The organism is Couchioplanes azureus, from assembly GCF_014648355.1.
In the GTDB taxonomy this organism is placed as follows: domain Bacteria; phylum Actinomycetota; class Actinomycetes; order Mycobacteriales; family Micromonosporaceae; genus Actinoplanes; species Actinoplanes azureus.
The window spans coordinates 176,942-233,476 of the sequence record NZ_BMQY01000003.1; the positions used below are offsets into that span (position 1 = coordinate 176,942).

50 protein-coding genes and 1 pseudogene (2 of these 51 only partly in view) are annotated in these 56,535 nt (G+C 73.6%); 30 read left to right on the forward strand and 21 right to left on the reverse strand.

Annotation, left to right across the window (positions count from 1 at the left end; genetic code table 11):
- A protein-coding gene (locus IEY99_RS12125) for a Na+/H+ antiporter (RefSeq protein ID WP_189202525.1) crosses the window boundary here: on the reverse strand, positions 1-1,056 show its 5' portion. The gene continues 516 nt to the left of window position 1, outside the view; 1,056 of the gene's 1,572 nt are visible here — the first part of the coding sequence; its start codon is at positions 1,054-1,056; its stop codon lies off the left edge, out of view.
- Between the two features lie 78 nt (positions 1,057-1,134).
- Here IEY99_RS12125 and IEY99_RS12130 point away from each other — a divergent pair, with 78 nt between their 5' ends.
- From IEY99_RS12130 to IEY99_RS12155, 6 genes are read left to right on the forward strand one after another with little or no spacing between them, the layout of a single operon-like run.
- A complete protein-coding gene (locus tag IEY99_RS12130) occupies positions 1,135-2,145 on the forward strand; it encodes a 3-oxoacyl-ACP synthase III family protein (protein WP_189202527.1) in 1,011 nt (336 codons plus the stop codon).
- Entirely contained in the window at positions 2,142-2,876 is a 735-nt protein-coding gene (locus tag IEY99_RS12135; RefSeq protein ID WP_189202529.1) for a glycosyltransferase family 2 protein, read from the forward strand. Before IEY99_RS12130 ends, IEY99_RS12135 begins: the two co-directional genes overlap by 4 nt.
- Positions 2,876-4,327, forward strand: a complete 1,452-nt coding sequence (locus IEY99_RS12140) for an AMP-binding protein (protein WP_189202530.1) — start codon at positions 2,876-2,878, stop codon at positions 4,325-4,327. Before IEY99_RS12135 ends, IEY99_RS12140 begins: the two co-directional genes overlap by 1 nt.
- Complete coding sequence (locus IEY99_RS12145; RefSeq protein ID WP_189202532.1) at positions 4,324-5,055, forward strand: glycosyltransferase; 732 nt, start codon at positions 4,324-4,326, stop codon at positions 5,053-5,055. Before IEY99_RS12140 ends, IEY99_RS12145 begins: the two co-directional genes overlap by 4 nt.
- Positions 5,052-6,125, forward strand: coding sequence for a cytochrome P450 family protein (locus IEY99_RS12150; RefSeq protein WP_189202534.1), 1,074 nt, complete (start codon positions 5,052-5,054; stop codon positions 6,123-6,125). The genes IEY99_RS12145 and IEY99_RS12150 overlap by 4 nt, the downstream gene beginning before the upstream one ends.
- A complete protein-coding gene (locus tag IEY99_RS12155; RefSeq protein WP_229798537.1) occupies positions 6,122-6,967 on the forward strand; it encodes an NAD-dependent epimerase/dehydratase family protein in 846 nt (281 codons plus the stop codon). Before IEY99_RS12150 ends, IEY99_RS12155 begins: the two co-directional genes overlap by 4 nt.
- Here IEY99_RS12155 and IEY99_RS12160 read toward each other — a convergent pair.
- The gene (locus IEY99_RS12160) at positions 6,955-7,560 is read right to left on the reverse strand and encodes a hypothetical protein (RefSeq protein ID WP_189202536.1); all 606 of its coding nucleotides are present in this window, start codon (positions 7,558-7,560) and stop codon (positions 6,955-6,957) included. The genes IEY99_RS12155 and IEY99_RS12160 overlap by 13 nt on opposite strands.
- A 69-nt stretch (positions 7,561-7,629) precedes the next feature.
- Complete coding sequence (locus IEY99_RS12165; protein WP_308427045.1) at positions 7,630-8,238, reverse strand: EcsC family protein; 609 nt, start codon at positions 8,236-8,238, stop codon at positions 7,630-7,632.
- 245 nt (positions 8,239-8,483) lie between these two features.
- Between IEY99_RS12165 and IEY99_RS12170 the strand changes: the two genes are divergently transcribed.
- From IEY99_RS12170 to IEY99_RS12185, 4 genes are all read left to right on the forward strand, one after another.
- Complete coding sequence (locus IEY99_RS12170; RefSeq protein WP_189202540.1) at positions 8,484-10,838, forward strand: putative bifunctional diguanylate cyclase/phosphodiesterase; 2,355 nt, start codon at positions 8,484-8,486, stop codon at positions 10,836-10,838.
- Positions 10,839-10,937: 99 nt separating this feature from the next.
- Positions 10,938-12,566 carry a methyl-accepting chemotaxis protein gene (locus IEY99_RS12175; RefSeq protein ID WP_189202542.1) on the forward strand — a complete coding sequence of 543 codons (1,629 nt, stop codon included), beginning with the start codon at positions 10,938-10,940 and terminating at the stop codon, positions 12,564-12,566.
- Between the two features lie 93 nt (positions 12,567-12,659).
- The gene (locus IEY99_RS12180; protein WP_189202544.1) at positions 12,660-13,565 is read left to right on the forward strand and encodes a proteasome assembly chaperone family protein; all 906 of its coding nucleotides are present in this window, start codon (positions 12,660-12,662) and stop codon (positions 13,563-13,565) included.
- A 157-nt stretch (positions 13,566-13,722) separates the two neighbouring features.
- Positions 13,723-15,267, forward strand: coding sequence for a GAF domain-containing protein (locus IEY99_RS12185; protein WP_229798538.1), 1,545 nt, complete (start codon positions 13,723-13,725; stop codon positions 15,265-15,267).
- On the opposite strand, the gene IEY99_RS12190 is transcribed toward IEY99_RS12185, so the two are convergent.
- Positions 15,264-16,037, reverse strand: a complete 774-nt coding sequence (locus tag IEY99_RS12190; protein WP_189202548.1) for an alpha/beta hydrolase — start codon at positions 16,035-16,037, stop codon at positions 15,264-15,266. The two genes, IEY99_RS12185 and IEY99_RS12190, sit on opposite strands and share 4 nt — an antisense overlap.
- 122 nt (positions 16,038-16,159) lie before the next feature.
- Between IEY99_RS12190 and IEY99_RS12195 the strand changes: the two genes are divergently transcribed.
- The 6 genes from IEY99_RS12195 (at position 16,160) to IEY99_RS12220 (ending at position 23,370) form a co-directional block, all read left to right on the forward strand.
- The gene (locus IEY99_RS12195) at positions 16,160-16,825 is read left to right on the forward strand and encodes a hypothetical protein (RefSeq protein WP_373293354.1); all 666 of its coding nucleotides are present in this window, start codon (positions 16,160-16,162) and stop codon (positions 16,823-16,825) included.
- A 522-nt stretch (positions 16,826-17,347) separates the two neighbouring features.
- Positions 17,348-18,262 carry a TolB-like translocation protein gene (locus IEY99_RS12200; RefSeq protein ID WP_229798540.1) on the forward strand — a complete coding sequence of 305 codons (915 nt, stop codon included), beginning with the start codon at positions 17,348-17,350 and terminating at the stop codon, positions 18,260-18,262.
- Between the two features lie 85 nt (positions 18,263-18,347).
- Complete coding sequence (gene trmB, locus IEY99_RS12205; RefSeq protein WP_189202552.1) at positions 18,348-19,031, forward strand: tRNA (guanosine(46)-N7)-methyltransferase TrmB; 684 nt, start codon at positions 18,348-18,350, stop codon at positions 19,029-19,031.
- 124 nt (positions 19,032-19,155) lie between these two features.
- A complete protein-coding gene (locus IEY99_RS12210; RefSeq protein WP_229798542.1) occupies positions 19,156-21,267 on the forward strand; it encodes a sensor histidine kinase in 2,112 nt (703 codons plus the stop codon).
- Positions 21,268-21,325: 58 nt separating this feature from the next.
- The gene (locus tag IEY99_RS12215; RefSeq protein ID WP_189202555.1) at positions 21,326-22,729 is read left to right on the forward strand and encodes a selenium-binding family protein; all 1,404 of its coding nucleotides are present in this window, start codon (positions 21,326-21,328) and stop codon (positions 22,727-22,729) included.
- A complete protein-coding gene (locus IEY99_RS12220; RefSeq protein ID WP_189202557.1) occupies positions 22,726-23,370 on the forward strand; it encodes a hypothetical protein in 645 nt (214 codons plus the stop codon). Before IEY99_RS12215 ends, IEY99_RS12220 begins: the two co-directional genes overlap by 4 nt.
- Before the next feature lie 29 nt (positions 23,371-23,399).
- Here the strand turns inward: IEY99_RS12220 and IEY99_RS12225 are convergent, their stop codons facing one another.
- The gene (locus tag IEY99_RS12225; RefSeq protein ID WP_189202558.1) at positions 23,400-23,609 is read right to left on the reverse strand and encodes a hypothetical protein; all 210 of its coding nucleotides are present in this window, start codon (positions 23,607-23,609) and stop codon (positions 23,400-23,402) included.
- Positions 23,610-23,631: 22 nt separating this feature from the next.
- Here IEY99_RS12225 and IEY99_RS12230 point away from each other — a divergent pair.
- A pseudogene (locus tag IEY99_RS12230) lies at positions 23,632-24,042 on the forward strand (XRE family transcriptional regulator); the annotation flags it as partial.
- A gap of 43 nt (positions 24,043-24,085) precedes the next feature.
- On the opposite strand, the gene IEY99_RS12235 reads toward IEY99_RS12230, so the two are convergent.
- The 5 genes from IEY99_RS12235 to IEY99_RS12255 all read right to left on the reverse strand — a co-directional run bounded on the left by IEY99_RS12235 (position 24,086) and on the right by IEY99_RS12255 (position 32,998).
- Positions 24,086-25,681 (reverse strand): hypothetical protein, encoded by a 1,596-nt coding sequence (locus IEY99_RS12235; RefSeq protein WP_189202560.1) that lies wholly within the window; start codon positions 25,679-25,681, stop codon positions 24,086-24,088.
- 114 nt (positions 25,682-25,795) lie between these two features.
- On the reverse strand, positions 25,796-26,356 hold the full coding sequence (locus tag IEY99_RS12240; protein ID WP_189202562.1) for a hypothetical protein: 561 nt from the start codon (positions 26,354-26,356) through the stop codon (positions 25,796-25,798).
- A 133-nt stretch (positions 26,357-26,489) separates the two neighbouring features.
- Positions 26,490-28,286: a gamma-glutamyltransferase gene (ggt, locus tag IEY99_RS12245; RefSeq protein ID WP_189202564.1), complete on the reverse strand. Its 1,797-nt coding sequence runs from the start codon at positions 28,284-28,286 to the stop codon at positions 26,490-26,492.
- A gap of 45 nt (positions 28,287-28,331) precedes the next feature.
- The gene (locus IEY99_RS12250) at positions 28,332-29,840 is read right to left on the reverse strand and encodes an alpha/beta hydrolase (protein ID WP_189202566.1); all 1,509 of its coding nucleotides are present in this window, start codon (positions 29,838-29,840) and stop codon (positions 28,332-28,334) included.
- Positions 29,841-29,926: 86 nt separating this feature from the next.
- Positions 29,927-32,998: a M14 family metallopeptidase gene (locus IEY99_RS12255; protein WP_189202568.1), complete on the reverse strand. Its 3,072-nt coding sequence runs from the start codon at positions 32,996-32,998 to the stop codon at positions 29,927-29,929.
- 122 nt (positions 32,999-33,120) lie between these two features.
- On the opposite strand from IEY99_RS12255, the gene IEY99_RS12260 reads away from it, so the two are divergent.
- A complete protein-coding gene (locus IEY99_RS12260; RefSeq protein ID WP_229798544.1) occupies positions 33,121-34,242 on the forward strand; it encodes a PQQ-dependent sugar dehydrogenase in 1,122 nt (373 codons plus the stop codon).
- Positions 34,243-34,269: 27 nt separating this feature from the next.
- Here the strand turns inward: IEY99_RS12260 and IEY99_RS12265 are convergent, their stop codons facing one another.
- From IEY99_RS12265 to IEY99_RS12275, 3 genes are all read right to left on the reverse strand, one after another.
- The gene (locus tag IEY99_RS12265) at positions 34,270-34,527 is read right to left on the reverse strand and encodes a hypothetical protein (protein WP_229798546.1); all 258 of its coding nucleotides are present in this window, start codon (positions 34,525-34,527) and stop codon (positions 34,270-34,272) included.
- A gap of 114 nt (positions 34,528-34,641) precedes the next feature.
- Entirely contained in the window at positions 34,642-34,941 is a 300-nt protein-coding gene (locus IEY99_RS12270) for a hypothetical protein (protein ID WP_189202570.1), read from the reverse strand.
- 13 nt (positions 34,942-34,954) lie between these two features.
- A complete protein-coding gene (locus IEY99_RS12275) occupies positions 34,955-36,631 on the reverse strand; it encodes a sodium:solute symporter family protein (RefSeq protein ID WP_189202572.1) in 1,677 nt (558 codons plus the stop codon).
- 100 nt (positions 36,632-36,731) lie between these two features.
- On the opposite strand from IEY99_RS12275, the gene IEY99_RS12280 reads away from it, so the two are divergent.
- Complete coding sequence (locus IEY99_RS12280; RefSeq protein ID WP_229798549.1) at positions 36,732-38,591, forward strand: CocE/NonD family hydrolase; 1,860 nt, start codon at positions 36,732-36,734, stop codon at positions 38,589-38,591.
- Positions 38,592-38,612: 21 nt separating this feature from the next.
- Here the strand turns inward: IEY99_RS12280 and IEY99_RS12285 are convergent, their stop codons facing one another.
- Positions 38,613-39,272, reverse strand: coding sequence for an HAD family hydrolase (locus IEY99_RS12285; RefSeq protein ID WP_189202576.1), 660 nt, complete (start codon positions 39,270-39,272; stop codon positions 38,613-38,615).
- A gap of 174 nt (positions 39,273-39,446) precedes the next feature.
- On the opposite strand from IEY99_RS12285, the gene IEY99_RS12290 reads away from it, so the two are divergent.
- A complete protein-coding gene (locus IEY99_RS12290; protein WP_229798551.1) occupies positions 39,447-40,343 on the forward strand; it encodes a glycosyltransferase family 2 protein in 897 nt (298 codons plus the stop codon).
- On the opposite strand, the gene fgd is transcribed toward IEY99_RS12290, so the two are convergent.
- Positions 40,340-41,347, reverse strand: coding sequence for a glucose-6-phosphate dehydrogenase (coenzyme-F420) (gene fgd, locus IEY99_RS12295; protein ID WP_189202580.1), 1,008 nt, complete (start codon positions 41,345-41,347; stop codon positions 40,340-40,342). The two genes, IEY99_RS12290 and fgd, sit on opposite strands and share 4 nt — an antisense overlap.
- Positions 41,348-41,458: 111 nt before the next feature.
- On the opposite strand from fgd, the gene IEY99_RS12300 reads away from it, so the two are divergent.
- The 4 genes from IEY99_RS12300 (at position 41,459) to IEY99_RS12315 (ending at position 44,557) form a co-directional block, all read left to right on the forward strand.
- The gene (locus IEY99_RS12300; protein WP_189202582.1) at positions 41,459-41,860 is read left to right on the forward strand and encodes an ATP-binding protein; all 402 of its coding nucleotides are present in this window, start codon (positions 41,459-41,461) and stop codon (positions 41,858-41,860) included.
- A gap of 121 nt (positions 41,861-41,981) precedes the next feature.
- Entirely contained in the window at positions 41,982-43,121 is a 1,140-nt protein-coding gene (locus IEY99_RS12305; RefSeq protein WP_229798553.1) for a PP2C family protein-serine/threonine phosphatase, read from the forward strand.
- A gap of 67 nt (positions 43,122-43,188) precedes the next feature.
- Positions 43,189-43,653 carry a MarR family transcriptional regulator gene (locus IEY99_RS12310; RefSeq protein WP_189202584.1) on the forward strand — a complete coding sequence of 155 codons (465 nt, stop codon included), beginning with the start codon at positions 43,189-43,191 and terminating at the stop codon, positions 43,651-43,653.
- Between the two features lie 25 nt (positions 43,654-43,678).
- Entirely contained in the window at positions 43,679-44,557 is an 879-nt protein-coding gene (locus tag IEY99_RS12315) for an LLM class flavin-dependent oxidoreductase (RefSeq protein WP_189202586.1), read from the forward strand.
- A gap of 256 nt (positions 44,558-44,813) precedes the next feature.
- Here IEY99_RS12315 and IEY99_RS12320 read toward each other — a convergent pair whose 3' ends face one another.
- On the reverse strand, positions 44,814-45,161 hold the full coding sequence (locus IEY99_RS12320) for a histone-like nucleoid-structuring protein Lsr2 (protein ID WP_189202588.1): 348 nt from the start codon (positions 45,159-45,161) through the stop codon (positions 44,814-44,816).
- Positions 45,162-45,403: 242 nt separating this feature from the next.
- Between IEY99_RS12320 and IEY99_RS12325 the strand changes: the two genes are divergently transcribed.
- The gene (locus IEY99_RS12325; RefSeq protein WP_229798555.1) at positions 45,404-46,750 is read left to right on the forward strand and encodes a D-alanyl-D-alanine carboxypeptidase family protein; all 1,347 of its coding nucleotides are present in this window, start codon (positions 45,404-45,406) and stop codon (positions 46,748-46,750) included.
- A 69-nt stretch (positions 46,751-46,819) separates the two neighbouring features.
- Here IEY99_RS12325 and IEY99_RS12330 read toward each other — a convergent pair whose 3' ends face one another.
- Complete coding sequence (locus tag IEY99_RS12330) at positions 46,820-47,317, reverse strand: DUF456 domain-containing protein (protein WP_189202590.1); 498 nt, start codon at positions 47,315-47,317, stop codon at positions 46,820-46,822.
- Between the two features lie 109 nt (positions 47,318-47,426).
- On the opposite strand from IEY99_RS12330, the gene IEY99_RS12335 reads away from it, so the two are divergent.
- Both IEY99_RS12335 and IEY99_RS12340 read left to right on the forward strand, forming a co-directional pair.
- Complete coding sequence (locus tag IEY99_RS12335) at positions 47,427-48,068, forward strand: PIG-L deacetylase family protein (RefSeq protein ID WP_189202592.1); 642 nt, start codon at positions 47,427-47,429, stop codon at positions 48,066-48,068.
- Between the two features lie 132 nt (positions 48,069-48,200).
- Positions 48,201-49,109: a sigma-70 family RNA polymerase sigma factor gene (locus IEY99_RS12340; protein ID WP_189202594.1), complete on the forward strand. Its 909-nt coding sequence runs from the start codon at positions 48,201-48,203 to the stop codon at positions 49,107-49,109.
- A gap of 54 nt (positions 49,110-49,163) precedes the next feature.
- Here the strand turns inward: IEY99_RS12340 and IEY99_RS12345 are convergent, their stop codons facing one another.
- On the reverse strand, positions 49,164-51,488 hold the full coding sequence (locus IEY99_RS12345; RefSeq protein ID WP_189202596.1) for a HelD family protein: 2,325 nt from the start codon (positions 51,486-51,488) through the stop codon (positions 49,164-49,166).
- Positions 51,489-51,695: 207 nt separating this feature from the next.
- Between IEY99_RS12345 and IEY99_RS12350 the strand changes: the two genes are divergently transcribed.
- Complete coding sequence (locus tag IEY99_RS12350) at positions 51,696-52,214, forward strand: hypothetical protein (protein WP_189202598.1); 519 nt, start codon at positions 51,696-51,698, stop codon at positions 52,212-52,214.
- A 68-nt stretch (positions 52,215-52,282) separates the two neighbouring features.
- Here the strand turns inward: IEY99_RS12350 and IEY99_RS12355 are convergent, their stop codons facing one another.
- Complete coding sequence (locus tag IEY99_RS12355; RefSeq protein WP_229798556.1) at positions 52,283-53,167, reverse strand: sigma-70 family RNA polymerase sigma factor; 885 nt, start codon at positions 53,165-53,167, stop codon at positions 52,283-52,285.
- 253 nt (positions 53,168-53,420) lie between these two features.
- On the opposite strand from IEY99_RS12355, the gene IEY99_RS12360 reads away from it, so the two are divergent.
- A complete protein-coding gene (locus IEY99_RS12360; RefSeq protein WP_189202600.1) occupies positions 53,421-54,962 on the forward strand; it encodes a DEAD/DEAH box helicase in 1,542 nt (513 codons plus the stop codon).
- 65 nt (positions 54,963-55,027) lie between these two features.
- Here IEY99_RS12360 and IEY99_RS12365 read toward each other — a convergent pair whose 3' ends face one another.
- Positions 55,028-55,672 carry a hypothetical protein gene (locus IEY99_RS12365; protein WP_189202602.1) on the reverse strand — a complete coding sequence of 215 codons (645 nt, stop codon included), beginning with the start codon at positions 55,670-55,672 and terminating at the stop codon, positions 55,028-55,030.
- Between the two features lie 17 nt (positions 55,673-55,689).
- Between IEY99_RS12365 and IEY99_RS12370 the strand changes: the two genes are divergently transcribed.
- Complete coding sequence (locus IEY99_RS12370; protein WP_189202604.1) at positions 55,690-55,869, forward strand: hypothetical protein; 180 nt, start codon at positions 55,690-55,692, stop codon at positions 55,867-55,869.
- Positions 55,870-55,881: 12 nt separating this feature from the next.
- Here IEY99_RS12370 and IEY99_RS12375 read toward each other — a convergent pair whose 3' ends face one another.
- Positions 55,882-56,535 carry the 3' portion of an App1 family protein phosphatidate phosphatase gene (locus IEY99_RS12375; protein ID WP_373293335.1) on the reverse strand. 387 nt of this gene lie beyond the right edge of the window, so the window shows 654 of its 1,041 coding nt (coding positions 388-1,041); its start codon lies beyond the right edge, outside the window; its stop codon occupies positions 55,882-55,884.

Genomic DNA, 56,535 nt, shown 5'->3' on the forward strand with positions numbered 1-56,535 from the left:
GCGCATGCCGGCCCACGCGACGACGGTGGGCACCGCGGGCGGCGGGCGGTCCTCGCGGGCCCGGATCCGCGGCACGAGGCGGGCCAGGTAGGTGGCCGGATACACCCACACGAAGCGCGCGGCCACCAGGGTCAGGAACACCAGTGCGGTGACCCGGGCGGTGCTCGCCACGCCGGTCTCCAGGTGGCCGATCAGCTCGCGCAGCTGCAGACCGACGAGAAGGAAGACGACGCCCTCCAGCAGGAAGGTGATCAGCCGCCAGACCGCGTCCATCTGCAGCCTCGACGTCGGCGACAACAGGTACGGGATCCGGTGCCCGAGGTAGAGGCCCGCCACCACGACCGCGACCACGCTCGAAGAGTGCACCTCCTCGGCGACGATCACCACGACGAACGGGGTGAGCAGCGACACGGCGTCGTCGAGCAGCGGGTCGACGATCCGACGGTGCAGCCAGGCCGCCCCCACCGCGGCGACGAGGCCGAGCAGCACGCCGCCGCCGGCCTTCAGCGCCACCTCGCCGGCGATGTCGAGGAACCCGACCGCCGAGCCGAGCAGCGCCGCGGCCGCGATCCGGACCATGACCAGGGCGGTGGCGTCGTTGAGCAGGCTCTCGCCCTCGAGGATGACCACCACCCGCCGGGGCAGGCCGATGCGGCGGGCGATCGCGGTCGCCGACACCGCGTCGGGCGGGGCGACCACCGCGCCCAGGGCGACGCAGGCCGCCAGGGGCACCTCGGGCAGCAGGGCGTGCAGCACGAAGCCGGTGACGAAGGCGGTGAAGATCACCAGCCCGACGGCGAGCAGCAGGATCGGGCGCAGCGCCCGGCGGAAGGCGACGAGGTTGGTCTGCAGGGCCGCCACGTAGAGCAATGGCGGCAGGATGCCGATCAGCACGAGCTCCGGCTCGACCCGGATCTCCGGGACGCCGGGCACGAAGGACAGGCCCAGACCGGCCACCAGCAGCACCAGCGGCGCGATGAAGCCGAGCCGCCGGGCCAGCGCGGCGCCGAGCACACAGATCGCCACGATCACGACGGTGTCGACGATGGGTTGCATGCGCGCAGCTTAGGGCCTAGAAAATTTGAGCCGTTCTACTCACGCACCCGGCCCGGGCGATGCTGGAGGCTGGCGGCCATGACCTCGATCGTTCCCCGCGTGGGCATCACCGCGGTGGCCAGCGCCCTGCCCGAGCGGGAGGTGAGCACCGCCGACCTGCAACGGCGGGTCGCCACGGCGAGCGGCCTGCCGCTGCCGGCCGGGATGTTCGCGCGGGCCACCGGCATCGACCGGCGCCGGGTCGCCGCCGCCGACGAGTACGCCTCCGACCTGGCCGTCCGCGCCGGCCGGCGGGCCCTGGCCCAGGCCGGGCTGGACGCGCTCGACGTCGACCTGCTGCTGTTCGCGTCCGCCACCCGGGACATGGTGGAGCCGGCGACCGCGCACGTGGTGCAGGCGGCGCTGGGCAGCCGGGCGCACGCCCTGGACGTCACGAACGCGTGCAACAGCTTCCTCAACGGCATCGACCTGGCCCGCTCGATGATCATGGCCGGCCGGGCGGGTCGGGCCCTGGTGGTCACCGGGGAGACCCCCACCCGCGCGATGCGCCCGGCGCTCGACGGCATGGCGCAGGCGCGTACGGCGATGGCCGGCTACACCTTCGGCGACGCGGGCGCGGCCGTGCTGGTCGAGCCGGTCGAGGCCGGCGGCATCCTGGACGTCGACAGCGAGACCCATTCCGAGCACTGGCCGGCCGGCGGCATCTTCGGCGGCGGCTCGCGGCACCCGCGCGGCGACGAGCACACCTACTTCACCGGCGACGGGCACCGGCTACGGGGCATCTTCGAGAAGATCGGGACCGGCGTGCTGGAGCGGGTCGCGTACCGCACCGGCCTGGGCTGGGACGACTACGCCAGGGTCCTGGTGCACCAGGTGAGCGTGCCCTACCTGCGGCGGTTCGTCGAGGTGGCCGGGGTGCCGGCCGACAAGCTCGAGGTCACGGTGACCGAGCTGGGCAACATGGCCAGTGCCACGCTGGGCGTGCAGCTGGCCCGGGTCCACCACCGGCTGCGCCCCGGCGACCGGGTACTGCTCGTCGGCCTCGGCGGCGGCGTGAGCCTGATGACCATGGTCTGGGAAGTGTCATGACGACGGACCTGTGGGTGATCGTGCCGGCGTACGACGAGGGGCTGCGGATCCGGCAGACGCTCGACGCCCTGGCGGCGCAGACCGACACGAACTTCACGCTGCTCGTGGTGGACAACGGCTCCACCGACGGCACCGCGGAGATCGCGCGGGGCTTCGCGGCGCCCTTCGGGGTGCATGTGCTGGTCGAGCCCGAGAAGGGCGTCGGCTGCGCGGTCGACACCGGTTTCCGGCACGCCATCGCCCAGGGGGCCACGCTGCTCGCCCGGACCGACGCGGACTGCCTGCCGCGGCGCGGGTGGCTGGCGGCGGCGCGGGCCGAGCTGACCGGCGGCGCGGGAATGGTGTGCGGCCGGATCACCGCGCGGCGCGACGAGCACGGGCCGCTCGGCCGGGCGGCGTTCCGCGGCCTGGTGGCCCTCGCCGCCGCCTTCGGGCGGCTGCGCCCGGCGCACCGGGCGCAGGGGTATCTGGCCCCCTACCGCATGCACGCGGGCAACAACATGGCGATCACCGCGGAGCTCTACCAGGCGTGCGGCGGCATGCCCCGGCGTCCCTCCCCCACCGACCGCACGTTCCTCAACCGGGTACGCCGCACCACCGCGGCGATCCGGCACAGCCGCGCGATGGTGGTGGAGAACTCGACGCGGCGGCTGGCGGCGTACGGGATCGTCGGCACGGCCCGGTGGTATCTCGACCGCGGCAGCGGCTCGCGCACGGTGGACCCCCGCTGATGCTCGCCGACCTCATCGCGGGCCTGCGCGACGACGACCCCCGCCCGGCCGTACTCGGCTGCGGGCGCGGCGGCCGGCCGGTGGTGCGCGTCACCCGCGGCGAGCTCAGCCGGCTGACCGGCGGCTACGCGGCCGCCCTGCACGCGCGCAGGCTGGCCGCCGGCGACACGGTGGGCGTCGCCGTACGTCCCGGGCCGCGCTCGCTCGCCGTGCTGCTGGCGGCGTACCACCTGGGGCTGCGGGTGGCGGTGCTGGATCCGGCCGCGGGCCCGGACGTGCTCCGGGCCCGGCTGGCCACGGCCGGACCGAGGCTGGTCCTCGCCGACGCGGCGGCGCAGGCCGTCGCGGGCTGGGCGGCGCCGCTGGCCCGCCGGGCCCGCCTCGCCCTGCCCGACCTCGCCGCCCTGGCCCCGGTCGTCACCGTGGGGCGGCGGCTGCCGGGCTGCGCGGCGGCGATGACGCCGGCGGCCGGGCCGGTCCCCCGCGGCTACGACGGCGACGGCGACGCGGTGGTGGTCTTCACGTCGGGCACGACCAGCCGGCCGCGGGCCGTGGTGCACAGTCGGGCCGGCCTCGACGCGGGCCTGCGTACCGTCCACGACCTGGTCCGGGTGCGGGCGGACCGGCCGGTGCTGGGCGGCACGTTCTTCGTCCTCGTCCCGGCGCTGGCGGCGGGGGCACCGGTCGCGCTGCCGGAGCGCCGCCCCGAGCGGCTGGTGCGGCAGACGGCCCGCCTGGCTCCCCAGGCGACCTACCTGACGCCGCCGCAGGTGCGCGCCGCGCTGGCCGCCGGCGTCCGGTTCACCGGGCGGGTCTACAGCGGCTCCGCCCCGGTCAGCGCGGAGCTGCTCGGGCGGGTCCGCAGGGCGGGCGCGGACGAGGCCTGGGGCGTCTACGCGCTCACCGAGGTCTTCCCCGCCGCGGCGGTGGAGGCCACCGAGAAGGCGGCGTTCACCGCCTCCGGCGACCTGGTCGGCGAGCTGGTGCCCGGCGTGCGCGCCCGCACCGACGAGCGGGGCCAGCTGCTGCTCGCCGGGGCCAACGCCGCGCACCGCTATCTCGGCGAGGAGCCCCGGGAGTGGATCGCCACCGGCGACGTCGGCCGGGTCGAGGGCACCCGCGTGGTGCTCGGCGGGCGCTGCAAGGACATGATCCTGCGCGGTGCCGAGAACATCTATCCCGGACTGTACGAGCCCGCGCTGCACGTCCCCGGCGTCGAGCTGGCCGTGATCGTGGGCGTACCGCACGGCGACGGCGACGAGCGGGTGGTCGCGGTGGTGCAGCCCGCGGCCGGCGTCTCCGCCGGGACGGTGCACGCGGCCCTGCGCCTCCCGCTCCAGCGGATGGGCTCGGCGCGGCCGGACGCGGTGGTGCTCGCCGAGGTCCCGCTCTCCGGCCGGTCCCGCAAGCCCGACCGGGCCGCGGCGGCACGCCTGGCGGCGCTGTCATGAGGGCGCTCGCCGTGGTGGTCCCCGCCTTCGACGAGGCCCGGCTGCTGCCCGGGACGCTCGCCGCGCTCGCGGCCCAGTCCGACCGAGACTTCACGCTGGTGGTCGTGGACAACGCGTCCACCGACGGCACCGCGGCGCTCGCGGCCGGTTTCCCCGGCGACGTCCGGGTGGTGACCGAGCCGCGCCCGGGCGCGGGCACCGCCGCCGACACCGGATTCCGGTACGCCATCGCCGGCGGCGCCACCAAGCTGCTGCGCACGGACGCCGACTGCCTGCCCGCGCCGGACTGGGTCGCCACCGGCCGGTCGCTGCTCGACCGGGTGGAGCTGGCGTGCGGCCGCAGCGTCCCGCGCGGCGACGAGCACCCGAGCTGGGCGCAGCGCAGGATCTATCCCGCCGTGGTGCGCGCCGCGGCCCGCGTCGGCCGGTGGCAGCACCGCTCGGCGACCGCACGGGCGCCGTTCGTGCTGGTCCACGGCCACAACCTGGCGATCACCGCCGACCTGTACGAGCGCTGCGGCGGCACCCCCCGCGAGGCCCTGGAGGACGGCGCCGAGGACGTGACCCTGCTCAACCGGGCCCGCGAGCACAGCGACCGGATCGTCCGCGCCGAGGACCTGGTCGTCGAGACGAGTTTGCGGCGGCTGCGCGGCTGGGGACCGCGCCGCACGCTGCTGTGGCACTGGGACCGGCGGTACCGGCCCACCGGTACGGTGCACGTGCGATGAACGCCCGTACCCGCGACCGCAGGGTCTACCTCGGCAGCCACCCGGTGTTGTTCGCCCTGCTGGCGGCCACCCGCCGGCGTCCCGCCCTGCGGCTGGGCGGCACGCTGCTGGTGCACGACCGGGCCGCGTTCGTCGCCGCGCTCACCCGGGTGCCGCTGGACCGGACGGCGCCCGGCACCACCGGCGGCGCGGCCGGCCGGCTCGCCGGCGGCGCCCTCCTCTTCGACCAGCAGGGCGCCGAGCACCGCCGCGCCCGCCGGGCCGCGTCCGGCGCGCTCGGCGCGGAGGCGGTGGCCGGGCTGCGGCCGGGATGGGCGCGGCTGCTCGAACGGCGGCTCGGCCCGCTGGCCGGCGGCGGGGAGGTCGATCTCGTACCGGTCGCCGCCGAGCTGGCCGGGAGCACCGCCGCCGCGCTGCTCGGCGTGGCGGTCGACGGGCCGGCGCTCGCCGCGGCGGCCCGTGACGCCGCCGACGCGGCGGCCCGGGCCCACCTGCCCGGACTGCGCCGGCGGAGCGCCCAGGCGGCGGCGCGGGTGGCCACCGGGAAACTGACGGCACTGGTCGCGCCGGACGGCGGGGAGCATGCCGCGCTCGCCGCCATGCTGGCGGTGGCCGCGGTCACCACGACGATCGCCGCCGTGCCGCGCGCCGCGGCGTGGGCGTGCGACGCAAGCCTCTGGGAGTACGCCGCAAGCCCGGCGCTCGCCGACGAGCTCCTGCGGGTGACCGCCCCCACGCCGCTGCTGCCCCGGGTCGCGGCGGGTCCGGGCGAGCTGCCGGTGCCCGGCGGCTGCCCGGTGCGCTCCGGCGACCGGATGCTGCTGGTCGCCCGCCACGCGCTGGACGCACACGGGCTCGACCCCGATCCGCGCCGCCCGGCTCCCGCGCAGATCGCCCAGCTCGCCTTCGGCGCCGGGCCGCACGCCTGCCCCGGGGCCCGGCTGGCCCGTACCCAGCTCGGTGACGTGCTGCGGGCGCTGGCGCCGTACCGGCCGGTGGTGGTCCGGGCCCGGGTGGACCGCCGCGCGGCCCTGCCCTCGTGGCGGTCGCTGGTGGTGCGGGCGTCGTGAGGCTGGCGGTGACCGGCGCGTCCGGCTTCTGCGGTACGGCCGTCGCTCGGCTCGCCGCGGCCGCCGGCCACGACGTGGTCTGCGTCGGCCGGCGCCCCGGACCGGTGGGCGGGCACGTCCGCTGGGACGCCGCGCGCGAGCAGCCCGATCTGGCCGGCGCCGACGCGGTCGTGCACCTGGCCGCCGCGGTCGGCGATCCCGGCCCCGGCGAGCGCGCCGAGGCGGCCTACCGGGCGGTCAACGTCGACGGCACGGCCCGGCTGCTGCGCGCCGCCCACGGCCGCCCGGTGGTGTGGGTGAGCAGCGCGAGCGTGTACCGGCCGGGGCCGTACCGGGGGCCGGTGGCCGAGGACCACCCGGTGGACGGCCAGCGGAGCGCGTACGGCCGCACGAAGGCGGCCGGGGAACGGCTGGCCCTGGCCGCGGGCGCGGTCGTGCTGCGCCCGCGCGCGGTCTACGGCGACGGCGACCGGCACCTGCTGCCGCGGCTGCGCCGGGTCGTCCGGGGCGGGTACGCCTGGCTGCCCGGCGCCGACGTGCCGCTGAGCCTGACCTCGGTGGAGAACCTGGCGGCGGCCTGCCTGGCGGCGCTGGACTGGCCCGCGGGGGCGTACAACATCGCGGACGCGGCGGCGTACCGGCGCGACGAGGTCCTCGGCCGGGTGCTCGGGGTCCCGGTGCGCCACGTACCCGCCGCGCTGGTCCGGGGGCTGGCCGCGGTGACGCCGTCGCTGACCCGCTACGCCGTCGACCAGCTCACCGACGGCATGGTGCTGGACCTGGCCCGCGCTCGCGACCAGGGCTACCGGCCACGGCTGAGCCTGGCGGACTACTTGGTGTAGACGACGCCCGAGCGCAGGATCGTGCCGGCGCGGGTGCCGGAGCCGCTCTGCCGGGTCACCACCGCGTCGAGCGAGAACACGTAGCCGGTCTTCCGGTCGAGTTTCTTGACCGTGGCGGTCAGCATCGCGCAGTCCCGCTTCGGGACGACCTCGATCCAGCCGATGTCGCGCTGCGGGCCCAGCATGACGTCCTGGCTGATCGCGGTGAGGCGGTACTCGACGAGGTTGTAGCCGTTGATGTCGGGCCACCTGACGGTCGCCGTCGTGGTGCCCGGGACGACCTCCAGCGGACCGATGTGGGTGAAGTGCACGTCGGTCGCCGCGCACGTCGCGCCGGGAGTGGGCCGCGCCGGCGTCGTCGCCGCCACCGTACCGACGGTGCCGGCGGTCGGGAACGGGTACGGCGGCACGCCGCTCGTGGGCTTGGGCGAGGGCGTGGCCTTGCCCCGGGAGACCACGAGCCAGTCACCGCTGCTGTCGGGTGCCTGCGTGGACGTCGTCGGTGTGGGGATGGCCGAGGAGCCGCCGAGCCCGCCGCAGCCGGCCAGCAGGAGGGGCGCCAGGAGCAGCAGCCATCGCCGGCGGTGCTTCATGCGTGCCTCCCCCCCTCGTCGCACGGACCTCTCGATGTCCGCAAGAGATCGTCGGGAGCGGGGGCGACTTTAGGAGTCGGCCGCGTACAGCTCCCGGGTGCGCCGGGCGAGGTCCTTGGTGGCGGTGGAGTTGACCCAGGTGCCCAGGACCACCGCGGCGCCCGGCACGACCTTCGCGAACATCCGCTTGGCCGCGCGTACCCCCGCCATCTGGGCCAGCTTGACGCCCAGCCGCAGCATCACGCCGGTGAGCGGCCGGTCGGCGGCGCCGGCGAAGAGCCGGCTGGCCCGCTCGCGGCCCGCGGCCACGCCCAGGGCCAGCCGCGCCGTCTCGGCGACCTTGTGCACCTTCTGCAGGACGAGCAGGTCGGTGGCGCGCTCGGGGCCGGCCGGGTCGACGCCGTACGCGGCGGCGATGTGCAGCACCATCCTTGCCTGCGTCCAGGCGAGGACCCCGACGTCGACCACCGCGCCGGGCAGCCCGGCGGCGCCCGAGACGGCACCGGAGAGCCGGGCGTGGTTCATGAAGCGCTTGACGGCCTGGTCGGCCAGGTCCGCGCCGGTGATCCCCGGCTGCTCCTGCCGGGCACGCTCGGCCCAGCGCCGGGCCTGCGGCCCGATCCGGCGGACCGCCTCGAGGGCGAGGTGTTCCGGAGCGTACTGCGGGTCGGCCTTCATCCTGGCCCAGAGGGATCCGGGCAGGCCGGCATCGTCGGGTTCGATCACCAGTTCACTCCGAGGGGACGGGAAATGCTCGTGCCATTGTGCCTTGCAGATGCACGTGCACGACATGGGTTCACCATATTGCCCCGCTTTACCGCACCTGAGCGGCCCTACCGGCCGCGCTGTTCTGCTCATGCGATACCCCGTCCGACCGATAGCGATGGACAGAGGCACCAGAGCCGACGGGGAGGCATCGCCGCATGACGGTCGACGAACAGCAGGTGGAGCGGCTGCGGCCGACTCCGGTGCTGCTGACGGCGGCCGGGGTCCTCGTGGCCTCCATCATGCTCTTCGCCGTCAACCACGCCGAGCAGCGCACCCCGGTCGTCTGGGGCTGGCTGCCGGCCCTCGTCGGCACCGCCGTCGCGGGCTGGGCGTGCTGGCACACCGCGTCCACCGAGGGCCTGGACCGGGTGACCGCGCGTGTCTGGCGGTGCCTGTCCCTGGTCTGCCTGTTCATCGCGCTGGGCGTCGCGGGCGACGCCCGGTACTACGCGCGGAATCCCGGTGCGATGGACCAGGACCACGACGTCCCCACCACGATCGCGTACGCGGTGGCCATGGTCGTCCTGCTCTGGACCCTGCTGTGGCTGCCGATGGACGCCCGCGGGCGGCGGGACCGGGTCATGGTCCGGTTCCTCCTGGACGCCGCCACGGTCACCGTCACGCTCGGCATCTTCTCCTGGTACCTCATCACCCGGGTGCTGCACGCCTGGCGGGACGGCAGTGGTGACGCCGTACCGATCCTCACGCTGACCGCGCTCGGCCTGATCGGCGCGCTCGCCTTCGTCAAGGTCGCGGTGAGCGGCTTCGGCGGCCTCGACCGGATCGCCGTCCGGCTGCTGGCCGTCGGCGCGGCCGTCGGGGCGGCCGGGGGCGGGCTCTTCCCGATCTTCGTGGAGCTGCACCCCGGCCTGAGCGGCTCGATGATGTTCGTTCCGGCGACCCTGCTGTGCGTCGCCTTCGCGGCCGACCGGCAGCGCCGGGCCGCCCGCCTGGACGTGCCGGTGCAACAGGGCGACTCCTTCAGCACCGTGACCTACGTCGCGGTCGCCTGCACCGACGGCCTGCTGCTGGTGGTCAGCAGCGGCGCGGGTCACGTGGTGCTGACCGTCGCCCTGGCGGCCGTCGTGCTGACCGCGCTGGTGGTGGCCCGCCAGATCAACGCGCTCGCCGAGAACGGCCGGCTGCTGCGCCGCGTCGACGCCAGCCTGCTGGAGCTCAACCGCTTCCAGGACCAGCTCGAGCACCGCGCCAGCCACGACGCCCTCACCGACCTCGCCAACCGGACGCTGTTCGAGCAGCGGACCAGCGAGGCGCTGGCCGCCACCGGCGGCTCGGCGGACGGCGCCGACACGCTCAGCCTGGCGCTCATCGACCTGGACGACTTCAAGGCGATCAACGACCGGCTCGGGCACGCCGTGGGCGACGCCCTGCTCGTCGTCGTCGCCGACCGGCTGCGCGAGGCGGTCCGCGAGGACGACGTGGTGGCGCGGCTCGGCGGCGACGAGTTCGGCCTGCTGCTGCACGGCCTGCGCAGCGACGAGGCGACCGAGGTCCTGGACCGGATCGCGGAGTCGCTGACCCGGCCGGTCCACGCCCTCGGCTACGACCTGCTGGTCAAGGCGAGCATCGGCCTCGCCGAGGTGTGGCCGGAGGCCAGCCCGCAGGAGCTGCTGCGCCGCGCCGACCTCGCGATGTACGCCGCCAAGGAGCGCGGCAAGGGCCGGCACGCGGTGTACGACGCCCGCCTCGAACAGGACCAGGCGGCCGACGCCCAGCTCGGTGCCGAGCTGCGCCGGGCCCTGGACAACGGCGACTTCTCGCTGGTCTACCAGCCGATCGTGGCGCTGCCCGGCGGTGAGTGGACCTCGCTGGAGACGCTGATCCGCTGGAAGCACCCGGAGCGCGGCTTCATCGGGCCGGACGTGTTCATCCCGATCGCGGAGCGCACCGGACTGATCGTGCCGCTCGGCGACTGGATCCTGCGGACCGCGCTGCGGCAGGCCGCCGAGTGGCAGCAGCGCTACGGCGCCGCCGCGCCGGGCGAGATCGGCGTCAACGTGTCCGCCCGCCAGCTACGGGAGCCCGGCTTCGCCGCCGACGTGCGCGCGGCCCTGGCCGACACCGGCTTCGACCCGGAGAAGCTGGTCGTCGAGGTGACCGAGACCGCGGTCTTCGACGGCGGCGTCGCGCTCGACACGCTGCAGAACCTGGTCACGCTCGGCGTACGGATCGCGCTGGACGACTTCGGCACCGGGCACTCCTCGCTCGGCCTGCTGCGTACCTGCCCGGCGGACACCCTCAAGGTCGACAAGTCGTTCGTCGACGGGATCGGCGGCCGCTCGGAGGAGGCGGTCATCGCCACCGCGATGATCCAGATCACGAACGGCCTGCACCTGCAGGCCATCGCCGAGGGTGTGGAGACCGCCGAGCAGGCCGACACCCTTTTCCGGCTCGGCTACCGCTTCGCGCAGGGCTACCACTTCTCCCGCCCGCTGTCCGCCGCTCAGGTCGACGAGCACCTGGACGCGCACCGGCCGCTGACCGTCTGAGCCCGGTCTGCCGGATACCACCTCAGCGAACCCGGACGACAACCGATAGTGGGAGGGGACGATTCCGTCCCGTGCCCACTATCGCGAGGTCGCCACCACATGCCTGCCGCCCCGAAGACAGCATCGTCGTCCCGTCACCGGACCGCGGACGGCAACCCGTTGCGCGCCTGGCTCGGCAACCGGTCGCTGAACGCGAAGATCCTGATCATCGTGGGCGCGATGACGATCGTCGCGGCCATGGTGGCCATCGTCGCCCTCGCCCGCCTGGCCCAGGTCAACACGGTCGGCGCGAAGCTCTACGAGGAGAGCTACGTCGGGTTGCAGCAGCTCAACCGGGTCACCTCGGACGTCGGCTCGATGCACGGCTACGTGATCGCCTACGGCCAGACGCCGGCACCCGAGCTCGCGAGCATGATCAAGGAGCTCGACGGCCGCATCGAGACGACCGTCGCCGCCTACCGGACCAAGTCGGTCGACCCGGCGCTGACCGACGAGACGATGGCGCTCTGGGGCAAGTACAAGACCGCTCGTGACGCCTTCCTGAAGACCGCCGACGCCGGCGACCCCAGGGCCACCATCGCCGCCCGCCAGGAGCAGCTGATCCCGGCCATCCTCGCCTCGAAGGAGAAGCTCGAACAGCTCACGGTGAAGGAGGACGCGGGCGCCAAGAAGCGGGTGGCCGCGGTCGCCGAGGCGAACAGCTCGGCCCGGACGATCGTGATCACCACGCTGGTGGTCGGCCTCGCCCTCGCCACCCTGCTCGGCCTGGCCATCGCGCGCAGCATCGTGGCGCGGGTGCGGGCGGTCTCCCAGGTCATCGACGGCATCGCCGAGGGGGACCTGACCCGTACCGCGGGCCTGCGGACCAGGGACGAGGTCGGCCGGATGGGCGACCAGCTCGACCGGGCCACCGCCACGCTGCGCGAGACGATCACCCGGATCACCGGCAGCAGTCACACGCTGGCCGGCTCCGCGCAGGAGATGGCGGAGGTCAGCAGCCGCATCGCGGTCAACGCCGAGCAGACCAGCTCGCGCGCCGAGCTCGTCTCGACCGCCGCCGGCTCGGTGAGCGGCAACGTGGACACCGTGGCCGCTGCCAGTGAGCAGATGACGGCCTCGATCCGGGAGATCGCCGGCAGCGCCGCCGACGCCGCCGGCGTGGCCCGCGGCGCGGTGGAGGTCGCCCAGTCGGCGAACAACACGGTCGCCAAGCTCGGCGTCTCGTCCGCCGAGGTCGGCAACATCGTCAAGGTGATCACCTCGATCGCCGAGCAGACCAACCTGCTCGCCCTCAACGCCACCATCGAGGCCGCCCGCGCCGGCGAGGCCGGCAAGGGCTTCGCGGTGGTCGCCAGCGAGGTCAAGGACCTCGCCCAGGAGACCGCCAAGGCGACCGAGGAGATCTCCAACCGCATCCAGGCGATCCAGAGCGACACCTCCGCCGCGGTCGACGCCATCGGCGAGATCGCCGCGGTGATCGAGCGGATCAACTCGTACTCGGACACCATCGCCTCGGCGGTGGAGGAGCAGACCGCCACCACCACCGAGATCGGGCGCAGCGTCGCCGAGGCCGCGAACGGCTCGACCGAGATCGCCCACACGATCGCGGGCGTGGCCGAGGCGGCGCAGAGCACCAACGAGGGCGTGACCGAGTCCCGGCGCACCGCCGACGAACTGGCCCGCCTCGCCGAGGAGCTCCAGTCGCTGGTCGGCAAGTTCCGCGTGTAAGGGGGGCGCCGGCGCGGGAATGAACCCCCGGACGAGGGCGTTGTGCTCCTATCGCCCGTGGGTCCACGGGCGTGACATGAGGAGGTCCGCAGCGTGCTCGACCCACACGGGCTCTACGAGTTGGCCGACGACCTGCCTGAGCTGGACGGCGTGGTGCTCGTCCAGGCGCTCACGGGGTTCGTCGACGCGGGGAGCGCCATTCAGCTCTCCCGGCAACACCTTCTGGAGCAGTTCGGGGAACGCGTCCTCGCGACGTTCGACCTCGACCAGCTCCTCGACTACCGCTCCCGCCGCCCTCCGATGATCTTCGTCGAGGACCACTGGGAGAGCTACGAGCGGCCCAGCCTGGCGCTGCACCTGTTGCGGGACCTGACCGGCACCCCGTTCCTGCTGCTCGCCGGCCCCGAGCCGGACCTGCAGTGGGAACGCTTCATCAAGGCCGTCCGCGGGCTCATCGCGCGCTTCGGCGTGAGCCTGACCGTCGGTCTCAACGCGATCCCGATGGCCGTGCCGCACACCCGGCCGGTCAGCGTCACCGCGCACGCCACCGACCGCCGCCTGCTCGGCGAGCGTGACTCGTGGCTGCAGCGGGTGCAGGTGCCGGCCAGCGTCGGCAACCTGCTCGAGTTCCGCCTCGGCGAGGCCGGCCTCGACGCCATGGGCTACGCCGCGCACGTCCCGCACTACCTGGCCCAGACCGCGTACCCGGCCGCGGCCGAGCTGCTCGTCGAGTCGGTCGCCAACACGACCGGCCTGGTCCTGCCCACCGCGGCGCTGCACGAGGCGGCCGCCGAGGTGCGCGATGAGATCGACAAGCAGGTCGCCGACGACGAGCAGGCGAGCCGCCTGGTGACCTCCTTGGAGGGCCAGTACGACGCCTTCCTGCGGGGCCGCACCGGCAACCTGCTGGCGGAGCCCGGCGGGGCGCTGCCGAGCGCCGAGGAGCTGGGCGCGGAGCTGGAACGCTTCCTCGCCGAGCAGGCGCGCGACACCGACTGAGCGGCCCGGCCGGGGCGGGTCCGCCCGTCCCGGCACGACCGTCCTTCCGGGACGTCACCGCACGTGGCTACCTGTTCGGTCAATCGGCATCCGAAAAGGGCTGACCTGCCCCAGAATGGGACGGGTCAGGCGGGCGTCGAGTGACAGGAGTGTCCCGGTGATCTCATTCCGATCGCGGGCTGCGGCGGACCCGGTAGCGCTGCGCCCCGTCCCCCGCGACGTCGAGGCGCTCGAGAAGCTCATCTCCGATCTCGAGAACGTCCGGGACGAGGATTCCGCCTGGCAGGTCACCGTGGACAGCACGGTCGCCTCGCACAACTTCAGCTACGGCGCCGTCTGGCGCCCGGACGGCAACGGCCAGGTCGTCATCCAGTACGAGACCGGCTCGATCGTCCGGGAGCTGGACTCCGTGATCTCGGGGCACTCCGCGCCCGCGGACGCCGGCCTGGTCGGCCGGGCGGCCCGCACCAAGCAGCCGGTGTACGTCGACGCGCTGGAGCAGTGCGAGGACTGCCTGCGCTGCCAGGCGGCGGCGCGGGCGTCTATGGAGGCGGCCGTGGTCATGCCGGTGCTGCGGGACAACCAGGTCATCGCGGTGCTCGAGTACTATTCGGCCGAGCCCCTCTACATCGACGGTCCGCGGACCGAGAAGTGGGCTTCCATCGCCCGCATCGCCGAACGCGCCCGCTTCTCGGCGCTCGCCGCCGCCGAGCTGCGCCAGGTCGCCGACGACCGGCTCGCCGTCACGAACGTGGTCACCGCCCTCGGCCAGGCCAGGGACGTCCCGACCACGCTGCGGATCGCCCTCGACTCGGTGCGGACCGCGTTCGACTGGGCGTACGGCTCGTACTGGGAGATCGACGAGGTCGACCAGGTCCTCAAGTTCGCGGTGGAGTCCGGCTCGGCCGGCGACGAGTTCCGCAAGGTGACCCTGGCGGCCACCTTCGCCGAGGGCGTCGGGCTCTCCGGACGCGCGTGGCGCAGCAAGGACCTGGTGTTCGTCCGCGACATCGGCGAGCTGACCGACTGCGTCCGGGGGCCGGCGGCACAGCGGGCCGGCGTCCGGTCGGGGGTCTGCTTCCCGGTGGTGAGCCACGGCCGGATCATCGGCACCATGGACTTCTTCACCACCGAGTACATCGAGCTGTCGGAGTCCCGCGCGTCCGCCCTGCGCAACGTGGCCCAGCTCGTGTCGCAGCGGCTCGACATCGTCCGCGGCAACGAGGTGGCGGCGGCGAACGCCCGCTCGCTGCTCGACACGGTGTCCCGGCTGCGCGCCGCCAGCGACGACGCCACCCGGGTGGCCCAGGACGCCGTCTCCCGGGCGTCGGAGATGACCCAGGAGGTCGAGGCGCTGGGCCAGGCGTCGACCGCCATCGGCGACGTCATCAAGATCATTTCGTCCATCGCGGACCAGACCAACCTGCTCGCCCTCAACGCGACCATCGAGGCGGCCCGGGCCGGCGAGGTGGGCCGCGGCTTCGCGGTCGTCGCCGGTGAGGTCAAGGACCTGGCCCGGGAGACCGCAGAGGCCACGCAACGCGTGTCGGAACAGATCAACGGCATCCAGAACAGCGCGCGTACGGTCTCGGCGGGCATCCTGACCACCAGCGAGACCATCGGGCAGATGGACGCCGTGCAGGCCCGCATGAACGAGGTGCTCGAGGAGCAGGCGCGGATGGCGTCCGCGCTGCAGTCCTAGTCCTTCAGCGGCAACCAGTCCAGGACGGTCTGGATCTGGGCGTCCCAGTAGCCCCACTCGTGCGCGCCCGGTCCGAAGCCCGCGTCGATGTCGACGCCGTGCCGGCGGCAGGCCGCGACGAAGCGCTCGTTCTGGGCCATCAGGGGATCGTCCGTGCCGCAGCGCAGCAGCAGCCGGGGCAGCTCCCCGCCGGCGTGCGCCACCAGGTGGAGCAGGTCGTCGTCGGTCCCGGCGACCGGCCGGTCCCCGAAGACCCGCGCCATCAGTTCGGTGATGTGCGGCCGCTTGTCCCACTCGGACATGTACGCCAGGTCCAGCGCCCCGGAAAGGCTGGCCGCGGCGGCGAACCGGCCGGGCTGACGCAGCGCCCACCTGAAGGCGCCGTACCCGCCCATGGAGAGCCCGGCGACGAAGGTGTCCTCGCGGCGGGTGGAGACCCGGAAGAAGGACGAGACCACCTCGGGCAGCTCCTCGGACAGGAACGTCCAGAACTTGGCACCGTACCGCTCGTCGGCGTAGAAGCTGCGGTGCACCTGCGGCATGACGACCGCGATCCCCTTGGCGGCGGCGTACCGCTCGACGGAGGTGTACCGGGTCCAGGCGGTGTCGTCGTCGGTCAGCCCGTGCAGCAGGTAGAGCACCGGCGGAGCGGCGCCGCCCGCCCGGCCGCTGAGCCCGATCTGGTTGGTCGCCGCCTGCGGCAACAGCACGGTCATGGACGTGGCGAGCGCGAGCGCCTCGGACGAGAAGTCACACCGGATCAGAGCCATCGCACCAGTATCGGCGGTCCCCGCACGGCGCAGGTCGCCCGGGGCGGGGTTCCGGGCCGTTGGGAATGTCGTACCCGTCGATTAGAATGTGTGTACGAAAACAGCGCCTGACCTGCGGGGAGATCACAGTGACCACGCCCGTTTTGTCCGCTTCGGTGCCCTCGATCCCGCCCTATGCGACCATGCTCGGCTTCACGCGCTACGTGGCGCGCACGGGGCCGGCGAAAGCGACGTTCGTCGGCGGCCTGCGCCGCCAGCGCGAGCGCCGCACCGGCTTCAACCCGCACGGCCAGCTCGTCAAGGCCCTCAAGGCCGACATCGCCTTCCGCACCGGGGGCAGCTACCTGACCGGCGTCGTCGACCTGGTGAAGCCCCGGTGGAAGCCGCTCTACGAGGCGGTCAGCGGCGGCGCCCTGACCTACGTGCACTCCCTCGGCGATCCGGCGGACGTGAGCCTCGCCCAGATCCGCGAGGCGCTGGCCTCGGTCGGGCCGCTGGCAGTGAAGATCAACCCCCACTTCGGACTCCGGCTGGCGGACGACCGCCGGGAAGCGGTCCGCCTGCATTTCGACGAGCAACCACCCACGCCGGAGGTCGTCACGGCGACCCTGCACCTGATGGCCCGGCACATGGACCAGATCCTGCCGGACGCCGAGCCGGTCCTGGTGGATCTGCGGCGCGGGACGACGCACCGGATCGACCCGGCGGCCAGGACGGGCGACGTGGAGCGCTGGCTGGCCGGCGAGGCCGCGGCGTTCACCGCCATGTGGACCGCTACGGCCGCCTGACGCGCCGAGCCGTGATCGGCCCCGTCCGGCCCCGAGGCCGGGCGGGTCGGGAGCGGGGCGAGCCAAGCCGGGCGGTCCGGAGCGCACCGGGCGGGGCCGGGCAAGGCGGGGCCGAAGCCGGGCCGGACGCGGTTGAGCAAGGCCGGGCCGGACGGACGGAGACGCCGGGGCCAGGCGGGGCCGGTCCGGCCAGGCGGGGCCGGTCCGGCCAGGCGGGACCGCGCCGGGCGGGACCGCCGGGTGAAGGCTGAGCGGGGCGGGGCCGCGCTGGGCGAGGGCTGAGCAGGGCAAGGCTGGGCGATGGGGCTGGAGGCCGGGCGGCGGGGCTGGGCTTGGGCGTGGGTGGGGGTCGTCCGAACGGTCCGGATTTTTTCGGTTTCGGAGTGGGAACCTCTTAGGTGCAGCGCGGTTGCGACGATGTCTCCGGTGTAAGCGGGGGCAAGACGTCGGGGGGCGTTGGTCATGTCGGTCATCGGGCGGGTTACGGGAAGTCTTCTCACGGCGGCGGCGGGGATTGCCGGGGTGGCGATCGCGGCGCCCGCTTCCGCGGCCTCGGTGCCGAGCATGGCGACGCTGGTCGCGTACGTGCGGGGCGGGGACGTGTACGTCAGCAAGGGTGCCGCCGAGACCCGGCTGACCACCGGCGGCGGATGGTCTCGGCCGCAGTGGGCTCCCGACGGGAAGTCGATCGCGCTGCTCAAGGGCGGGCAGTTGTGGACCATGAAGGCCGACGGCAGCGCCAAGCGGCGGGTCACCACGCGGGCCGCCGCCGGGGCCTCGTGGTCGCCCGACGGGCGGTTCCTCGCCTTCGCGTCGCTGTCCTGCTCGGGTGGGCCGGGCGTCTACAAGATCTCGACCACCGCGGTGAACGCCGTGCCGGAGGTCGTGTTCCCCTCGTACTGCCGGGGCGAGGAGCTGCCGGCCGAGCCCGCGCCGCGGACCGCGCCCACCGGGTCGCTCAGTGAGCGGCTGCGGACCGACGACGCCGTCGCCTGGTCGCCGGACGGGACCAGGGTGGCCTTCCGGGGCGGGGACTGCGAGTCGATCTACGACGCGTGCCTGACCGTGGGCACCATCGCCACCGGCGGGGAGAAGACCGTGGCCGCGTACGGCGGGGGCAGCCGGCAGAACTCCGGTTTCGCCGTCCTGCCGAGCTGGCGCCGCGACGGGGCCAAGCTGGCGTGGACCGCGTACCAGAAGGGCGAGACCGCGGCCGAGGACCAGCCCGTGCACGTCGTGGAGTACGACACCGCGACCGGGTCCACCCGGACCGTGGGCGCCAGCCAGGACCGGGAGCTCGCGTACGTCGACTCGGCCCGCGCCGTCGCCACCGGCACCTACCGGAACGGGTCCTGGGTGATGGTCGTCAACCTGACCACCGGCGCCCGCACGCCGTTCCACCAGGGTTCGCAGCCCAGCGTCCAGCCGAAGCGGTAGCCCCGGCACGACCCCACCCCTAGAACCGAAGAACAGCACGCCGGTCCGGATTCGGGCCGGCGTGGTGCGTATCGTGGGGCGCCTGATGAGCGACACGACCGAGCGGGCGATCCGTACCTTTCATCCCCGTCGCGGCCGGATGAGCAACCGGCATGCCGACGCCTTCGCCGAGTTGTGGCCCGAGCTGGGCCTGACCGTCGTCGACGGGGACCGCAGCCCGCTCGACCTGCGTGACGTGTTCGGCCGCGACGCTCCCCGGGTTCTCGAGATCGGCTTCGGCATGGGCGAGACCACCGCGGCCATGGCCGCGGCCGACCCCGGCCGGGACTATCTCGGGGTCGAGGTGCACACCCCGGGCATCGGCAATCTGCTCGCCCTGGTCCGCGAGCGGTCCCTGACGAACGTACGGGTGGCGCACGGCGACGCGATGGAGCTGGTACGCCGGCTCGCGCCCGGCAGCCTGGACGCCGTGCACGCGTTCTTCCCGGATCCGTGGCCCAAGGCGCGGCACCACAAGCGGCGGCTGATCCAGCCCGCGCACGTCGCCCTGCTGCGGGAACGGCTGCGGCCCGGCGGCACGCTGCACTGCGCCACCGACTGGGCGCACTACGCCGCCGCGATGGCGGAGACGCTCGACGCCGACCCCGGGCTCGCCAACGCGTACGGGGGCTTCGCGCCGCGTCCGGCGCACCGGCCGCTGACGAAGTTCGAGCAGCGGGGCGTGCGGGCCGGCCGGGAGATCTTCGACCTCGTGTACCGGCGACGCTGAGCCGGTTTGCCGTCTTTACCGCTTTCGCGCCCGTACCCTGGGAGGCGGAGGGCGGAGCATGCCACGAAGCGATCTGGGCCTCACACGCCTGGAGAGCCCGCAGGGTCCGAGGCCGGTGGGGCGGGTGGGAAGTGGTGATGCGGAGCCAGCCTCCGCGACCGAGGCGGCGCCGCCCGCCTCCCCGGACCGGGCCGGCATCCCGCGGGCGGCGCTGATCAGCGACGCCGCCGACCAGGTGGCCGCGCTCGTGGCCCGGGCGGTGCACGCGCAGTGCGGCGTCGTCTACTTCGTCGACGGCGACCGGCTGGTGCTGTACGGCGAGTACGGTCTCCCGCTGCCCCGGGCCGACTACGCGGACATCCCGTTCGAGAACACCCTCGCGGGCACCGTCGTGCGTACCGGTGCCGATCTGGTCATCGACGACCTCACCACCGACGAGCGGGTCCCCGCCGGCTCCCCGATCCGCCGGCACGGCCTGGGCGGCTCCTACCTCGGCCGGCCGATCCGCGACGAGCGGGGTGAGATCATCGGCGCGTTGGGCGCCTTCGACGCGCAGACCCGGCGCTGGAACGACGACGACCGGGCCGCGGTCGCCGCCGCCGCCCAGGTCGGCACGCTGCTGATCACCGAGCGGCTGTCCGCGTACGAGATCGACCGGCAGCGACGGTTCCTCGACGCCGTGCTGGACAGCCTGCACGACGGGGTGACCGCCTGCGACGCGGAGGGGCGGATCCTGCTGGTCAACGCCCGCATGCAACAGCTCTGGGACGCCGCGCGGATGCCCGGCGACCTGGACGGCGACGCGGTCCTCGCCCAGCTCACCGACGGCGACGGGAACGCGGTCAGGCCCGAGGAGATCTCGCTCTACCGGGCCCTGCGCGGCGAGCGGCTGCGCGACCACGAGCTGACCTTCTCCGGGCCGGGGCGGCGGACCCGTCACTACGTCGTCGACGCCCAGCCGATCATCGGGCCGGACGGGCGTACCCTCGGGGCGGTCCAGGCCGTGCAGGACATCACCCGGCGCAAGCGGGCCGAGCGGTTCCGCACCTGCGAGCTCAACGTCATCACCGCGCTGGCCGAGGCGCCCGGCGTGGAGGCGGCCGGCCCGCGGGTGCTGGAGGCGATCGTCCGGACGCTCGGCTGGACGCATGCCGAGTTGTGGCTGGCCGACGACGCCGCCGGGGTGGTCCGGTCGGCCGCGCACTGGCACGTCCCCGGGTGGTCCGCGGAGATCCGGGTGCCGCCGGAGCTGCCGTACGGCACCGGGCTCGCCGGGCGGGCCTGGCAGGCCGGCAAGCCGTTGTGGATCCGCGACGTCGGACGGCCGCAGAGTCTGATCTCGTCGGACACCGCGACGGGATCGCAGTTGCACGCGGCCCTGGCGATCCCGGTGCGCAACGGGCTGGATACGCTCGGCGTGCTCAGCGTCTTCGCGGACAGTGCCGAGGACCCCGACGACGAGCTGGTCGCCCTGTTGTCCGGGATCGCTGCGCACATCGGCCAGTTCGTCGAGCGGCGGATGGTCGAGGACCTGCAGCGGCAGCTGACCCGCACCAAGAACGAGTACCTGGCACTGATCGGGCACGAGCTGCGCACACCGCTGACGTCGATCGGCGCGTACACCGAGCTGCTGCGCGACGCCGATGCCGAGATGCTGGTGCGGGAGGGGCCGCGGATGCTCGAGGTGATCGACCGCAACACCACCCAGCTGCGGCACATCATCGAGGAGCTGCTGGAGCTCTCCGCGCTGGACACCGGGCACGCCTCCGTCCATCTTGCCCCGGTCGACCTCGTCGAGGTGGTGCGCGAGTCGATCACCCGTACCCGTCAGGCGATCGAGAACGAACCGCTCACCGTCGACGAGAGCCTGCCGGACCGGCTGGTGCTGCCCGGCGACCGGCGGCGGCTGGGGCAGGTCGTGGACAACCTGCTCGGCAACGCGGTCCGGTTCAGCCCGGACGGCGGGCGCATCACCGTACGCCTGCGGGTCGCCGGCCGCGCCGCCGAGCTGGCGGTCACCGACTCCGGGGTGGACGTTCCCCCGGACGAGCGGGAGAAGATGTTCACCGGCCTCTACCGGACCAGCCGCGTCCGGGACCAGGCCATCCCCGGCTCAGGGCTCGGCCTGACGCTGAGCCGGGCCGTGGTGCAGCGCCACCACGGCAGCATCCAGCTCACCGAGGACCACGGCCCGGGCACCACCGTCCTCGTCCGGCTGCCCCTGGACGCCCGTTGACCACCTGTTGACAGGTATGACCCTGTTCACCGGGCGGCCGCCGGACGAGGATGGCGGTATGACCCGGTGGACACCCGATCCGACGTTCTACGCCTCGCCGCGGGACGCGCTCACCGCCCCCGCCGAGCGCCTCGCCTACGTCGCGGCCTTCGACCGCTCCGCCACCCGGCCGGACGCCATCGCCGTCCTGGACACCGACCCCGGTTCGGCGGCGTACGGGAAGGTCGTGGGGTGGACCGATCTTCCGCACCCGGGCGACGAGCTGCACCACTTCGGCTGGAACGCGTGCAGCAGCGCGCTCTGCCCCACCGCGCCGCACCCGCACGTCGAACGCCGATACCTGATCGTTCCCGGCCTGCGGTCCTCCCGGCTGTACGTGCTCGACACCAAGGACGACCCGCGCAACCCGGTGCTGGTCAAGGAGATCCCGGCGGAGGAACTGGCCGGCAAGGCGGGCTACTCCCGCCCGCACACCGTCCACTGCGGACCGGACGGCATCTACGTCTCGGCGCTGGGCGGCGCCTCCGCCGAGGGCCCCGGCGGCATCGCGGTGCTCGACCACACCACCTTCGAGGTCCGCGGCCCGTGGGAACGCGACCGCGGCGACCAGTACCTGGCGTACGACTTCTGGTGGCACCTCACCCGGGACGTGCTGGTGTCCTCGGAGTGGGGCACGCCGTCGATGATCGAGAACGGGATCGACCCCGAGCTGCTCCTCGGCCGCAAGTACGGCCACCGCATCCACTTCTGGGACCTCGCCAAGCGCTCCCTCGTGCAGACCGTCGACCTCGGCGACCAGTACCAGATGCCGCTGGAGCTGCGCCCGGCCCACGACCCGCGCCAGGAGTACGGCTTCGTCGGCGTCGTGACCAGCGTCGAGGACCTGTCCGCCTCGGTCTGGGTCTGGCACCGCGACGGCGGCGGGTTCGCCGTCACCAAGGTCGTCGACATCCCCGCCGAGCCGGCCGACGTGGCGGACCTGCCCCCGGCCCTGCAGCCCTTCGGCGCGGTTCCCCCGCTGGTCACCGACATCGACCTGTCCGTCGACGACAGGTTCCTCTACGTCTCCTGCTGGGGCACCGGCGAGCTCAAGCAGTACGACGTCTCGGACCCCTTCCACCCTCGCCAGACCGGCTCGATCCGCCTCGGCGGCATCACCGGCCGCGTGCCCCACCCCGCCTCTCCCGGCGAACGCCTCGCGGGCGGCCCGCAGATGGTGGAGATCTCCCGCGACGGCCGCCGGGTCTACGTCACCAACTCGCTGTACGGGTCCTGGGACGACCAGTTCTACCCGGACGGCGTCGGCGCCTGGATGGCCAAGATCGATGTGGACACCCAGTCCGGCGGCATGACGCTCGACGAGCGCTTCTTCCCGCACGGCGACGACTTCCGGGGCCTGCGGGTGCACCAGACGCGACTGCAGGGCGGCGACGCCTCGTCCGACTCGTACTGTTTCCCGTGACGGGTGGCCACCTGGCCGCGCTCGCCGCACTGGGCGCCTTCCACGGGCTGAACCCCGCGATGGGCTGGCTCTTCGCGGTCGCGCGCGGCATGCAGGAGGCCAGCCGTACGGTCCTGCTCACCTCCCTGCCCCCGATCGCCGCCGGCCACCTCGCCTCGGTGGCGATCGTGGCGGCCGTGGTCTCGGCGACCGAGTCGGCGGTGACCGGAAACACGGTCGCGATCGCGGGCGGTGTGGCGCTGGTCGGCTTCGGCCTGTGGCGGCTGCTGTCGGCGCGGCACTTCCGGTGGGCGGGCATGCGCCTGTCGTCCGGCCAGCTCGCGGGCTGGTCGTTCCTGATGTCCTCGGCGCACGGGGCGGGCCTCATGCTCCTGCCGGTGCTGACGACGACGTCGGGGGCCGCTTCCCCGCACCCGACCCACACGGCGCTGTGGGGCAGCGCACCGGCCGGCGCCCTCACCGGCATCCTCGCCGCGACCGTCCACACCGTGGCGATGTTCGCGGTGCTGGGTGCGTGCGCGGTCGGTGTCTACGAGTGGGCCGGGCTACGGATGCTGCGCCGTGCCTGGTTCAACGTGGACAAGCTGTGGGCGGCGGTGATGGTCACGGCGGGCGCCCTGACCATCGCCCTGACGGCATAGCAGGCACGGACGTCACCACCGACGGCCGATCACGCCCCACCGATCCCGGTCCAGACCATCGGCACACGCCGGATCCCCGTGCTGCTCGCCACGGCCGCCACGGCGTCGTCGACCGGCGCGTGGCCGGCGCGCACCTCGATGGCCGCAATGAAGAGCGACCACCCGTCGGGGTGCCGGTGCGCGACGGCCACGAGGCGGCTGCACAACGGACGTGGCTCGTCCGCGTCCCGGAAGGTCACGATGGCGTCGACTGCGGTGGCGAACTACTCCGGGGTCTGGCTGAGCCGTTACGAGTACTTCTCCAGCGGCCGGGACGGCATGTTCGTCGGACGGCACTACGTGGTGGTCTTGCAGCACGGCGATCGGTTGACCGTGCGGTCGTTGCCGGGGTCGGCGGAGTCGGCGCTCACCATGGACCTGACCGTGGACGGGCCGGTGCTCACCGGAACGTGGGTCGAGCAGACCGAGCAAAGCGGCTACTACCGGGGCGCCCGCTACCACGGTGCCATCCAGATGCTGGCCGAGCCGACCGGGTGGCGGGTTCGCGGCAAGTGGGTGGGCTTCGGCAAGGAGAGGGACGTGAACACCGGGCCGTGGGAGCTGACGTTCCAGGACGAGTCCACCCGCCGGGCCACGTTGGATTCCTACAACCGGCCGCCCGGGGAGGAATGAGCGAAGAGAAGGGGCAGAGACGCCGGTCCACCCCTTCGAGGTGCTATCGGGGCGTCCTTGGCAGGAGGCGGCTCCGGCGGCGCAGCGCCGTCGTGACGGTCGTTCCGATGAGTACGAGGAGAGCGCCTCCCGCCGCGAGAGTCGCCGTGGTGCCTCCCGTGACGGGAAGTCCACCGCCACCACCACCGAGGCGGAGCGTGATGGGGGCGGTGTTGTTGCCCGGGTCCCGATCGACGGAGTTCTCGCTGTCGAACATGATGACGTCGACCGAGCCCTTGCCGTCCCGGGCGCCGGGGGCGACGGCGACCGCGAAGGTGAACGACAGACGCTGGCCGGGCCGCAACTGCACCGACTCGGGCGAGCAGTGGTATTCCGGCGGTCCGGAGGCGACGGACGCGCCGGCGGCCGTCGACGGTGGCGGCTGGGGCAGGTCGTCCTCGCGCAGCGTCCAGCAGCGCTTGTCGGCTCGCAGGATGGAGACGTCCGGCGGCAGGGTGACGGAGATTCCTGGCAGGTTGTTGTCGAACGGCGGGTAGTGCAGCGTGCCGGGGCCGCGGTTGACGAGCCCGACCTCGATGGTGCGCGCCGTGCCCGGCGGGCCGGTGAGGGTCGCTCCGACGGCGGCGACGTCGGCTCGGCGGCCCCCGGTGACCGTGACGGTGGTGGAGGTGCCGTTGTCGTCGCGGTCGATGTCGGCCTGGGGGTCTTGCGCTGCCGCGGCCGACTCCCACTCGGCCAGCTTCAGGTTCGGGCCGGTGCCCGGCCGCCCTCCCGTCCAGCCGTGCCACGTGGCCTGCCAGTCCTGCCATTCGGCCAGGGTCAGCCACTGCGCGTTCACCTGGGTCTGGCTGCCGACGGCCGCGTCGGGCGGGACTCGGACCGGCAGGGGCGTGGAGGTCTCGTACGTCCGCCCCGCCGCCAGTGTCGTGTCGAAGGTGCAGGCGGCGGAGTCGCCGTAGTAGGTGCAGTTGCCGAAGTCGGTGCCGGTCAGGGCACCCTGGCCGGACTCCACGAGCACCGGGCCGCGGACGTCCCGCGGGCCGGTGTTGCGCACCCGTGGGCGCAGGGCGACGCTGCCGCCGGGCGCCACCGCACGTGACCGCGCGTCGACCGCCGTGAGGTTCACCGCTTCCCCGACGCGGACCCTGGCGGTGAAGGTGCTGGCGGGCCCCTGGTCGGCTGTCGCCGTGACGGTGAGGGCGCCGGTGTCGCCCGGCTTCGCTCCGGGCTTCGGCGTGAGGCTGAGGAGCACGCTCGCCGTCGTGAGCATGCCGAAGCTGCCGCTGCTGGGCAGGACGACGACCCGGTGTGGTCCCGGCACGGTGCACCGCACCACGGGTCCGGTCGTCGCGCACGCCACCTCGGCGTCGGCTTCCTCGACGGCCACGTCGGCCAGTTCCGCGGCCGCGGAGGTGTCGATCGAGAGGGTCACCTCGTTCGCCCAGCCCTCCCGGTCGGAGCTGAGGAAGACGCTCACGTCCTCGTCCACGGTGGGACCGCCGGCGGCGAGCGTGAGGTGGCGGACGAAGATGTCCGCCTCGACCGTGCCGGTGGGCGCCGCGCCCGCCGGGGAGCCGAGCAGGGCGAGTGCGGGGATGGCGACCATGGCCAGGGCAAGGAGGCGGTACGGCCGGATCATGGGCTCCCCGTTCGACGTGGCAAGCGGTCGCGGAGGCCGAACGCCTGGATGAAACGGGTGAACCACCGCGAAGCGGATGTTACCGCCATCGCAGGTGGGCCGGGTGCCGCAGTGTCAAACACCGGAGGGGCGACCGGACCGGAGGACCCTGTTCACCCCGGCGAAACCGGCGTTGAGTGACCAGCCCGAGACCGTGGCGACGAGGTCGGCGCGGGTGATCCGCGAGCCGTCGGGCTGCGGGCAGGGCTGGCCGACCGCCGGCGGCACGGAGGTGCCGGAGACCCCGGCGTGCGGGCCGATGATCCGGAAGCCGACCAGCCGGAAGCGGTGGTCGTAGCCAATCGAGGTGCCGCGGCGCGGCTCGCGGACCACGCGGTCGCTCAGCTCGAGCCGGCCGAACTCCCGGGCATGCCGCACTCGGAAGCTCGCCTTGCCGCACGAGACCGAGTAGGTGTCCTCCGTCCAGAAGTCATGGTGGAAGACCAGCCTGTCGGCGCGTGCCGCCAGCACCGCCTCGCTCCAGCCGAAGGCCCTCCGGACGTCCGCCGCGTCGGCGAGGCCGGACTTGGTCTGCGGGTCGTACCGCACGGACGCCGCGGCCGGGACCGCGTACCCGAGGCCGGCGGCAAGGGTCGCACCAGCGACAGCGAGCGGGAGAACACGGCGCGCAAACATCCCTGAACCGACTCCCTCAGCCTCGACCGTCGGGTTCCTACCTGGACCAACGATCATGTCGGGGTCAGCGCAACGTTCTCCCGACCGGTGCGGGGACGGGTGGGGCGCACCCGGGGTACGCCCCACCCGTGGATCAGTACCGGGGGTGGACCACCGCAGCCGTGCCGCCGCCGCGGCGGGCGGGTTCGGCGGAGGCGATCATGCCGCCGTGGCCGGTGAACTCGATGGCCGTGGCCGCGCCGAGCTCCGCGACGTCGGGGGCGAAGGTGTGGCCGAGTGCCTCGAGGCCCGGGCCGTAGCGCTCGTGGAAGGCCGGTTCGGCCTGGATGCCGGCGGTGTTGCGCTGGGAGGCCCGGGGCGCCGCCATCGCTTCCGGCAGCGTCATGCCGAGGTCGATGCGGTTGACGAGGATCTGCAGCACGGTGGTGATGATGGTCGCGCCGCCGGGGGTGCCGAGGGCCAGGAAGGGCTTGCCGTCGTCGTCCAGGACGATGGTCGGGGACATCGAGCTGCGGGGGCGCTTGTTCGGGCCGGGCAGGTTGGGGTCCGGGGCGGTGCCCTGGGTGGGAGCGAAGTTGAAGTCCGTCAGCTCGTTGTTGAGCAGGAAGCCGCGACCGGGGACGACCATCGCGTTGCCGCCGGTCTGCTCGATCGTCAGGGTGTACTCGACGATGTTGCCCCAGCGGTCGGCCACCGTCAGGTTGGTGGTGCTCTGGCCCTGCTCCACCGGGCCGCCCACCGTCGCCGGGGTGCAGCCGGTCGCGGTGAGGTCGCCCGGTGGCACCGGCTTCGTCATGGCGCGGGCCGGATCGATCCGGCAGGCCCGCTGGCTCGCCCAGTCGTCGCTGATGAGCCGGTCGAGGACCGGCTGCGGGGTGTACGCCCCCACGTAGCGGTTGCGGTCGGCGAACGAGAGCGCGGTGGACTCGACGTACCGGTGCAGCGCCTGGGTGATCGGCTCCTTCGACAGGTCGGTCCGCTCCAGGATGTTCAGGGCCTCGCCCACGGCCGTGCCGCCGCTCGACGGGGTCGACATGCCGTAGACGGTGAGGCCGCGGTAGGCGGACCGGGTCGGCTCGGGGTGCCGTACCTGGTATCCGGCCAGGTCCGACAGTTGCAGGCCGCCGGGGCGGATCGGGTACGCCCAGGTGCCGGTCGGGTCGTCCGCGACCGGCGGGTGCTGGACGGTCTCGACGATGTCCGCGGCGATCGGACCCCGGTAGAACGCTCCCGTGCCCCGCTTCGCGATGAGCCGGTAGGTGTCCGCGAGGTCGGGGTTGCGCAGGATGCTGCCGACCGTGGGCGGCGCGCCGCCCGGCAGGTAGAGCTCGCGGGTGGAGTCGAACTGCCCGAACGCGGCGGCGTTGTCGGCGACCTGCTGGCGGAAGGTGGCGTCGACCAGGAACCCGCGGTCCGCGACGTCCGCGGCCGGGCGCAGCAGGCTGCCCAGCGAGCGGGTGCCCCACTGCCGCGCCGCCGCCTCCCACGTGGCGACGGTGCCGGGGGTGCCGACCGAGAGGCCGCTGACCCGGGCCTCCGCGAAGTCGTACGGCCGGCCGTCCACCGGGTCGATGAAGGTGTTCTCGGTCATGGTGGCCGGCCCGGACTCGCGCCCGTCGATGGTGCTGACCTTGCCGGTCCTCCCGTCGTAGTGGACGAAGAAGCCGCCGCCGCCGATGCCCGCGGAGAAGGGCTCGGTGACGCCGAGCGTGGCGGCCGCGGCGATCGCGGCGTCGACGGCGTTGCCGCCGCGGCGCAGCACGTCCAGGCCGACGGCGGTGGCGGTGGCGTCGACCGTGGCGACGGCTCCGCCGAAGCCGGTCGCGGTGGGGCCCGGGTCCCGGGTGCGGGCCGTCGCGCCGGTGGGCACGAGGGTGACGCTGGACAGGACGAGGGTGGCGGTGGTGGCGAGCGCGAGAGTGAACCGCATCGTGCCTCCGGCGGAAAAGGTGAGTGTGGACGAACCCTTCCCTGCCTACCGGCCGCGGCGGGCCGGCACAACCCGGGACACGCCCGCCGGGCGCCTGCCGACCCCGGAGGGCTTCGGCTCGACGCCGGGGCAGGAGCTGCCGGCGGCGGGCGGCCGCACCGTGAGCAGGTACCGGTCGACGAGGTCGGTCACGCAGCCGGTACGCCCGTACACGGTGTGGCCCCACCCCTCGTACGTGACCAGCGACGCCCGCGGGCCCAGCTGGCGCGCCACCGCGGCGGCCCAGACGTGCGGCGTCGCCGGGTCGTGCCGGGCGTTGATCAGCAGGACCGGACCGGTGCGCGCCGCCGTCAGCGCCCGCTGCGGGTTGTCCGGGGCCAGCGGCCAGCCCAGGCAGCCCGCCACCGACGTCATGGCCAGCGGCGACACCGGCATCTGCGGGTTGCCACGCGCCAGCGTGGCGAGACGGTCGCGCAGGTCCGCCCAGCCCCGCAGCGGCACCGCCCAGTCGTCGCAGAAGACCGCCGGGAAGCTGTACTCGGCGTCGGTGAAGGGATCGTGGGCGCGCCGTCCCGCCGGCCCCGACGCCTCCTTGATGTAGCGGGCGAGCGAGTGCCACTGCGGGTCGTAGAAGGAGCCGAACGCCACGCCCAGCAGATCGTGCAGGCTCAGCCGGTACGACGGGTCGAACGGGTCGCGCAGGGTGCCCCGGCGCGCCCGGTCCATCAGGGCGGCCCAGGCGGCCCGGACGTCGCGGCCGTGCATCGCGCACGCGCTGCGGCGCTCGCACCAGGCGACGAACTCGTCGAAGGCGTCCTGGGCCGCCCGGGTCTCGGCGTCGAGGAAGGAGCCCGTGTCGCCGCTGTGGTCCATGACGCTGTCCAGGACCAGGGCCCGGACACGCCGCGGATAGCGCTCGGCGTACTGCGCGCCGAGCAGGGTGCCGTACGAGACTCCGTAGTAGCTGATCGTCTCCTCGCCGAGGGCGGCCCGGACGGCGTCCATGTCGTCCACCACGCTCAGCGTGTCGGCGTGCCCGAAGACGGGACCGCTGCGGCGGGCGCAGTCGGCGGCGAGCCGGCGGTTGTAGGCGGCCAGCTCGGCGTAGCGGCGGGCGCTGTCCACCTGGACGGACGGCCCGGCGGCGAGCAGGGCCGCGGAGCACTTGACCGGGTTGCTGCGGGCGACGCCGCGCGGGTCGAAGCCCACGATGTCGAAGCGGCGGCGGATCTGGTCGCTGAAGAACCAGGGGCTGTCCAGGGCGAAGTCCACGCCGGACCCGCCGGGGCCGCCGGGGTTGACCACCAGCGTCCCGATCCGGTGCCGCGGATCGGTGGCCGGGCGGCGGGCCAGGGCGACGGTCAGCGACGGGCTGTAGGGTACGGCGCGGTCGACCGGCACCCGCAGGCTCGCGCACTGCGCGGTCTTGTCCTCGATGCACGGCTTCCAGGTCAGCGTCCGGTCGCGGGCGGCCTGTGCGGGGCCTGCCGCGCCCGTCACCGCGGTGAGGACAGCCAGGAACGCGGCCAGGACCGGCCGGGTGGTTGATCGCACCGCGATGTCTCTCCGCCCTGCACGGCCCCGCGCCGCGCGCCTCCTGTCTAGACGAAGCGCGCGGCGCGATCTACCGATTGCGGACTTTAGCCCCGGAAGGAGGGAACCTTCAGGTGCTTCATCGCGCGCCGGACCAGCTCGTCGCGGTCCGGGCGCGCCAGCGTCTCCAGGCCGAAGCCGACGTAGACGCTGTCGGTGGTGGTCACCGCCGCCCCGGAGTCGAAGGCGAGCCGGCTGCGCGACCAGTCCGTGCTGTTGGTGCCCGAGCCGGGCGGCGGTCCGGCCACCGTCCAGCCGCCGAGGTCGCTCTCGAACGAGGTGCGCTCGGCCACCGTGCCACCGGTCTCGACCCGGACGTCGTCGAGGAAGACGCCGAGGCCCTGGGTGCCCCAGTCCGACATGTAGCTGATGGAGAGCTCGACCTTCTTGCCCGCGTACGCGGACAGGTCGGCGTCGAACTCCTTCCATCCGCCGCTGGAGCCGGTGGCCGCGTTCCAGGTGCCGGTGGTGCCGGTCGGCGTGCACTCCGCGCCCTGGTAGTGGGCGACGAACGGGTGCAGGTCCGCGATGCCGGACTTGCAGCTCTCGCCGGTGCCGGTGGTGGTGAGCCCGCCCGCGTCGGGCAGCGTCGTCCAGGCGTCGGTGCCCACCTCGTGCGCCTCGACGAACATGAAGTCCCAGCCGGACTCGACGTCGAAGGAGGTCCGGAACTTCAGGCGCGCGGCCTGTGCGCCGGTGAGGTCGACGGTCTTGGTGAGCCGCTTGTACGAGCTGTCCGACTGCCCGCTCCAGACGTACCAGTCACCGTCGTACGGCTCGTACGGCGCGGCGCCGGGCAGCTTCCAGTCGAGCGGCGCGGCCGAGGACGCGAACTGCGGGAACTTCGCCGGGTCCAGGAAGCTGGACGTGGCCAGGAACGCGGCGGTGTGGCCGGCGCCCGGCGTGGCGGAGTAGCCGTCGAACGCGCCGGCGTTGCCGACGACCGGCAGCGGGTTGCCGTCGGCGCCCGCACCGCCCTCGTCGACGTACGAGTACGCGCCCAGCCAGTACTGCTGGAAGTCGTTGAAGAGCTGCAGACACGCCGGGTTCGCCGGGTCGGTGCACTCCCCCGGGCCCCCGGGCAGGTAGCGGTACGCGCCGTCGGCGCCCTGGGCCAGGCCCGCGTTCTTGCCGGCGAGCAGCAGCTTGCCGCCCTCGTTGAGGTAGTCCCGGACGGCCAGCTCGGTCTCCAGCGCCCACCGGGCCACGGTGCCGGCCGGCTGGCCGGATGCGCGCGGGATGACGTCGTCGCCGGTCTCCCAGACGACGGCCCGGTAGTGCGACAGCACGCCGAGCGGGTGCGGCGCGGCCCGGTCCCGGGCGTCCAGGTCGTAGACGTCGGCGCGGTATCCGGCCTTCTTCAGCGAGGCGACGTGCTCGTCGGCGTACCGGGCGCCGGTGGCGCCGTCGGGGTTGGCGGGCGAGATGCCGGTGACGTCCTCGGCGGCCAGCACCAGCACGTCACCGCCGATCTTGTCGGCGACGGTGTACGTGAAGTCGGCCGAGGTGACCGTGGCGCGGCCCTTGCGGGCGGTGAACCACACCTTGACCTTGTCGCCGGGCCGGGCTCGTGGCACGGTGCCGCGCCGCTCGGCGAAGTAGCGGTCCAGGGTGTCGCCGTAGCGCTCGCCGCCCCGGAACTCGGCGGTGCGGGCGGTCCGGGCCCGGCCACCGTTGATCGAGTAGTGCAGGGTGACGGCGCGCAGCCCGCGCCGGGCGGTCACGGCGACCTGCTGTGCCGAGCCGTACGAGATGCCGAACGCGTCCACGGCGAGGTCGGGCGTGCTGCGGCCGACCACCGAGACCGGGTTGGCCGGGTCCTTGGCGGACTGGGCGACGGAGAGCGCGAACGGCAGGTTCTTGACGAACTCGTCCTGGATCAGCTTCTCGTCGTCCGGGAAGTTGAAGCCGCTCTCGCAGTCCTCGGGCTTCCACTGGTCGTCCGGGTACAGCCCGGAGATCGTCTCGCAGGTGCTCATCTCCGGCGTGAAGCCGATCGCGCCGGTGCGCGCCTGGGCGTGGTAGTCGGTGTCGCCGTTGGTGGTGTAGAGCTCGGCGGAGATGTCGGGGTCGTAGCCGGGCACCGCCGGGTGGGCGTCGTCGCCGGCCATGGCCACCGCGATCGTGTCGTCCGGGCTGGGGGTGTTCACCTGCCACCCGATGCCGTAGAGCAGCAGCTCGGCGGCGGAGTGATAGTTGATCAGGAACTCGAAGCCGACCCGCTTGAAGAGCCCGTCCAGGGCCTTGGTCTCCGGCTCGGAGCCGGGCGCGGGACCGCGGAAGGTCTCGCTGGCCGGGTCCGGCGAGGAGCCCTCGTTGTCGTAGCCCCACTTCTCCGGGAAGTTGCGGTTGAGGTCGACGCCGTCGCCGGCCGTGATCTGGCCGTCGCCGTTGTTGTCGCGCAGGTTCTTGCGCCACAGCCGGTGGCCCTCGGTGAACGTGAAGTCGTAGCCGTCCGGGTTGGCGACCGGCACGAACCACAGCTCGGTGGTGTTCAGCAGCGTGGTGACGGTGGCGTCGGTGCCGTACGAGTCGAGGACGTGGTGCAGCAGCCGGCGGTTCATCTCCGGGGTGATCCACTCACGGGCGTGCTGCCCGCCCATGTAGAGCACCGCCGGACGGCGCCCGTCGCGCAGGACGCGCGCGTCGCGGGTCACCTTGACGGCCTGGATGGGTACGCCCCGCAGTGACTTGCCGATGGTCACGAGCTTGGCGAGCCGCGGGTGGCGGGCGGCCGTGGTGGACAGTTCGTCGCGGATGCCGCCCGGTGCGGCGTACGGCCGGAAGACCGTGGGCGCGCTCGCCTGGGCCCGCATCCGGGCCGTGGTGCGCTTGGCGCTCAGCGGTACGCCGGCGGCGACGAGCCGCTCGGCCTGGCGCTCGCCGAGGATGGTCTCGACGGCGATCTTTCCGTTCGCCGCGGCGGTCACCGCGCTCTCGTCGTGGTCTATGCCGACGGCACGCAGTTGTTCGAGCTGCGCGGCGTCGAGGGTGCCGACGTAGACCCTCAGGGGGTCGTCGGCGGGAGCCGCGGCGGCCGGCGCGATCCCGGGCAGGACCGCGGCGGCCGCGGTCACGAGGGAGAGCGCGCAGGCGGTCGCCCAGCGGGCTGGTGTCATGGTGGAGGCCTCCATGGATGGGAAGGTCGTGAGTGGACCTTCTCCGCAGGCCAGGGGCAAGTCAAGCATCCGAACCGGTCGATTTTCAGTTTTCTCCCAGGTGGTACGGGCACGGTAGGGGGATGACTTCCGCCACACGCTGGGGATTCGCGGTCGCGACGGCCAGTGTCGTCATGCTTACAGCCTGTTCAGGAAACGACGACAAATCACCCGCCGCTCCGGTCGTACCGGCCCCCTCCACCTCGGCGGCGGCGCCCGCGGTCGCGCCGTCCGCCACCGCCGGCGAGCCCGACCTGGGCCGGCCGGAGACGGTCGCCACCGGCCTCGACATCCCCTGGGGACTCGCGTTCCTGCCGGACGGCGGCGCGCTGGTGGCCGAGCGCGACAGCGCCCGGGTGCTGCGGATCCCGGCCGGCGGGGGCGCGCCCCGCGAGGTCTACCGGGTGCCCGGCGTCTCCGCCTCCGGCGAGGGCGGCCTGCTCGGTCTCGCGGTGGCGAAGGACCACGAGAAGACCCGCCACGTGTACGCGTACTTCACCGCGGCCGCCGACAACCGCATCGTCCGGTTCACGCTCGGCGGCACCGCCGCCCCGAAGGTGATCTTCGACGGCATCGACAAGGCGGGGATCCACAACGGCGGCAGGATCGCCTTCGGCCCGGACGGCATGCTCTACGTGGGCACGGGCGACGCGGGGAACCCGTCGGCGTCGCAGAACCCGGAGGACCCGAACGGCAAGATCCTGCGGCTCACCCCGGAGGGCGAGCCCGCGCCGGGCAACCCGCGGGCGGGTTCACCGGTCTGGAGCCTGGGGCACCGCAACGTGCAGGGCCTCGCCTGGACCGCCGACAAGACGATGTACGCGGCCGAGTTCGGCCAGAACCGCTTCGACGAGCTCAACGAGATCGAGCCGGGGCGCAACTACGGATGGCCGGAGGTCGAGGGCAAGGGAGACGACCGCAGGTACGTGAACCCGCTGGTCACGTGGTCGACCGAGGAGGCGTCGCCGTCGGGCGTGGCGATCGCGGGCAGCACCGCGTACGTGGCGGGCCTGCGCGGGGAGCGGCTGTGGGCCGTACCGCTCGGCGGCGGCACGGCGAAGGCCGAGCTGACGGGGCGCTACGGGCGGCTGCGCACCGTGGAGGTCGCGCCGGACGGCGCACTGTGGCTCACCACGTCCAACACCGACGGGCGCGGAGACGTCCGCGACGGCGACGACCGGATCCTGAGGTTCCCCGCCCGATGACGGGCCGCCGGGCGGGGAACTCGGACGTCAGGCGACGCGGTTGTTGGGGGGAAGCAACGGCAACTGGCTGATCGCCATTGCGTACTGGGCGATCAGCTTCCCGTTCGGCACGACGCCGACACTGCGGAGCTGATCGATGATGGCCTGGGCAACCGCATCCTCGTCCTGGCCGCGATGCGTCTGCCTGACCTTGTTGACGACGTAGTCAACACGAAGCTGCACCTGCCAGCCGACGGGTCGTTGTGACGCGCCGCTGGCGAGGCTTACGGAGGCGACGGGTTCCATGCCCCTGAGTATCGGAAGGTCGGCGCGGCAACTGGAAGGTATGGGGGTGCGGTGCAACCTACCTGCACCCGAGTGGCACCGACTTCTCCATCAACACGTTCTCACGGTTGCCACTCAGTTACGGTCCGTGTTCTGGCGCGGGGGCGCGGATGCGGGACGCCACCACTGCCAGAGCAGGAAGAGCACGCCCAGGGCCAGCATCGCCAGGCCCATCCAGAGGTTGATCCGCACCCCCGCCGCCTTGTCCACCTCGGCGCCCGAGTCGAAGATGCCGAGCAGGGCCACGATGACGCCGTACACCACGAACAGGCCGCCGATGACCCGGCGGACGTCGAACAGCCGGGCGGCCGCCGACCTCGTCTGAAGTTCCTCGCCCCGCGCGAGCTGTTCGTCGGGGGGATGGCTGTCGCTCATGAGGACCCTTCCTTCACCAGACGGGGATGTAGAGCACGAAGGCGAGCACCACGGCGATGCCGCCGAGCAGGGCCGGGTTGCGCCACCAGACGCGGTCGGCGGCGAGCACCGTCTCGCCGGAGGTGGCGCTGCCGCCCAGGCCGTAGACCAGTCCGCGCAGGTCGCTCTCCGGCTTGGGCGCGGTGACGAGGGTCACCGCGACGGCGACCGCCACGGCGGTGACGAAGGCCAGGCCCGCGCCCCAGAAGCTCTCCTCCAGGTCGGAGTTGAACGCGACCACGTCGCCCAGGTGCAGCAGGTAGAGCGTCAGGGACGCCAGCGTGCCCAGCAGCAGTGACCAGAAGCCGGCCCAGGCCGACATCCGCTTCCAGAACATGCCGACGATGAAGGTCGCGAACAGCGGCGCGTTGATCAGCGAGAACAACGCCTGGATGTAGTTCATGATGTTGTCGTAGCCGGCGGCGATGAAGGCCGTACCGATGCTGATGACGATGCCCGCGACGGTCGCGATCCGGCCGACCCGCAGGTAGTAGTCGTCCGAACGGTCCTTGCGGACGTACGACTGCCACAGGTCGTAGGTGAACACCGTGTTGAAGCCGCTGACGTTGGCCGCCATGCCCGCCATGAACGAGGCCACCAGGCCGGTCACCGCGACCCCGAGCACCCCGTTGGGCAGCAGGTCGCGCATCAGCAGCGGGATCGAGTTGTTGTACGTCAGGTCGCCCGTCTTCGCGCCCAGCCCCTGGACCGTGACGATCGCGATCAGGCCGGGGATCACCGTGACGATCGGGATGAACAGCTTGGGAAAGGCACCGATGATCGGCGTACGCCGGGCCGCGCTCATGTCCCGGGCCGACAGCGCGCGCTGGACCTCGGCGAAGTTCGTCGTCCAGTAGCCGAAGGACAGCACGAAGCCGAGGCCGAAGACGATGCCGATCCAGTTGGCGCCGAGCGGGTTGCCCGACCCGGCGGTGCCCTGCCAGGTGTGCAGGGCGGCGTCGCCGAGCCTGCTCTCCCGGACGGCGGCGAACAGAGCGTCGATGCCGCCCACCTTGACCAGCCCGACGATGGTGATCGGCAGCAGGCCGGCGAGGATCACGAAGAACTGCAGCACCTCGTTGTAGATGGCGGAGGAGAGACCGCCGATGGTGATGTACGTCAGCACGATCGCGGCGCCGACGACGATCGACGCCCACAGCGGCCAGCCGAGCAGCGCGTCGAGGATCAGCGCGAGGGCGTAGAGGTTGACGCCGGCGATGAGCACCTGGGCCACGGCGAAGATCACCGCGTTGAGCAGGTGGGTGGGGCGGTTGAAGCGCAGCCGCAGGAACTCCGGGACGCTGCGGACCTTGGAGCCGTAGTAGAAGGGCATCATCACGATGCCGAGGAAGGCCATCGCCGGCACGGCGCCGATCCAGTAGTAGTGCAGGGTCATCAGGCCGTACTGGGCGCCGTTGGCGGCCATGCCGATGATCTCCAGCGCGCCCAGGTTGGCCGAGACGAACGCGAGGCCGGTGACCCAGGCGGGCATGGCGCGGCCGGAGAGGAAGAAGTCGGCGCTGGTGCTGATCGCCCGGCGGGCCGCGAAGCCGACGCCCAGGACGGTCGCGAAGTAGATGACGAGGATGAGGTAGTCGAAAACGTCGAGATCGAGCCGGAGCCCGGGCCCCTCCGCCGCGAACACGCCCATGCGCACCTCCCGTGCAGTCGGACGCGACGTACCCGAGGTGAATGTCTTTCACACCTGAGCGGCCTTCACTCCGGCGGCCGAATGCGATCGAATGTCATCTATGTCGATCCCGCGCCTTCTCGTCGTGACCCTGCTCGCCGTGCTGGCGACGCCGGCACCGGTGTCCGCCGCGCCCGGCCCCGCGGCGGCACCGCCGTACACAAGAGACGGTGCGACCGTTGCCGTTTACGACTACGCCGACGCCGTCCGGGAGAGCGTCTGGGTGCGGACGGCCGGCGACGCCGACGAGGACGGCGAGCCGGACCGCGTCGCCGTCGACCTGGTCCGGCCGCGGACGGAGCCGGACGTCCAGGTCCCGGTCATCATGGTCGCGTCGCCCTACTACGCCTGCTGCGGGCGCGGCAACGAGGGCGAGCTCAAGGAGTACGACGCCGACGGCGTGATCAGCAAGGCACCGCTCTTCTACGACAACTACTTCGTGCCCCGCGGATACGCGTTCGCCGCCGTCGACCTGAGCGGCACCAACCGCTCCACCGGCTGCGAGGACGTCGGCGGCCCGTACGAGGTGGCCGGCGCGCGGGCGGTCGTCGACTGGCTCAACGGGCGTGCCCCGGCCTTCTACGCGGACGGCACGCCGGCGGTCGCGGCCTGGACCACCGGCCGGGTCGGCATGATCGGCAAGTCCTGGGACGGCTCGGTCGCCAACGGCGTGGCGGCGACCGGCGTCGAGGGGCTGGAGACCGTCGTGCCCATCGCGGCGATCTCCAGCTGGTACGACTACACGCGCGCCGGCGGCACGCTGCGCATGGCCGGCTACCCCTCCTTTCTGCAGTCCGCGGTCAGCGGCCGGGTCGCCGCCTGCGCGGCGGTGACCGAGTCACTGGCCACCGACAGCGCGGAGGAGACCGGTGACTACAACGCCTTCTGGCGGGACCGCGACTACCGGGCGGCGGCGGCCCGCGTGCGGGCCAGCGTCTTCGTGGTGCACGGCGTCAACGACCTGAACGTCACCACGCCGCAGTTCGCCCGGTGGTGGGACGAGCTCGCGCGCCGGGGCGTACCCCGCAAGATCTGGCTGCACCAGGCCGGCCACGTCGACCCGTTCGACCTGCGGCGCGGCGCCTGGGTGGAGACCCTGCACCGGTGGTTCGACCGCTGGCTGCAGGGGCTGGACAACGGCGTCGAGCGCGAGCCGCGGGCCACCCTGGAGAGCGGGCCCGGCGTCTTCACCGACGCCCGCGACTGGCCGCTGCCGGCCGCCCGGCCGGCGCGGGCCCCGCTGGGCACCGGCGTCGTCTCGTTCACCGACGAGTCCCTGCCCGAGGACCTGGCGGTGGCCTACCCGGCGGCGGTGGTCCCCGGCCGGCTGGCCGTCCGCTACGGGCCGCTGACCGCGCCGCTGCGCCTGTCCGGGTCGCCGTCGGTGCGGCTGCGGGTCCGGGTGGACCGGCCCACGACGCAGCTCACCGCCCGGCTGGTGGACTACGGCACGGCACCGCGCGTCCAGTACGCCTGGGGCGAGGGCGTACGCACCCTGGAGACGGAGTCGTGCTGGGGCGGGTCGACCGCCGCGGACGACGCCTGCTACCTCGACGTCGCCGAGGAGGTGTCCACCACCGACCACGCCGTGCTGACCCGCGGCTGGCAGGACGCCGCCCACCACGTGACGCTGCGCCGTACTACCCCGCTGCGGCCGGACCGGTGGTACACGATCACCGTGCCGATCGGCGCGTACGACGCCACGGTGGCGGCCGGGCACACGCTCGGGCTGGTGCTGACCCAGAGCGATCCCGGCTACACCGCGGCCGCGAACACCGGGGCGACGGTCGAGGTGGACCTGGCGGGCAGCACGCTGACCCTCCCGGCCGCCGGTCCGGTCACGCTGACCCCGTCGGCGGCGGCGCCGCGGACCGCCCACGGCCTGACCGCCTCGGTACGCCCGCCGCACCGGCTGCCCTGAGCTCCGTAGTGGACGGAATGCTCAGCGCAGCTTCGCGACCGCCTCGACCGTCAGCTCGGACAGGTCGTGGACGACCAGGCTCGCCAGTGCCAGGGCGTCGTCCGCCGGCGGATAGACACCGTGCGGGACGGCGACGACCGCCAGCCCCGCCGCGCCCGCCGCCCGCAGGCCGTTGCTCGAGTCCTCGACCGCGGCGCAGACCCGCGGGGTGAGGCCGAGGCGCTCGACCGCGGCGAGGTAGACGTCCGGCGCGGGCTTGCCGCGGGCGACCTCCTCCGTCGAGAGCGTGACGCGGAAGGCGTCCCGCAGCCCGGCCGTCTCGAGCACCTGGTCGATGAGGACCCGGGCCGACGAGCTGGCCAGCGCGAGCGGGAAGTGCGCGGCGAGCCGCCGGACGGCCTCCACCGCGCCGGGGATCAGGGGCAGCGCCTCCCGGTAGCGCCCGGCCATCCGGCCGAGCACGTCCGCGGCCACCTCCTCGGGCCGGCGCGGGACGCCCACCTCCTCGCTGAGGTGCCGGGACCACTCCCCCGTGCTCATGCCCATCATCCGGGTCTGGCTGTCGGGGAGGAACTCGCGGCCGTGCTCGGCGACGTAGGCCCGGCGCACCTGCTCCCAGACCTCCTCGGTATCGATGATCACGCCGTCCAGGTCGAAGACCACCGCCTCGATCGTTGTCACGGACCTTCCCTTCCCGTACGCCTCCCCGCACCCTACTGGCGCGGTTGACGCACCGTAGTCCGTTGGTAAGTTGAGGTCCGACCCAGCGACTTGCCCCCGCCCGCCGCCGAGGAGCCCCCCATGTCTCCCTCGTCGCGACGCCCCACGCCGCCCACCGGCGCACCGTCACCCACCGTGACCGTCGTGATCCCCGCCCTCAACGAAGAGGACAACCTCCCGCTCGTCCTCGAGAACCTGCCTCCCGTCGACGAGGTCGTCGTGGTGGACGGCCGTTCCGACGACGACACCGTCGCCGTGGCCCGCGAGGTGCGTCCCGACGTGGTCGTCGTGCGCCAGACGCGGTCGGGCAAGGGCAACGCGCTGGCGTGCGGGTTCGCCGCGGCCACCGGTGACATCGTGGTGACCCTCAACGCCGACGGGTCGGCGGACCCGGGCGAGATCCTGCGCTTCGTCGACGCGCTGCTGTCCGGCGCCGAGGCCGCGCACGGCTCGCGCTTCCGCTACGGCGGCGAGCACCGTGACGCGCGGCCCGTCGAGCGCCTCGGGCACGCGCTGCTGAGCCGGGTCGTGAACCTGCTGTTCGGGACCCGGTTCACCGACCTGAGCTGCGGTTACAACGCGTACTGGCGGGAGCTGCTGCCCGTGCTCGAGCTGCCCGGGCCGGACGTGCCGGGGCTCAAGCGCGGGCGCCGGGCCTGGGGCGACGGCCCGGAGATCGAAACGCTCATCACGATCCGGATGGCGACCCGGGGGCTGCGGGTGGTGGAGGTGGCCACGGTCGGCTACCCCCGGATCTACGGCGACCGGCAGCGGCGCCTGCTGCCGGCGGCCGTGCGGATGGTGCGCACCGTGGCGATCGAGTTCTCCCGGCGCCGGCGCCGCGTCCGGCTGCACCCGGCCGGCCGCCCGTCCCCCGGCACGATGCCGGGCACGACGCCCGGTACGGCGCCAACCCCGCAGGAGCAGGGAACGGGCCGGCACGGCGCCCGGCACTCCGTGCCCGCCCCGGCCCGGCCCCGGCGCCGCTCGGGCCCGCGGATCGTCCGGGGCGAGCGGCGCGACAACCCCTAGCCCTGCGCGACGCGCTCGCGCAGCCGGGGCAGGACCTGCTCGCCGTAGACCCGCAGGAACCGGTCCTGGTCCGGCCCGGGTGCGTGGAACACCAGGTGCCGGAAGCCCATGTCCAGGTACTCGGCGACCTTCGCCGCGTGCTCGTCGGGATCCGAGGAGACGATCCAGCGGGTCACCGTACGGTCGATCGGCAGCGCGTCGGCACGGCGCTGCATCTCGATCGGATCCTCCACGCCGGTCTTCTCCTCGGGCGAGAGCGCCAGCGCACCCCAGTAGCGGGTGTCGCGACGAGCCTTCTCGAGGTCGGGGTCGAAGGAGACCTTGACCTCGATCATCAGGTCGAGGTCGTCGAGCGGGCGGCCCGCCTTCTCCGCGCCCTCCCGGACGGCCGGCAGGAGCGTGTCGGTGTAGAGCTCGTGGCCCTTGCCGCTGGTGGTGATGAAGCCGTCGGCGACGCGGCCGGCGAGCCGGGTCGCCGCCGGGCCGGAGGCGCCGATGTAGATGGGGACCTGCTGCTCGGGCTTGTCGTAGATGGTGGCGAGCTCGGTGCGGTAGTACGTGCCCTCGAAGGTCACGCGGTCGGAGGTCCAGAGCTGCCGGATGAGCGCCACCGCCTCCTTGAGCCGGGCGAACCGCTCCTTGCCCTCCGGCCAGGTGAGGCCGAGCGGCACCTCGTTGAGCGACTCGCCGGAGCCCACGCCCAGGATGACCCGGCCGGGGGCGAGGCAGCCCAGCGTGGCGAACGCCTGCGCGATGACCGCCGGGTGGTAGCGGAAGGTCGGGGTCAGCACGCTGGTGCCCAGCAGCACCCGCTCGGTGCTGGTGGCGAGGGCACCGAGCCAGGGCAGGGCGGCCGGGGCGTGCCCGCCGTCGTGGCGCCACGGCTGCAGGTGGTCGCTGACGAACACGGAGTCGAAGCCGTGCTGTTCCGCGTCGATGCCGTAGCGGAGCAGTTCCCGCGGGGCGAACTGCTCCGCCGATGCCTTGTAGCCGAAGCGAATCATGGTCCGACCCTATCGCCGTCACACCCGGTGTGATTAGCCCGGCTTTCCGGCGGGAACACAGAGGGTGTCGACACCGGCGCGGTCACCGCGAGCGGAGGGAGGACGGATCGCATGCGCATCTCGGTTCACCTGAACCTGCCTCGTGAGGTCGACAGCGTCCCCGCGGTGCGCCGGCTGCTGCGCTGCGCCCTGTCGGTCTTCCAGGTCGACCGGGAGGCCGGCCACGATCTGGAGGTCGCGCTGACCGAGGCCTGCGCCAACGTGGTCAACCACGCCGCGGGGGCGGACAGCATCGAGGTACGCCTCGACGTCGCCGAGGACCACTGTGCGATCGACGTCGCCGACAACGGCACCGGCTTCGAGACGGGCACGGTGGACAGACCCGACGCGGACAGCGACCGCGGGCGCGGCCTGTTCCTCATCAAGGCGCTGAGCGAGAACGTGCGGATGCAGTCGACTCCGCGTCGCGGAAGCCTCATCCACTTCGAGAAGTCCTTCGCCACGGCGCGCTGACGCGCCGCTCTCCGCAGAGGAAACACCCCGCCGCGCGGCCCCGCGCGGAGCCGCCGCGCGCGTTCCCTATCATTCTTGCTCTACAGCAAATATTGTCGCTCCCGCGCGAAAGAGGGGTCCCTTGTCAGAGCGTCCGACACCGGTGGGCGCGTTGTTGCGTGCGGCACCCCCGGACCGCCTGCCGGAGGTGGCGGCCGAGCACCTGCGGCGGCACCACTGTGCCACCCGGGTCGAGGTGCTGCTCGGCGACCTCAGTCTCACCGCCCTGCGGCCGCTGATCGACCCGGACGGCCCGCTCGGCAACGCGCTCGCGCAGCGCTGCTTCGGCAGCCAGCGTCCGGTGGTCGACGCCGCGTCCGGCACCCACCGCGCGTACCTGCCGCTGAGCGCGTGGGGCGACCGGCTCGGGGTCCTCGTCGTGGAGACCTCGCTGTCCACCGACAACGGGGCCTCCGAAGCGCTCGGCACGGTCGCCGACGAGCTGGCGATGGCGCTGCGGGCGGCCGACGTGTCGACCGACCGCTACCGGCGCGCCCAGCGGCGCCAGCGCCTCACCATGGCCGCCGAACTGCAGTGGGAGCTGCTGCCGGGACGCTCGCTGGGCGACCACCGGTTCCTGCTCGCCGGCCAGCTCGACCCGGCGTACGCGGTGTTCGGCGATCACTACGACTGGTCGCTGACCGGGGACCGGCTCACCGTCACGGTGCTCAACGGGCACGGCGACGGCCTGGAGGCGGCGGTCCTCACCACGGTCGCCGTCAATGCGATGCGCAACGCCCGCCGCTCCGGCGCCAACATCGTCGAGCAGGCCGAGCTGGCCTCCGACGCGGTCTACGCGCGCTTCGGCGGCGCCGGGCACGCCGCCACCCTGCTGCTCGAGATCGACCTCGTCGACGGCCAGGTGGAGGCGGTGGACGCCGGCTCACCCCGCGCCATGATCGCCCGCGACCGGGAGATCCAGACGGTCACCCTCGAGCAGCAGCTGCCCCTCGGCATGTTCGGCGAGACCCGGTACGAGACCCAGAAGTTCTCCCTCGAGCCGGCCGACCGCCTGCTGGTGGTCAGCGACGGGGTGCACGCCGCCGCGCCCGCCGGGCGGTCCCCGTACGGTGAATCCGCCCTGCTGACCGCGTTGCGCCGGACTCGGTTGCAGCCAGCCACCGAGGCAGTCGGTACGGTGATGCGCAACCTCCGCGAATACCACGGGGGTGTGGAGCCCGAAGATGACGCGGTCACCGTCTGCCTCGACTGGCGGCGATGACGCGCCGTCCATCCGGCGAACGGGTGCGGGGCTGCACGCACCACTCACCTGCGCACAGAGGACCGGCATGGAGCGCCTGACGGACGTGGCTGCGGCGGTCGAGTCGACCGTCGAGTCGTTGCTGGGCGTCTTCGAGAGCGCGCGGCTGGCGCAGTCGCCCGCGGTGCCGCCCGCGCAGCTGCGCGTCCTGACGATCATCTCGCGCAACCGGCACACGAACATGAACCGCCTGGCCGAGGCCCTCGACGTGGTCCCCTCGTCGGCGAGCCGCCTGTGCGACCGGCTGGAGGCCACCGGCCTGCTGCGGCGCGTGCCGGATCCGCGCGACCGCCGCGAGGTGCGCCTGGTGCCCACCCCGGCCGCCCACCGGCTGCTGGACGAGCTGCGGGAGCGCCGCCGGACGGCGCTCGGCGAGGTGCTGGAACGGATGAGCCCCGCGCGGCGCAGTGAGCTCGTCCGCGCCCTCGCCGCCTTCGACGTCGCGGCGACGGTGGACGCGAACGGCGACAGCGACGGCCTGCGGCTGGCCTGACCAGGCCCTGCGGTACGGTCCCCCGATGCGTATCGGCATCGTGATCCTTCCGGAAGAGCGCTGGGCCGCGGCCCGGCACCGCTGGCGGCTCGCCGAGGAGTACGGCTTCGACCACGCCTGGACGTACGACCACCTCGGCTGGCGCGACCTCGTCGACGGCCCGTGGTTCGACGCGATCGCGACCCTGACGGCCGCGGCGACCGTGACCACGCGGATCGGCCTGGGCACCTTCGTCGCGTCCCCGAACTTCCGTCACCCGGTGCACCTGGCCCGCGAGGCGCTGGCCGTCGACGACGTCTCGGACGGCCGGCTCCTGCTGGGCGTGGGCGCCGGCGGCACCGGCTTCGACGCGGAGGTGCTGGGCCAGGAGCCGCTGACGCCGCGCCAGCGGGTCGACCGCTTCACCGAGTTCGTGGAGCTGCTCGGCCGCCTGACCCGCGAGGACCACGTCTCGTACGCGGGCCGCCACTACCGGGCGGTCGACGCCCGCACGCTGCCGGGGCCGGTCCAGCAGCCCCGGCCACCGCTGATCGTCGCGGCGAACGGGCCGCGCGCGCTCACGGTGGCGGCCGAGCACGGCGACGGCTGGGTGACCACCGGGGCGGTCCAGCCGCTGGACGACGAGCAGGCCTGGTGGCGCTCGGTGCGCGACACGGCCGACCGCTTCGGCGCCGCGCTGGAGCGCACGGGCCGGCCGGCCGTCGCCCGTTACCTCAATCTGGACTCGTCGCCGGTCTACTCGCTGAGCAGCGTCGAGGCCTTCGAGGACGCGGTGGGCCGCGCGGCGGAGCTGGGATTCACCGACGTGATGACCCACTGGCCACGCTCGTCGAGCTGGTACGCCGGCGACGAGAAGGTGCTCGAATCGGTCGCCGAGATGCTGCCGCGCCTGCGGGATTGCTGAGCCCCCGAGCGGCAAAGTCGGGGCGAATCCCCGCGGGCGGCCGAATCCCCCGCTGAGTGCAGGACTTTCTGCGTAGGACCCGGCCGATCCGGCCTATCGCCGCGCGGGGACTTTGCTCCTCGCGCGCGCGACCGCCGCCGCCGCGCGGCATAAAGCAAGGCTTGCCATAACACGAAGCCGGGGCGCGAGGCCCCGGCATTCACCATCTGCGATGCCTTGACTGCGGACCGCTATTGTCGGGCGCCACCGCGGACGGTCAGCGGCCGTGCGCCGCCCGATAGGCGCTGCTGACGCTCTGCGGGATGCGTCCGCGCTCCGAGATCTGGTGTCCGTGCTGGGCCGCCCACTCGCGAATGAGCCTGTTCTCGTCGCGGCTGCCGGCCGTGCGCACCGGCGTGGTGCGCGTGCCCGAGCGCCCCGACCCGGAACGGCCGATTCGCGTGCCCGCGTTGATGAACGGGTCCAACGCCTTGCGAAGCTTGCCGGCATTGGCTTCGGACAGATCGATGGTGTAGGCCGTGCCATCGAGACTGAACTCCACCGTGCGGTCGGCCGGCTTTCCGTCGATGTCGTCGATGAGGGTGGTGATTACCTGCCGCGCCATAGCGACTCCTGAAGAGAATCCTAAGAACCGGGCTCAGTGTGGCGCGGGATGGACTCCGCGCGCAACAGTTCTGCCGTAGTTCACAGAATATCGCCGACGGCGGGCAATTATCGAGCCATGGCCTTCACGAAATGCGGAGGCGCAATTTGCGCGCAATCACCGGCCGGGCCGCACGGCGCCGTGTCCGTTAGAGTCGACGTCATGGCCGCCGGCGTCGAGTCCGCTCCCGCGGCCGCCCTGCCGTGATCACCGGCGGCGCGTGCGGGATCCGCCGCCGTGCCGCGGCGGCGGCCACGGCCGCCCTCTGCGCGGGCACTCTCGGCACCCCGGTCCCCGCGACGGCCACCCCGGCCGGCCTCGCCGCGGCACCCCCGGCACTCGCCGCACCCGCCGCACCCGCCGCAGCCGCCGCGCCGGCGGCACCCCCGGCCGTTGCCTGCCCGCGGCCCGACGTGAAGCCGCCCGCCGGGCGACCGCCGCGACCCGCGCCGCCGGAGGACGACCCCGTCCTGCGGGCGGTCGGTGGCGACGCCCTCGCGACGGACGGGCTCGTGATCCCGGAGGGCGCGCCGCGACCGCCCGCGCTGACCGCCACGAGCTGGCTGGTCGCCGACCTCGGCACCGGCGAGGTGCTCGGGGGCTGCGGCCCGCACGTGTACGGCACCCCGGCGAGCGTGCAGAAGCTCCTGCTCGCCGCCACGGTGATGGACAAGCTGGACCCGCGCCGGACGATCACGGTCACGAAGGGCGACCTCGACATCGAGCCGGGCAGCTCCGCGGTCGGACTCCTCGAGGGCGGCCGGTATCCGATCGCCACGCTCTGGCTCGGCCTGCTGCTGAACTCGGGCAACGAGGCGGCCAACGCGCTGGCCCGGCTGGGCGGCGGTGCCGGCGGCGTGAAGGCGACGATCGCCGCCATGAACGCGCAGGCGCAGCGGCTGGGCGCCTTCCAGACCCACGCGGTGACGCCCTCGGGCCTCGACGGTCCCGGGCAGTTCACCAGCGCGTACGACCTCGCGCTCATCGCGCGGGAGTGCTTCGCGGACCCCGCCTTCCGGCGCTATGCGCTCACGAAGCAGGCCCGGATCCCCGCGCAGAAGCGGCTGGGCACGCGCGGCTTCGAGATCCAGAACGAGAACCCGCTGATCTTCGAGTATCCGGGCGCGCTCGGCGGCAAGACCGGCTTCACCCAGCTCGCCCGGCACAGCTACGTGGGCGCGGCGGAACGCAAGGGACGGCGGCTGGTCGCCACGCTGCTGGGCGCCGAGGCCCGGCCGCTGCGCGGCTGGCAGCAGGGCGCCGCCCTGCTGGACTGGGGCTTCTCGCTGCCCCGGGACGCCTCGGTCGGCAAGCTGGTGGACCCGCACGGGGTCGAGGGCACGGCCGCGTCGGCGGCCCCGCCGGCGCCCTCGGCGGCGACCGGCCCGGCCCCGGCGCCGGCCGCCGCGCGCGCGGGCCGGCCGGGGCTCTCCCCCGCCGTGGCCGCGGCGATCGCGGCCACGCTGGCCGCGCCGCTGCTCCTGCTGCTCGGACGGCGGCACCTGCGCCGCCTCCGACGCCGCACGCGCCGCTCCCGGATCATTCCCTGAGGTCACGCCGCCGGCGGGCCGAGCACCCGGGAGCGGCGCCGCGCGCCGGTCCCGGGCCATTCCCCGACGTCACGTCGCCAGCAGGCCGAACATCCAGACCACCGCGACGCCGAGGGCCGCGGCGAACTCGACCAGCATCGACAGGCCCACCGCCGTGAGGGCCCCGCGCGTCGACGGCCCGGCCTGTCCGGGCCCGAGACGCGCCCGCTCGGCGAGGAAGAGGCCGAGCACGAAGCCGAGGACCAGGCCCACCACCGGCACGACGAAGAATCCGACCAGGCCGAGCAGGCCGCCCGCGGCCAGCGACGACGTCGGCACGCCGGTGTTCTTCAGGCGCCGGCCGGGCCACAGGTACTTCGCGACCGTGCCGCCGAGCGCCACCACCGTGGCCAGCGCCAGCACCAGCCACCGGCCACCGGACGCGTCGCCCAGCAGCGCCCAGAGCAGCACCGCGGCCCAGCACAGCAGCAGCCCGGGCAGCACCGGGATCACCACGCCCAGGACGCCCACCAGCATGGCGACGCCGGCGATGACGGTGACGGTCGTACCGGTGTCGCTGAGATCCATGGGACCAGCGTGCCGCAACCGCGCCACAACCCTCAACCGCGGGGTGGGGCCGCCGATGGACACTCAGCGCCGGCACCCGGCCCGGCGCCGAGGAGGGCGAGGAGGTTCCATGGCACGCAGCGTCCTCGCCGTCGGCGCCCGCCCCGGCGACCTCGAGCTCGGGTGCGCCGGCACGCTCGCCGCGCACCGGGCCGCCGGGGACTCCGTGACCATGCTGGTGCTCTCCTGCGACGGGCCGGACCATCCGCTGACCCGCCGCACCGAGACGTCCGCCCGCACCCTCGACTGCCTGCTGGTCTGGGGCCCCGAGGCCGCCGAGCGCCGCCGTACGGCCGACCGCCGGAGCCGGGTCCGCGGCGGCGACCGGCGCACCCGCGACCTGCCGGCCGGGACCTGGGACGGCGCCGCCGTCGCGGCCATCGAGAACGTGCTCACCGGGGTCGACGCCGACGTCGTCTACGTGCCCGCGCCCGACGACTCCGACGCCGAGCGGCGCTCGGCGGCCGCGGCGACCGCGTGCGCGGCCCGGCACAGCGGCCGCATCCTGCACTACCCCGGCGAGACGACGCTGGCCTTCGCGCCCACCCTGTACGTCGACATCACCGCGCACCTCGACCGCAAGCTCGCCGTGGTCACCGACCCCGAGCTGCCCACGGCCACCGCCCGGCACTACGGCGCCCAGGCGCGGGTGCGCTACGCCGAGGCGTTCGCGCCGGAACGCTTCGTGTGGGACCTCGTCCGGCCCACTTGAGGAAAAGAGACGAAGCAACCAGGCGGCAACTGTCCGCGACCGTTTCCTCCACCCTGGGTCACCCAGAGTTTCTCCCTGTCAGCCGGTACGCCCACCAGCCGCGGGCCACCGACGAGAACCGGGGGAAACGACATGACCAGCACCACGACGACCGCTGCCGACTTCGACGCCGACACCGCGACCGCCGTGCCGGCCCTGTCCGCCGCGGAGCAGGAAGAGCTGATCCGTACGCACATGCCGCTGGTCGGTCACCTCGTGCGCGACATGCTCACCCGCATCCCCAACCACATCCACCGCGACGACCTCACCAGCGCCGGGCTGCACGCGCTCGTGACCGCCGCCCGCGGCTGGGACCCGACCCGCGGGATCCCGTTCCACCGGTTCGCCACCACCCGCATCCGCGGCGCCATCCTCGACGAGCTGCGCTCGCTGGACTGGGCGACCCGCTCGGTGCGGACCAAGGCCCGCGCCACCGACGCGACCCGCCAGCACCTGACCACGACTCTGGGCCGCACCCCCACGGCCGAGGAGCTGGCCCAGGCGCTCGGCACCACCACGTCCGACCTGCACCAGACGGACAACGACGTGCAGCGCGCGACCGTGCTGTCGCTGCAGGGCTTCACCACGAGCAGCGCCGACGACCTGGTGACCGAGCCGACCCCCGGCCCGGAGGACATGCTCATCCGCCGCGAGCAGATCGGCTACCTGCACCACGCGATCGACTCGCTGCCGGAGCGGCTGCAGTACGTCATCTCCGAGTACTTCCTCAAGGAGCGCCCGATGGCGGAGATCGCCGCCGACCTGGGCGTCACCGAGAGCCGCATCTCGCAGCTGCGCGCCGAGGCGCTGTCGCTGCTCAAGGACGGCCTCAACACCCACCTCGACCCGCACCTGGCCCCGGTGCCGGAGAACCCGGAGGGCATCACCGCCCGCCGCCGGGCCGGCTACTACGCCGCGATCGCGGGCAACACCTCCATGCAGTCGCGGCTGGCGATGACCAACGCCTACGGCCACACCCCGTACGCCGTGGGCGCCGCCTGACAGATCGTCTTCCCGCGGAGGGGCCGGCGCACGTGCGCCGGCCCCTCCGCCGTTTCACGCCAGGGCGGCGAGCACCTTCGGCAGGTCCGCCGTGTGCAGCACGCCGAGCCGCCGCGTCGCCCGGGTCACCGCGACGTACAGGTCGCTGAGACCGCGCGGGCTCTCCGCGACGATCTCGCCGGGCTGCACCACCAGCACGCTGTCGAACTCCAGCCCCTTGGCCTGCCGTACGGTCATCAGCACCACGGGGTCGCGCAGGTCGGGCTGCTCCCCCACCGCCGCGCCGGGGATCGCCGCGGTGAGCGCGCCGCCGAGGGACTCCTCGACCGCGGCGGGGACGATCACGCCGACGCGTCCGTCCGGCACCGCGGCCGTCTCCCGGCGCACCGCGGCGACCAGCTCGGCGGCGAGCGCGTCCGGCCGCACCCGGCTCGCCCAGGGCGTACACCCCGACTCCCGCACCGAGCGGGGCGGCGACAGCGACGGGTCGACGGCCGCCAGCACGTCGGCCGCGACCGCCATGACCTCGGCGGGCGTGCGGTAGTTCACGGTCAGTTCGGTGAGGCGCCAGCGCTGCCCCACGTACGGCTCGAAGACCTGCTCCCACGTCGTCGTCCCGGACAGGTCCCCGGTCTGCGCGACGTCGCCGACCACCGTCATCGACCGGCTCGGGCAGCGGCGCATCAGCAGCCGCCAGGCCATCGGGGACAGCTCCTGGGCCTCGTCGACGATCACGTGGCCGAAGACCCAGGTCCGGTCCGCGGCGGCGCGCTCGGCGGCCGTCCGCGTGTCGAGCACCTCGTGCCGCTCGACGAAGGCGCTGGCGCTCACCACGTCGAGCGCGGAGAGGATCTCGTCCCGCTCCTCGGCCTCGTCCTCGAAATCGAGCGAGCGGGAGCCCTCGACGATCTCCAGCACGCCCTCGGCGTACTCGACCGCCTGGCGCCGTTCGCGCGCCGCCGCCCGGGCCCGCAGGGTGTCGTCCACGCCGAGCAGCTCGGCGAGCTCGTCCAGCAGCGGCACGTCGGCCGGGGACCAGCCCACCGCGCGGTCGCGCAGCAGCAGGGCCCGCTCGTCCGCGCTCAGCTGCGCGGCCGCGGACTCCAGCCGGTCCGGGTCGCTCAGCAGGTCCCGCAGCACCTGCCGCGGGGTCAGCACCGGCCACAGCTCGAAGAGCGCCCGCTGCACGTCCTCGTCCTCGCGCAGCTCCCGGCGGGTCTCCGCCAGGTCGGCCTCCTCCAGCAGGTTGTCGCCGCCCAGCGGGTCGGCGCCGATGCGCTCGGCGATCTGCAGCGACAGCGCGTGCACGGCCTCGGTCACGAACATCTGCCGGGCCACGTTGTGCGGCCGCCCGGACCGCCGGGCCGCGGCCCGGGCGTCCTCGCAGACGGCCCGCTCGATGCGCAGCGGATAGCCGTCGTGGTCCACCTCGACGTAGTCGTCCGGGACGGTCTGCCGGTCGGCCACCGCGCGGGCGAGCACGTCGAGCATGTCGAGCCGGCCCTTGAGCGCCGCCGTCTCCGGCGACTCGCTGGCGCGCGCCTTCACGCCCGGGAACATGTCGCCGAGGGTGGCGAGGAACACACCGGTCTCGGCCAGCGACGGGAGCACCTGGGAGATGTAGCGCAGGAACGTCGCGTTGGGACCGAGGATCAGCACACCCTGCTTGGTGAGCTGCGCGCGGTGCGTGTAGAGCAGGTACGCGGCCCGGTGCAGGGCGACGGCGGTCTTCCCGGTGCCCGGCCCGCCCTGCACCACCAGCACGCCCGGCAGGCCGGAGCGGATCACCTCGTCCTGCTCGGCCTGGATGGTCTCGACGATGTCGCGCATCCGGCCGGTACGCCCGGCGGTGAGCGCGGAGAGCAGCGCCGCCTCGCCGGTCACGTCCTCGCGCCCGCCCGCCCGGCCGGCGTCGAGGTCGAGCACCTCGTCGTCGATGCCGGTGAGCTCGCGGCCCCGGGTCCGCAGGTGCCGCCGCCGGGTCACCCCCTCGGGGGACACCGCCGTGGCGAGGTAGAACGGCCGGGCGGCGGGGGCCCGCCAGTCGATCAGCAGCGGATCGCGCTCGCGGTCCTCGGCGAACATTCCGAGCCGGCCGATGTAGCGCGGATTCTCTGCCGAGAAGTCGAGCCGGCCGAAACACAAACCGTTCTCGACCGCATTCATCTGCGCGACCTGCTCGGCCCAGTGGCTGCGGGTGGCCTCCCGCTGCGAACGGCCCTGCGGGGTGCCGCCGGCCTCCAGCAGGATGGCGCGCAACCGCTCGGCGGCCTGCTCACGAAGCTCGTCGAGGCGGGTGTAGAGGGCGGTCAGATAGGCCTGTTCGGACTCGATGTCATCGTTCCGCAAGGTGTCCGTACCGTCGGCGGAGCTTGACAAAACCACTCCCTGTCGTGGTAGTATTTCGCAGGTCAGCGGCCATTCGTGGTCGCCTTTTTTGTTTCCCGTGAAATGCTCAGAATAGCCGACGGTCGTTTCCGGCGCCGACCCCGCGCGCCAGGCTACGGGCGGTGCCGCGGGTGTCAGGAATCCGTCAACAGCGACGCTCGCCGTTACGTGTCGGCCTGTCCCGGGTTGAACCGGGTCATGAACCACAACCACCCGTTCCGGCGTGCCGGCGCCCTGGTGCTCGCCGCCGTCGCCGCCCTCGCCTTCACCTCCGCCTGCTCCGACGACGCCGAGAACGCCCCCGCCGGCAATGCCGCCGCGGCCGCGGCCGGCGGTCCCGAGCCGAAGACCCTCGAGGGCGCCAAGGCCGCCGCGCAGACCGTGTTCGACCGCTTCAGCGGCGGCGACTTCGGCGGCGCCTGGGAGATGTACACCGCCGCCGGCAAGGCCGCCATCAGCAAGGCCGACTACGTCAAGCTCAACGAGGCCTGCTCCCGCAAGGGGCTGGCGATCCAGCTGACCAGCGCCCGCATGGAGGGCCAGGACAAGGCCGTGGTCATCGCCAAGCAGCTCGTCGCGGCGCAGTCGTACACCATGGTCTACGAGCAGAACTCCTGGAAGCTGGAGCCCGCCAAGGAGGGCCTGGCGCTCTACGCCAAGGGCGCCGACAAGGCCATCGCCGCCCAGAAGAAGGCCGGCACCTGCGCCAACGCCTGATCAGTCCCGCACAAGCCACCGGGCTCGGTCATCGCGCGATGACCGAGCCCGGTGGACGTCTCCTGCCGTCAGGCGGCGACCGGAAGGCCGTCCGGCCCGGTGACCGCCAGCCGGTCCCGCAGCGTGCCGCGGGTCGCGATCTGGTCGTAGTACGCGGCACGGCGACGCGCCACGCAGCCGTCCTTGGGCGCCGTCGCCAGGCCCGGCTCCAGGTGGGTGTTCAGGCCGTCCTTGAGCAGCGACAGCGCCTCGGCCCGCAGCTGCGAGACGCGCGACTCGGTGACCCCGAGGTCCGCGGCGATCTGCGCCATCGGGCGCTCGTCGAAGAAGTAGCCGGTGATGACCGCCTTCAACCGGTCGGGCAGCACCTCGACCGCGTGCCGCAGATATCCCATCCGCTCCCGGCGGATCAGCATCTCCTCCGGCCCGGCGCTCGGCTCGGTCACCATGTCGTCCGCGCCCGCCGTGGCGAAGCCCTGCAGGCTGAACACCACCGCGCGCTGGACGTCGTCGTCCGCCGACTCGATGTCCTCCACGGAACAGCCGAGCCGCTCGGCGACCTCGGCGACGGTCGGCGTACGGCCCAGTTCCGCGGTCAGCTCCTGCCGGGCCGAGTCGGTACGCCGGGCGCGCTGGCGCACCGAACGGCTCGCCCAGTCCAGGCCGCGCAGCTCGTCGAGCAGGGCGCCCCGGACCCGGGCCGCCGCGAACCGCGCGAACGGCACGCCGCGGGAGTCGTCGAATCCACGGGCCGCGGCGACGAGGGCCGCGTACCCGGCCGACAGCAGGTCGTCCCGGTTCACGTGGGAAGGCACCCGGGCCAGCATCTCGCGGACCAGGTGGCCGACGAGCGGCATGTGCGCCCGTACGGTGTCCTCGCGACGGCGGTCGACCTCAACAGCGCCGTTCACGGTGTCCTCGCGACGGCGGTCGACCTCAACAGCACCGCTCATGGGGGGGTCTCCTCTGCGTACCTGGCCGGGTCGGGGGGAGACACCGGCACTGAGGAGAAACAGTCCGGTCCGCCAGGTGCAGGACGGGTCACACTCGGGTGCAGCGGGGTTGCGCTCGGGGAGGAGTACACTTGATCTCGCGGTCACGACCAGTTCTGCCTCGGACCGCGTACGGATCGACCACCACGCGCCGCGACCCGTGAGGTCTGCGCCGGGCAGGACGACCCCTCAACCGTTCGGAGTTCACACCTACATGTCCTCGTTCATCGACCTCGGCGTGCCCACTGAGCTCGCCGGGGTGCTTGCCGGTCTCGGCATCAGCTCCCCCTTCCCGATCCAGGCCGCGACGCTGCCCGACTCGCTCGCCGGCCGGGACGTGCTCGGCCGCGGGCGGACCGGCTCCGGCAAGACGTACGCCTTCGCCCTGCCGGTCGTGGCCCGCCTCGCCGCCTCCCGGACGCCCCGCCGGCCGGGCCGTCCCCGGGCGCTGATCCTTGCGCCCACCCGCGAGCTGGCCACCCAGATCGACGCCACCCTCGCCCCGCTGGCCACCGCGATGGGCCTGCGCACCCTGACCGTCTTCGGCGGGGTCGGCCCCCACCCGCAGATCAAGGGCCTCAAGGCGGGCGTCGACATCGTCGTGGCCTGCCCCGGCCGGCTCGCCGACCACCTGCAGAGCGGGCACGCCAGCCTGGACGCGGTGGAGATCACCGTGCTGGACGAGGCCGACCACATGGCCGACCTCGGCTTCCTGCCGGTGGTCCGGCGGCTCATGGACGCGACGCCGCGCGACGGCCAGCGGATGCTCTTCTCGGCCACCCTCGACGGCGGCGTCGACGTGCTCGTCCAGCGCTTCATGCGCAAGCCCGTGACGCACCACGTGGACGCGGCCGCCGAGGCGCCGGTGGAGATGGCCCACCACGTGCTGCACGTGCAGCACGACGACCGCTTCCCGGTGCTGGTCGACCTGGTCGCCGCGCCGGGCCGCACGGTCGTGTTCACCCGCACCAAGCGCCGGGCCAAGACGCTGACCCGCCAGCTCGTCGCGGCCGGGGTGCCCGCCGTCGAGCTGCACGGCAACCTCGCGCAGAACGCCCGCAACCGCAACCTGTCGGCGTTCTCGGACGGCAGCGCGCAGACCCTGGTCGCGACCGACATCGCCGCCCGCGGCATCCACGTGGACGACGTGGCGCTCGTCATCCACGCCGACCCGCCGGTGGAGCACAAGGCCTACCTGCACCGCTCGGGGCGTACGGCCCGGGCCGGCGCGCAGGGCACGGTGGTCACCCTGATGACCGACGACCAGCAGGGCGACGTGCGGGACCTGACCCGTAAGGCGGGCATCAAGCCCACCACGACCAAGGCGCGGCCCGGTCACCCGCTCCTGGCCCAGCTGGCCCCGGGCGAGCGCAGCTTCACCCCGCCGCCCGCGCCGGCCTCCGCCGAACCGGCCGCGGGCCCCGGCGAGGCCCGGCCGGGACGGTCGCGGCGCGGCCGGGCCCGGGCCGCCGGCCGCCCGGCCGGCGGCGGCCACGACCAGAGCACCCCGAAGGGCGGCGGCCGCGGCCAGGCCGAGGTGCCGGCCCAGGGCGCCCGCTCGCAGGGCACCCGCTCCCCGGCCGCCCGCGGCGGCCAGAGCGGTTCGCGCGGCGGTCAGCCGGCGCGGACCCAGAACGGTCAGCCGCGGAGCCGGCGCACCGGGGGCACGGGCTCGACGCCCGTGCACACCAGCCAGTCCGGCGGCGCCGCCGCGTTCTCGGCCGGCACCCGGGTGGGCGGGCGTCGCGGCCGCTGACCCGTCGGGGCTGTCGACCCGCCGGCGGTCGTGACCAGTCACGGCTGCCGGCGGCGACGCCGGCGTCAGGGAATGCTGACGGCGATCTCGGCGCCCAGCCGGTAGCCGTCGCACAGCTCCAGCTCGTCCCCGCTCCAGAAGCGGCCGGGGTCGTACCAGTTGGGCTGACGGCCGCGCGGCAGCAGGCCCATCTCCTCATAGGTCACCGCGACCACCTCCGCGCAGTAGGCGAACTCGAGGTCGCCCTCGGTCCGGACGCCGCGCTGCCAGGGCAGGCGGATCTGCGGCACCCGGCCGCGCGCCCAGCGCCAGGCGAGCCGGGCGGTCGAGGGAAAGGGCGTGCCGTCGAGCCGGGCGACCGTCTTGAGGGCACGGTCCTCCATGTCCTCGGTCACCGGCTGCTCGAGCTGGCGCAGCCAGCCCCGCTGGCCGTACCGGTGCGCCCATACGGTCACCGCGTCGCGCAGGTCGTGCAGCTGCACACCGCGCTGGAAGGTCCCCGACCACAGGTCCGGCAGGGACTTGCCCAGCTCGGCGTGCCACATCAGCGGCGGCATGTCCTCGATGACGATCGCCATGCCGACGTGGTTGACCGGGCTGTTGGTCATGGCCTGGATGGCGCGGTCCGGGCCCGAGCGGCCGCGGAACAGCCAGACGTCACCCGTACGCGTCAGATCGATGGCCTCGTCGAGGCTGATGTCGGCAACCACGTGTCTATCCTCGGCAGATGCGTTGGTGGAAAGTAGCGGGATTGGCCGGGCTGGCGGGAGTCGCCGCCACCGGGGTGGTGCTGGCGCGCCAGGAGCGGCGCCGGCGGGCGTACACGCCGGAAGAGATCAGGGAGCGGCTGCACGCCCGGGTCGCCGAGGCGGACACACCGGGGACGGCGGCACCGTCGCAGGACTGACATCCGCGGCGCTCAGACAACGTCGGTGTCCCGCAGCAGCGACCAGAGGCCGGCGCCGTCCGGCGCGGAGAACCAGGTCTTGCCGCCCGAGCCGACCGCCTCCGCGCCGCCCGTCGGCCCGGGAATGGCGCCGGCGAGCACGGCCTGCGTCGGCGACAGGCGGCGGATGGCGACCGCGGCGACGCTGTCCGGGTGCGCGTGCGCGAACTCGGAGTAGATCTCCTGGTCGTGCTGCCCGTCGTCGCCGATGAGCAGCCACCGGATGTCCGGGAACTCGGCGGAGAGCCGGGAGAGGGTGTTGCGCTTGTGCTCCTGACCGCTGCGGAACCAGCGGTCCGGGGTCGGGCCCCAGTCGGTCAGCAGCAGCGGGCCGGCGGGGTACAGGTGGCGGGACAGGAAGCGGGTCAGCGTGGGTGCCACGTTCCACGCGCCGGTCGAGAGGTAGAAGACCGGCGCGCCCGGGTTGGCGGTGACCAGCCGCTCGTAGAGTACGGCCATGCCGGGCACGGCCGCGCGGGCGTGCTCGTCGAGGACGAAGGTGTTCCAGGCCGCGAGCAGCGGACGCGGCAGGGCGGTCACCATCACCGTGTCGTCGATGTCGCTGATGAGGCCGAACTTCATCGCCGGATCGACCACCCGGATCGGCGCCTCCACCGGATCTGCGCC

Excerpts from the sequence above, each read along its gene's own strand:
- IEY99_RS12130 (WP_189202527.1), top strand. The coding sequence starts at position 1,135 with ATGACCTCGATCGTTCCCCGCGTGGGCATCACCGCGGTGGCCAGCGCC.
- IEY99_RS12135 (WP_189202529.1), top strand. The coding sequence starts at position 2,142 with ATGACGACGGACCTGTGGGTGATCGTGCCGGCGTACGACGAGGGGCTG.
- IEY99_RS12140 (WP_189202530.1), top strand. The coding sequence starts at position 2,876 with ATGCTCGCCGACCTCATCGCGGGCCTGCGCGACGACGACCCCCGCCCG.
- IEY99_RS12145 (WP_189202532.1), top strand. The coding sequence starts at position 4,324 with ATGAGGGCGCTCGCCGTGGTGGTCCCCGCCTTCGACGAGGCCCGGCTG.
- IEY99_RS12150 (WP_189202534.1), top strand. The coding sequence starts at position 5,052 with ATGAACGCCCGTACCCGCGACCGCAGGGTCTACCTCGGCAGCCACCCG.
- IEY99_RS12160 (WP_189202536.1), bottom strand. The coding sequence starts at position 7,560 with ATGAAGCACCGCCGGCGATGGCTGCTGCTCCTGGCGCCCCTCCTGCTG.
- IEY99_RS12165 (WP_308427045.1), bottom strand. The coding sequence starts at position 8,238 with ATGAAGGCCGACCCGCAGTACGCTCCGGAACACCTCGCCCTCGAGGCG.
- IEY99_RS12170 (WP_189202540.1), top strand. The coding sequence starts at position 8,484 with ATGACGGTCGACGAACAGCAGGTGGAGCGGCTGCGGCCGACTCCGGTG.
- IEY99_RS12175 (WP_189202542.1), top strand. The coding sequence starts at position 10,938 with ATGCCTGCCGCCCCGAAGACAGCATCGTCGTCCCGTCACCGGACCGCG.
- IEY99_RS12190 (WP_189202548.1), bottom strand. The coding sequence starts at position 16,037 with ATGGCTCTGATCCGGTGTGACTTCTCGTCCGAGGCGCTCGCGCTCGCC.
- trmB (WP_189202552.1), top strand. The coding sequence starts at position 18,348 with ATGAGCGACACGACCGAGCGGGCGATCCGTACCTTTCATCCCCGTCGC.
- IEY99_RS12215 (WP_189202555.1), top strand. The coding sequence starts at position 21,326 with ATGACCCGGTGGACACCCGATCCGACGTTCTACGCCTCGCCGCGGGAC.
- IEY99_RS12235 (WP_189202560.1), bottom strand. The coding sequence starts at position 25,681 with ATGATCCGGCCGTACCGCCTCCTTGCCCTGGCCATGGTCGCCATCCCC.
- IEY99_RS12240 (WP_189202562.1), bottom strand. The coding sequence starts at position 26,356 with ATGTTTGCGCGCCGTGTTCTCCCGCTCGCTGTCGCTGGTGCGACCCTT.
- ggt (WP_189202564.1), bottom strand. The coding sequence starts at position 28,286 with ATGCGGTTCACTCTCGCGCTCGCCACCACCGCCACCCTCGTCCTGTCC.
- IEY99_RS12255 (WP_189202568.1), bottom strand. The coding sequence starts at position 32,998 with ATGACACCAGCCCGCTGGGCGACCGCCTGCGCGCTCTCCCTCGTGACC.
- IEY99_RS12260 (WP_229798544.1), top strand. The coding sequence starts at position 33,121 with ATGACTTCCGCCACACGCTGGGGATTCGCGGTCGCGACGGCCAGTGTC.
- IEY99_RS12265 (WP_229798546.1), bottom strand. The coding sequence starts at position 34,527 with ATGGAACCCGTCGCCTCCGTAAGCCTCGCCAGCGGCGCGTCACAACGA.
- IEY99_RS12270 (WP_189202570.1), bottom strand. The coding sequence starts at position 34,941 with ATGAGCGACAGCCATCCCCCCGACGAACAGCTCGCGCGGGGCGAGGAA.
- IEY99_RS12275 (WP_189202572.1), bottom strand. The coding sequence starts at position 36,631 with ATGGGCGTGTTCGCGGCGGAGGGGCCCGGGCTCCGGCTCGATCTCGAC.
- IEY99_RS12280 (WP_229798549.1), top strand. The coding sequence starts at position 36,732 with ATGTCGATCCCGCGCCTTCTCGTCGTGACCCTGCTCGCCGTGCTGGCG.
- fgd (WP_189202580.1), bottom strand. The coding sequence starts at position 41,347 with ATGATTCGCTTCGGCTACAAGGCATCGGCGGAGCAGTTCGCCCCGCGG.
- IEY99_RS12300 (WP_189202582.1), top strand. The coding sequence starts at position 41,459 with ATGCGCATCTCGGTTCACCTGAACCTGCCTCGTGAGGTCGACAGCGTC.
- IEY99_RS12310 (WP_189202584.1), top strand. The coding sequence starts at position 43,189 with ATGGAGCGCCTGACGGACGTGGCTGCGGCGGTCGAGTCGACCGTCGAG.
- IEY99_RS12315 (WP_189202586.1), top strand. The coding sequence starts at position 43,679 with ATGCGTATCGGCATCGTGATCCTTCCGGAAGAGCGCTGGGCCGCGGCC.
- IEY99_RS12320 (WP_189202588.1), bottom strand. The coding sequence starts at position 45,161 with ATGGCGCGGCAGGTAATCACCACCCTCATCGACGACATCGACGGAAAG.
- IEY99_RS12330 (WP_189202590.1), bottom strand. The coding sequence starts at position 47,317 with ATGGATCTCAGCGACACCGGTACGACCGTCACCGTCATCGCCGGCGTC.
- IEY99_RS12335 (WP_189202592.1), top strand. The coding sequence starts at position 47,427 with ATGGCACGCAGCGTCCTCGCCGTCGGCGCCCGCCCCGGCGACCTCGAG.
- IEY99_RS12340 (WP_189202594.1), top strand. The coding sequence starts at position 48,201 with ATGACCAGCACCACGACGACCGCTGCCGACTTCGACGCCGACACCGCG.
- IEY99_RS12350 (WP_189202598.1), top strand. The coding sequence starts at position 51,696 with ATGAACCACAACCACCCGTTCCGGCGTGCCGGCGCCCTGGTGCTCGCC.
- IEY99_RS12355 (WP_229798556.1), bottom strand. The coding sequence starts at position 53,167 with ATGAGCGGTGCTGTTGAGGTCGACCGCCGTCGCGAGGACACCGTGAAC.
- IEY99_RS12360 (WP_189202600.1), top strand. The coding sequence starts at position 53,421 with ATGTCCTCGTTCATCGACCTCGGCGTGCCCACTGAGCTCGCCGGGGTG.
- IEY99_RS12370 (WP_189202604.1), top strand. The coding sequence starts at position 55,690 with ATGCGTTGGTGGAAAGTAGCGGGATTGGCCGGGCTGGCGGGAGTCGCC.